The 55,670-nt window shown below is 72.6% G+C and carries 53 protein-coding genes (2 of these 53 cut by a window edge); 22 read left to right on the top strand and 31 right to left on the bottom strand.

Features of this window, described 5'->3' with window-relative positions; genetic code table 11:
• A protein-coding gene (locus AB0N90_RS25655) for an aminotransferase class I/II-fold pyridoxal phosphate-dependent enzyme (RefSeq protein ID WP_365200368.1) crosses the window boundary here: on the bottom strand, window positions 1-742 show its 5' portion. 515 nt of this gene lie to the left of the window's left edge; 742 of the gene's 1,257 nt are visible here — the first part of the coding sequence; the start codon lies at window positions 740-742; its stop codon lies off the left edge, out of view.
• Window positions 743-941: 199 nt separating this feature from the next.
• Window positions 942-1,718 carry a hypothetical protein gene (locus AB0N90_RS25660; protein ID WP_365200371.1) on the bottom strand — a complete coding sequence of 259 codons (777 nt, stop codon included), beginning with the start codon at window positions 1,716-1,718 and terminating at the stop codon, window positions 942-944.
• Window positions 1,719-2,166: 448 nt separating this feature from the next.
• On the opposite strand from AB0N90_RS25660, the gene AB0N90_RS25665 reads away from it, so the two are divergent.
• From AB0N90_RS25665 to AB0N90_RS25675, 3 genes are all read left to right on the top strand, one after another.
• Window positions 2,167-3,963, top strand: coding sequence for a thiamine pyrophosphate-requiring protein (locus AB0N90_RS25665; RefSeq protein ID WP_365200373.1), 1,797 nt, complete (start codon window positions 2,167-2,169; stop codon window positions 3,961-3,963).
• Window positions 3,964-4,027: 64 nt separating this feature from the next.
• Complete coding sequence (locus tag AB0N90_RS25670; protein ID WP_361675294.1) at window positions 4,028-4,405, top strand: DUF2795 domain-containing protein; 378 nt, start codon at window positions 4,028-4,030, stop codon at window positions 4,403-4,405.
• Between the two features lie 34 nt (window positions 4,406-4,439).
• Entirely contained in the window at window positions 4,440-4,982 is a 543-nt protein-coding gene (locus tag AB0N90_RS25675) for a type 1 glutamine amidotransferase domain-containing protein (protein ID WP_365200376.1), read from the top strand.
• Between the two features lie 99 nt (window positions 4,983-5,081).
• On the opposite strand, the gene AB0N90_RS25680 is transcribed toward AB0N90_RS25675, so the two are convergent.
• The 3 genes from AB0N90_RS25680 to AB0N90_RS25690 form a co-directional block, all read right to left on the bottom strand.
• On the bottom strand, window positions 5,082-5,369 hold the full coding sequence (locus AB0N90_RS25680; protein WP_361675288.1) for a DUF6158 family protein: 288 nt from the start codon (window positions 5,367-5,369) through the stop codon (window positions 5,082-5,084).
• Between the two features lie 86 nt (window positions 5,370-5,455).
• Entirely contained in the window at window positions 5,456-7,075 is a 1,620-nt protein-coding gene (locus AB0N90_RS25685; protein WP_365200380.1) for an ATP-binding cassette domain-containing protein, read from the bottom strand.
• 95 nt (window positions 7,076-7,170) lie between these two features.
• A complete protein-coding gene (locus AB0N90_RS25690) occupies window positions 7,171-7,827 on the bottom strand; it encodes a histidine phosphatase family protein (RefSeq protein WP_365200383.1) in 657 nt (218 codons plus the stop codon).
• A gap of 92 nt (window positions 7,828-7,919) precedes the next feature.
• Between AB0N90_RS25690 and AB0N90_RS25695 the strand changes: the two genes are divergently transcribed.
• The gene (locus AB0N90_RS25695; RefSeq protein WP_365200385.1) at window positions 7,920-9,428 is read left to right on the top strand and encodes a phosphatase PAP2 family protein; all 1,509 of its coding nucleotides are present in this window, start codon (window positions 7,920-7,922) and stop codon (window positions 9,426-9,428) included.
• A gap of 162 nt (window positions 9,429-9,590) precedes the next feature.
• On the top strand, window positions 9,591-10,412 hold the full coding sequence (locus tag AB0N90_RS25700; protein WP_365200388.1) for a class I SAM-dependent methyltransferase: 822 nt from the start codon (window positions 9,591-9,593) through the stop codon (window positions 10,410-10,412).
• A 56-nt stretch (window positions 10,413-10,468) separates the two neighbouring features.
• Here AB0N90_RS25700 and AB0N90_RS25705 read toward each other — a convergent pair whose 3' ends face one another.
• From AB0N90_RS25705 to AB0N90_RS25760, 12 genes are all read right to left on the bottom strand, one after another.
• Window positions 10,469-10,750, bottom strand: a complete 282-nt coding sequence (locus AB0N90_RS25705) for a gas vesicle protein K (protein ID WP_136103017.1) — start codon at window positions 10,748-10,750, stop codon at window positions 10,469-10,471.
• Window positions 10,750-10,959: a gas vesicle protein gene (locus tag AB0N90_RS25710; RefSeq protein ID WP_086808204.1), complete on the bottom strand. Its 210-nt coding sequence runs from the start codon at window positions 10,957-10,959 to the stop codon at window positions 10,750-10,752. The genes AB0N90_RS25705 and AB0N90_RS25710 overlap by 1 nt, the downstream gene beginning before the upstream one ends.
• Window positions 10,956-11,777 carry a GvpL/GvpF family gas vesicle protein gene (locus tag AB0N90_RS25715; RefSeq protein ID WP_365200391.1) on the bottom strand — a complete coding sequence of 274 codons (822 nt, stop codon included), beginning with the start codon at window positions 11,775-11,777 and terminating at the stop codon, window positions 10,956-10,958. Before AB0N90_RS25715 ends, AB0N90_RS25710 begins: the two co-directional genes overlap by 4 nt.
• Window positions 11,774-12,121 (bottom strand): gas vesicle protein, encoded by a 348-nt coding sequence (locus AB0N90_RS25720; RefSeq protein WP_365200393.1) that lies wholly within the window; start codon window positions 12,119-12,121, stop codon window positions 11,774-11,776. The genes AB0N90_RS25715 and AB0N90_RS25720 overlap by 4 nt, the downstream gene beginning before the upstream one ends.
• Window positions 12,118-13,266 carry an SRPBCC family protein gene (locus tag AB0N90_RS25725; RefSeq protein WP_365200396.1) on the bottom strand — a complete coding sequence of 383 codons (1,149 nt, stop codon included), beginning with the start codon at window positions 13,264-13,266 and terminating at the stop codon, window positions 12,118-12,120. The genes AB0N90_RS25720 and AB0N90_RS25725 overlap by 4 nt, the downstream gene beginning before the upstream one ends.
• A complete protein-coding gene (locus tag AB0N90_RS25730) occupies window positions 13,263-13,892 on the bottom strand; it encodes a DNA primase (protein WP_365200398.1) in 630 nt (209 codons plus the stop codon). Before AB0N90_RS25730 ends, AB0N90_RS25725 begins: the two co-directional genes overlap by 4 nt.
• Window positions 13,889-14,152: a gas vesicle protein GvpG gene (locus AB0N90_RS25735; RefSeq protein WP_037654781.1), complete on the bottom strand. Its 264-nt coding sequence runs from the start codon at window positions 14,150-14,152 to the stop codon at window positions 13,889-13,891. The genes AB0N90_RS25730 and AB0N90_RS25735 overlap by 4 nt, the downstream gene beginning before the upstream one ends.
• A gap of 78 nt (window positions 14,153-14,230) precedes the next feature.
• Window positions 14,231-14,989, bottom strand: a complete 759-nt coding sequence (locus AB0N90_RS25740) for a GvpL/GvpF family gas vesicle protein (protein WP_365200401.1) — start codon at window positions 14,987-14,989, stop codon at window positions 14,231-14,233.
• Window positions 14,986-15,399 carry a gas vesicle structural protein GvpA gene (locus tag AB0N90_RS25745; protein WP_361675254.1) on the bottom strand — a complete coding sequence of 138 codons (414 nt, stop codon included), beginning with the start codon at window positions 15,397-15,399 and terminating at the stop codon, window positions 14,986-14,988. The genes AB0N90_RS25740 and AB0N90_RS25745 overlap by 4 nt, the downstream gene beginning before the upstream one ends.
• A 53-nt stretch (window positions 15,400-15,452) precedes the next feature.
• Window positions 15,453-15,908, bottom strand: a complete 456-nt coding sequence (locus tag AB0N90_RS25750) for a gas vesicle protein (protein ID WP_365200468.1) — start codon at window positions 15,906-15,908, stop codon at window positions 15,453-15,455.
• Window positions 15,909-16,112: 204 nt separating this feature from the next.
• Window positions 16,113-17,960, bottom strand: coding sequence for a transketolase (locus AB0N90_RS25755; protein WP_365200404.1), 1,848 nt, complete (start codon window positions 17,958-17,960; stop codon window positions 16,113-16,115).
• Window positions 17,961-18,408: 448 nt separating this feature from the next.
• Window positions 18,409-18,855 carry a phage holin family protein gene (locus AB0N90_RS25760; RefSeq protein WP_361675245.1) on the bottom strand — a complete coding sequence of 149 codons (447 nt, stop codon included), beginning with the start codon at window positions 18,853-18,855 and terminating at the stop codon, window positions 18,409-18,411.
• Between the two features lie 82 nt (window positions 18,856-18,937).
• On the opposite strand from AB0N90_RS25760, the gene AB0N90_RS25765 reads away from it, so the two are divergent.
• A complete protein-coding gene (locus AB0N90_RS25765; RefSeq protein ID WP_361675242.1) occupies window positions 18,938-19,285 on the top strand; it encodes a VOC family protein in 348 nt (115 codons plus the stop codon).
• Between the two features lie 4 nt (window positions 19,286-19,289).
• Here AB0N90_RS25765 and AB0N90_RS25770 read toward each other — a convergent pair whose 3' ends face one another.
• From AB0N90_RS25770 to AB0N90_RS25795, 6 genes are all read right to left on the bottom strand, one after another.
• Window positions 19,290-21,251, bottom strand: a complete 1,962-nt coding sequence (locus AB0N90_RS25770; protein WP_365200408.1) for a DUF5107 domain-containing protein — start codon at window positions 21,249-21,251, stop codon at window positions 19,290-19,292.
• A gap of 91 nt (window positions 21,252-21,342) precedes the next feature.
• Complete coding sequence (locus tag AB0N90_RS25775; protein ID WP_365200410.1) at window positions 21,343-21,888, bottom strand: GNAT family N-acetyltransferase; 546 nt, start codon at window positions 21,886-21,888, stop codon at window positions 21,343-21,345.
• Window positions 21,889-21,927: 39 nt separating this feature from the next.
• Complete coding sequence (locus AB0N90_RS25780; RefSeq protein ID WP_365200413.1) at window positions 21,928-22,851, bottom strand: LD-carboxypeptidase; 924 nt, start codon at window positions 22,849-22,851, stop codon at window positions 21,928-21,930.
• Window positions 22,848-24,815, bottom strand: coding sequence for a prolyl oligopeptidase family serine peptidase (locus AB0N90_RS25785; RefSeq protein WP_365200414.1), 1,968 nt, complete (start codon window positions 24,813-24,815; stop codon window positions 22,848-22,850). Before AB0N90_RS25785 ends, AB0N90_RS25780 begins: the two co-directional genes overlap by 4 nt.
• A gap of 5 nt (window positions 24,816-24,820) precedes the next feature.
• Entirely contained in the window at window positions 24,821-26,125 is a 1,305-nt protein-coding gene (locus tag AB0N90_RS25790; protein WP_365200416.1) for a M20/M25/M40 family metallo-hydrolase, read from the bottom strand.
• Window positions 26,118-26,951, bottom strand: coding sequence for a M55 family metallopeptidase (locus AB0N90_RS25795; protein ID WP_361675224.1), 834 nt, complete (start codon window positions 26,949-26,951; stop codon window positions 26,118-26,120). The genes AB0N90_RS25790 and AB0N90_RS25795 overlap by 8 nt, the downstream gene beginning before the upstream one ends.
• Before the next feature lie 247 nt (window positions 26,952-27,198).
• Between AB0N90_RS25795 and AB0N90_RS25800 the strand changes: the two genes are divergently transcribed.
• Window positions 27,199-28,878 carry a chloride channel protein gene (locus AB0N90_RS25800; RefSeq protein WP_365200470.1) on the top strand — a complete coding sequence of 560 codons (1,680 nt, stop codon included), beginning with the start codon at window positions 27,199-27,201 and terminating at the stop codon, window positions 28,876-28,878.
• Between the two features lie 70 nt (window positions 28,879-28,948).
• On the opposite strand, the gene AB0N90_RS25805 is transcribed toward AB0N90_RS25800, so the two are convergent.
• From AB0N90_RS25805 to AB0N90_RS25825, 5 genes are all read right to left on the bottom strand, one after another.
• Window positions 28,949-29,485, bottom strand: a complete 537-nt coding sequence (locus AB0N90_RS25805; RefSeq protein ID WP_361675221.1) for a MarR family transcriptional regulator — start codon at window positions 29,483-29,485, stop codon at window positions 28,949-28,951.
• A gap of 104 nt (window positions 29,486-29,589) precedes the next feature.
• A complete protein-coding gene (locus tag AB0N90_RS25810) occupies window positions 29,590-30,309 on the bottom strand; it encodes a class I SAM-dependent methyltransferase (RefSeq protein ID WP_365200419.1) in 720 nt (239 codons plus the stop codon).
• Between the two features lie 106 nt (window positions 30,310-30,415).
• Window positions 30,416-32,959: a SpoIIE family protein phosphatase gene (locus AB0N90_RS25815; RefSeq protein ID WP_365200421.1), complete on the bottom strand. Its 2,544-nt coding sequence runs from the start codon at window positions 32,957-32,959 to the stop codon at window positions 30,416-30,418.
• A 153-nt stretch (window positions 32,960-33,112) separates the two neighbouring features.
• Window positions 33,113-35,569 (bottom strand): MFS transporter, encoded by a 2,457-nt coding sequence (locus tag AB0N90_RS25820; RefSeq protein ID WP_365200424.1) that lies wholly within the window; start codon window positions 35,567-35,569, stop codon window positions 33,113-33,115.
• 185 nt (window positions 35,570-35,754) lie between these two features.
• Window positions 35,755-36,198, bottom strand: a complete 444-nt coding sequence (locus tag AB0N90_RS25825) for an SRPBCC family protein (protein ID WP_365200427.1) — start codon at window positions 36,196-36,198, stop codon at window positions 35,755-35,757.
• A gap of 173 nt (window positions 36,199-36,371) precedes the next feature.
• Between AB0N90_RS25825 and AB0N90_RS25830 the strand changes: the two genes are divergently transcribed.
• The 5 genes from AB0N90_RS25830 (at window position 36,372) to AB0N90_RS25850 (ending at window position 41,509) form a co-directional block, all read left to right on the top strand.
• Window positions 36,372-37,415: an Rv2578c family radical SAM protein gene (locus tag AB0N90_RS25830; protein ID WP_365200429.1), complete on the top strand. Its 1,044-nt coding sequence runs from the start codon at window positions 36,372-36,374 to the stop codon at window positions 37,413-37,415.
• Between the two features lie 198 nt (window positions 37,416-37,613).
• Window positions 37,614-39,167: an alpha/beta hydrolase gene (locus AB0N90_RS25835; RefSeq protein ID WP_365200431.1), complete on the top strand. Its 1,554-nt coding sequence runs from the start codon at window positions 37,614-37,616 to the stop codon at window positions 39,165-39,167.
• A gap of 79 nt (window positions 39,168-39,246) precedes the next feature.
• Complete coding sequence (locus tag AB0N90_RS25840; RefSeq protein ID WP_365200433.1) at window positions 39,247-39,663, top strand: RidA family protein; 417 nt, start codon at window positions 39,247-39,249, stop codon at window positions 39,661-39,663.
• Between the two features lie 145 nt (window positions 39,664-39,808).
• The gene (locus AB0N90_RS25845) at window positions 39,809-40,870 is read left to right on the top strand and encodes a YihY/virulence factor BrkB family protein (protein WP_365200436.1); all 1,062 of its coding nucleotides are present in this window, start codon (window positions 39,809-39,811) and stop codon (window positions 40,868-40,870) included.
• A 162-nt stretch (window positions 40,871-41,032) separates the two neighbouring features.
• Window positions 41,033-41,509 carry a hypothetical protein gene (locus AB0N90_RS25850; RefSeq protein WP_361675195.1) on the top strand — a complete coding sequence of 159 codons (477 nt, stop codon included), beginning with the start codon at window positions 41,033-41,035 and terminating at the stop codon, window positions 41,507-41,509.
• Window positions 41,510-41,688: 179 nt separating this feature from the next.
• Here the strand turns inward: AB0N90_RS25850 and AB0N90_RS25855 are convergent, their stop codons facing one another.
• Window positions 41,689-42,273, bottom strand: coding sequence for an adenylosuccinate lyase (locus AB0N90_RS25855; RefSeq protein WP_361675192.1), 585 nt, complete (start codon window positions 42,271-42,273; stop codon window positions 41,689-41,691).
• Between the two features lie 400 nt (window positions 42,274-42,673).
• On the opposite strand from AB0N90_RS25855, the gene AB0N90_RS25860 reads away from it, so the two are divergent.
• The 7 genes from AB0N90_RS25860 (at window position 42,674) to AB0N90_RS25890 (ending at window position 51,948) form a co-directional block, all read left to right on the top strand.
• The gene (locus AB0N90_RS25860) at window positions 42,674-44,476 is read left to right on the top strand and encodes a 3-hydroxybutyryl-CoA dehydrogenase (protein WP_365200437.1); all 1,803 of its coding nucleotides are present in this window, start codon (window positions 42,674-42,676) and stop codon (window positions 44,474-44,476) included.
• Between the two features lie 157 nt (window positions 44,477-44,633).
• Complete coding sequence (locus AB0N90_RS25865; protein ID WP_365200439.1) at window positions 44,634-45,452, top strand: TetR family transcriptional regulator; 819 nt, start codon at window positions 44,634-44,636, stop codon at window positions 45,450-45,452.
• Window positions 45,453-45,884: 432 nt separating this feature from the next.
• Entirely contained in the window at window positions 45,885-47,222 is a 1,338-nt protein-coding gene (ccrA, locus tag AB0N90_RS25870; RefSeq protein WP_365200473.1) for a crotonyl-CoA carboxylase/reductase, read from the top strand.
• A 9-nt stretch (window positions 47,223-47,231) separates the two neighbouring features.
• On the top strand, window positions 47,232-49,259 hold the full coding sequence (locus tag AB0N90_RS25875) for a protein meaA (RefSeq protein ID WP_361675183.1): 2,028 nt from the start codon (window positions 47,232-47,234) through the stop codon (window positions 49,257-49,259).
• Window positions 49,256-50,221: a CoA ester lyase gene (locus tag AB0N90_RS25880; protein WP_361675180.1), complete on the top strand. Its 966-nt coding sequence runs from the start codon at window positions 49,256-49,258 to the stop codon at window positions 50,219-50,221. The genes AB0N90_RS25875 and AB0N90_RS25880 overlap by 4 nt, the downstream gene beginning before the upstream one ends.
• A gap of 5 nt (window positions 50,222-50,226) precedes the next feature.
• Window positions 50,227-50,739 (top strand): MaoC family dehydratase, encoded by a 513-nt coding sequence (locus AB0N90_RS25885; RefSeq protein WP_361675177.1) that lies wholly within the window; start codon window positions 50,227-50,229, stop codon window positions 50,737-50,739.
• A 3-nt stretch (window positions 50,740-50,742) separates the two neighbouring features.
• Complete coding sequence (locus AB0N90_RS25890) at window positions 50,743-51,948, top strand: acyl-CoA dehydrogenase family protein (protein ID WP_136102991.1); 1,206 nt, start codon at window positions 50,743-50,745, stop codon at window positions 51,946-51,948.
• Window positions 51,949-51,984: 36 nt separating this feature from the next.
• Here the strand turns inward: AB0N90_RS25890 and AB0N90_RS25895 are convergent, their stop codons facing one another.
• Entirely contained in the window at window positions 51,985-52,110 is a 126-nt protein-coding gene (locus AB0N90_RS25895; protein WP_256638473.1) for a hypothetical protein, read from the bottom strand.
• 18 nt (window positions 52,111-52,128) lie between these two features.
• Between AB0N90_RS25895 and AB0N90_RS25900 the strand changes: the two genes are divergently transcribed.
• The gene (locus AB0N90_RS25900) at window positions 52,129-52,785 is read left to right on the top strand and encodes a phosphatidylserine decarboxylase (protein WP_078967312.1); all 657 of its coding nucleotides are present in this window, start codon (window positions 52,129-52,131) and stop codon (window positions 52,783-52,785) included.
• Window positions 52,786-52,807: 22 nt separating this feature from the next.
• A complete protein-coding gene (gene pssA / locus AB0N90_RS25905) occupies window positions 52,808-53,626 on the top strand; it encodes a CDP-diacylglycerol--serine O-phosphatidyltransferase (RefSeq protein ID WP_361675980.1) in 819 nt (272 codons plus the stop codon).
• A gap of 82 nt (window positions 53,627-53,708) precedes the next feature.
• Here pssA and AB0N90_RS25910 read toward each other — a convergent pair whose 3' ends face one another.
• Window positions 53,709-54,845 carry a glycerate kinase gene (locus tag AB0N90_RS25910; protein ID WP_365200444.1) on the bottom strand — a complete coding sequence of 379 codons (1,137 nt, stop codon included), beginning with the start codon at window positions 54,843-54,845 and terminating at the stop codon, window positions 53,709-53,711.
• Window positions 54,846-55,019: 174 nt separating this feature from the next.
• Between AB0N90_RS25910 and AB0N90_RS25915 the strand changes: the two genes are divergently transcribed.
• Window positions 55,020-55,670, top strand: partial view of an ADP-ribosylglycohydrolase family protein gene (locus AB0N90_RS25915; protein WP_365200447.1) — the 5' portion only. Its footprint extends 468 nt past the window's final position; the window shows 651 of its 1,119 coding nt (coding positions 1-651); its start codon is at window positions 55,020-55,022; its stop codon lies off the right edge, out of view.

Raw genomic sequence — 55,670 nt, forward strand, 5'->3', positions numbered from 1 at the left:
GGACCCGTGCGTGCAGACGCCGTCCGGTGCCGGAGGCGGGGAAGCGGGCGACGGCGGCGGGCCAGCCGGGCGGCAGCAGGGCGCCGGCCAGGTCGGTGACGACGGTGACCCGGTCCGGCTGCATCTCGGCGGGGCTCAGCACGACGGTGTCGTGCGGCGCGTGCACGGTGTCGCGCCAGGTCTCGTCGCTGACCAGGTGCAGGCCCTCGGCGGTGGCGGCCTCCACGGTCTCGTGCAGCAGTTCGGGCGGGGCGACGGTGGCGGTGGGGTCGTCGGCGACGGACAGCACCAGCAGCCGGGGGTCGCCGCCCTCGGCGCGGACCCGGCGCACCGTCTCCAGCAGCGCGTAGGGGTCCGGGACACCGCCGCTCTCGGCGGGCGTCGGCACATGGAAGACGGGCCGCCCGAGGACCCGGGCGTAGGGGGCCCACCAGGCGGCGCAGGGACGGGGCACGAGCACGTCGGCGCCGTCCCCGGCGAGCGCGGCGGTGAGCGCGAGGAGCAGCGCGGGGGCCCCGGGCCCGGCGGCGACCTGGTCCGGGACGCAGGGCAGGGCGCGGCGGGTCCAGTAGCCGCAGGCGGACTCCAGCAGCGCGGGGGCGCCGCCGACGGGCTGGGCGTCGGCGCGGCCCGCCGCCGCGGCGACCACGGCGGTCAGTTCGGGGAGCACGGGCAGGCCGTCGCCGGGCAGGGGCGGGCCGTAGCGGACGGGGCCGTGGCCCTCGGGGTCCGTCCGCCGCATGTCCGCCTCCGCGCAGTCCGTGGTGCCGCCCGGCCCGGGGCCGTGTGGTCCTGTGTGCCGCCCTGGACCCGTCCCGCCCCGGGCCGGACGGTGCCGAAGGTGCGGCGGGCGACGGGTGGGTCCGTCGGGTCGGGGGTGTCCTCGGGATGCTGTGTACCCGCTGGGCGTAACTCCATGGCCGGGGCGGGAGTTGTGCGGGTCACACGTCCGCCGGGCGGTCACCTCCGCCGGTGCGGAAGCGGCCGTGGATCCGGTAGCCGGCGCCCGCGCAGGCGGCGGCGATCAGGGCCGCGCCGGCGGCCAGGGCGGGAACCGAGTCGTTGAAGGTGCCGCCCGCGCCGGCCGCCACGCCGTGCTGGGTGCCACCCCCGCCGCCCCCGCCGCCCCCGTCGGCGGCGCAGTCGTCGCCCTCGTCGTCGCCGCTGCCACTGCCGGGGCTCCAGCTCGTGTCGCCGTTGCGGTCGTCGCCGCCACCGTCGTCGTAGGAGTCCTCGGAGTAGCCGGAGGAGGAGCGGGGGTCGCGGCAGGCGTCGCCTCCGGAGTCCTCGCAGGCGCCGGAGCGTGCGCCGTCGCAGCCGCGGTCGTCGTCGGCGCAGGACTCGCCCTTGGCGCCGGTGCACTGCCGTGCGTCATCGGTACAGGTCTCCCCCGCCCGGCACCGGGTGCCTGTCCCGGTGCCGGTGCCGGTGCCGGTGCACGACTTGCCGGGGCCGCCGGTCGCCCGCGTGTCGGGGCCCCCGCTCGCCCGCGCCGTGGGTCCGGGCACCCGGCCCGCGGCGCCCCCCGGGTCCGGGTCCGGCGCGGGGGCCGGCGCCCGGGTGGTGCCCGGCAGCTGCGGCTCCGGGACGGTCGTGGGGGCGCAGCTCGCGGATCCCGCGCCGGGGGCGGCCGCCGCGGCGAGGGCGACGGGGCCGGTCAGGGCGAGCGCGGCGCCGGCGGCAAGGGCGACGGGCAGGGCGCGGACGGTGCGGCGCATGGAAGGGCTCCTCGGGAGCTGCGGCGGACTGCGGATGACGGGCGCCCGACGGCAGGTGGGGCTGACGGCGGGCGGCTGACGGCGGACTGCGGATGGCGGACGGTGGGCGGCGAACGGCGGGCTGACGGTCGTACAGGCGCGGGCGGGCGTACGGGCGGCCGAGGCAGCGGTACGGCTCCCACGCCTGCGGCGCCCGGGGTCGTACCCCTCCCTCCCCAGCCATCACAGCCCGCCGGGCGCCCCGGCGCGCGCGGCCGGACCCCATTCGCGGGACGCGGACGCCCACCCGGGTGACGGCGCGGCCCGGCACGAGCCCCGCGCGCCGGGCCGCAAGCGGGGGCGCGCGGGGACCCACGAACCCCCGGAAGGTTTTCCGGACCGCCCGCCGGAGACCCGGTCGACGCTGACCGGATCGTCCGCTTCGCAACCCCACCGGGGAGGTCCTTCCATGAGTACGAAGGTGTCCGACCATGTCCTGGAGCGTCTGCGCGCCTGGGATGTCGAGCAGGTGTTCGCCTATCCGGGCGACGGCATCAACGGACTGCTCGCCGCCTGGGGCCGCGCCGGGGACAAGCCGCGGTTCATCCAGTCCCGGCACGAGGAGATGTCCGCGTTCGAGGCGGTCGGGTACGCGAAGTTCAGCGGGCGCGTCGGCGTGTGCGCGGCGACCTCGGGACCGGGCGCGATCCACCTCCTGAACGGCCTGTACGACGCCAAACTCGACCATGTGCCGGTGCTGGCGATCGTCGGCCAGACCGACCGCAGCGCGATGGGCGGCTCCTACCAGCAGGAGGTCGACCTGCACACGCTGTACAAGGACGTCGCCTCGGAGTTCGTGGAGACGGTGACGGTGCCCGAGCAGCTGCCGAACGTGCTGGACCGGGCGATCCGTACGGCGTACGCGCGGCGCTGCCCGACCGCGCTGATCATCCCCGGCGATGTGCAGGAGCTGGACTACTCGCCGCCGACGCACGCGTTCAAGATGGTGCCCTCCAGCCTGGGCGCGAGCGAGTGGACGGCGACCCCGACGGACGAGGCGCTGCGCCGGGCCGCGGCGGTGCTCAACGCGGGCGACAAGCCGGCGATCCTGGTCGGGCAGGGTGCCGCGGGCGCGGTCGCGGAGGTGCGGGAGATCGCGGAGCTGCTCGGCGCGGGCGTCGCCAAGGCGCTGCTCGGCAAGGACGTGCTCAGCGACGAGCTGCCGTACGTCACCGGGCCGATCGGGCTGCTGGGCAGCCGGCCGTCGTACGAGCTGATGCGGGACTGCGACACGCTGCTGACCATCGGGTCCTCGTTCCCGTACGCGCAGTTCCTGCCGGACTTCGGCAAGGCGCGCGCCGTGCAGATCGATCTCGACCCGCACATGATCGGGATGCGGTACCCGTACGAGGTGAATCTCGTCGGCGACGCGCGGGCGACGCTCCAGCGGCTGATCCCGCTGCTGGAGACCGACCGGGGCGGCCGGGAGTGGTACGACACGGTGGCCGCGAACGTGCGGCGCTGGCACGAGACGATGGACCGGCGGGCCGGGCTCGCGGCGGAACCGATCAACCCGGAGTACGTGGCGCGGGCGGTCGATCCGCTGCTCCCCGACGATGTGATCCTCACCGCCGACTCGGGCTCGGTGGCGAACTGGTACGCGCGGCACATCACCATGCGGCCCGGTATGCGCGGCTCGCTGTCCGGGACGCTCGCGACGATGGGGCCCGGGGTGCCGTACGCGATCGGCGCGAAGTTCGCGCACCCGGACCGGCCGGTGGTCGCGCTGGTCGGCGACGGCGCGATGCAGATGAACGGGCTGGCGGAGATGATCACCGCGGCCAAGTACCGGGACCGCTGGTCGGATCCCCGGCTGGTGGTGGCGGTGTGGAACAACCAGGACCTGAACCAGGTGACCTGGGAGATGCGGGCGATGCAGGGCGCGCCGTCCTTCCTGCCCTCGCAGGAGATCCCGGACGTGCGGTACGCCGACTTCGCGCGGTCGATCGGCCTGGAGGGCATCCGGGTGGAGAAGTCCGAGGACGTGGCGGCGGGCTGGCGGGCGGCGCTCGCGGCGGACCGGCCCTGTGTGATCGAGTTCCTGACCGACCCCGCCGTGCCGCCGGTCCCGCCGCACGCCACCTGGGAGCAGATGGAGGCCACGGCCGCCTCGGTCCTCAAGGGCGACCCGGACCGGGGCTCGGTGGTCAAGCAGGGTCTGAAGGCGAAGGTCCAGGAGTTCCTGCCGGGCCGCACCAGGCGGTAGGCGGCGGTGTCGGTGGTGCCGTACCGGGTACGCGGGTGCGGACGTTCGATCCCTGGAGGGAGATATGCAGCGAGGCAGTGACCGGCTGAACGTGCACCGGGACGACGAGATGAAGCATGAGCTCAAGGGGCTGCTGAGGTCCGGGCATCCGACCCGGGCCGAGGGGTGGCACGACCCGGAGCCCGCCGCGGACGACGACCCGGAGGTGACCGGCGGCCCGGTGGGCGGGATCGGCTCCCCGGCGTCCCTGGAACGGGTGCGCCTGGAGCTGGCCCGCAGCCTGAGCCGCAGCGCCTTCCCGGCCCGCCCGGGTGAGCTGGTCTCGGCCCTGCGCCGGGACAACGCGCCGGATCCGCTGGTGGACGCGGTGGCGGAGCTGCCGCGCGGCGAGCGGTTCCGCAATGTGCAGCAGCTGGCGGAGGCGCTGACGGGCGGCGGATGAGCCGGGAAAGAGCGAGGGAAGGAAGACGAAGATCATGCGCATCGCGTTTCTGGTGGCGCCCGAGGGCGTCGAGCAGGTGGAACTGACCGAGCCGTGGAAGGCGGCCTCGGACGCGGGGCACGAGCCGGTGCTGGTGTCGACCGAGTCCGGGAAGGTTCAGGGGTTCAACCATCTCGACAAGGCGGACACCTTCGAGGTGGACGAGGTGGCCGGCGAGGCGGACGCCGGCTCGTTCGGGGGGCTTGTGCTGCCCGGCGGGGTGGCGAACCCGGACTTCCTGCGGATGGACGAGAAGGCCGTGGGGTTCGTGAAGGACTTCTTCGAGCGGGGGCGTCCGGTCGCCGCGATCTGCCACGCGCCATGGACGCTGGTGGAGGCGGACGTCGTACGGGGCCGGGTGCTGACCTCCTGGCCGAGCCTGAAGACGGACATCCGCAACGCGGGCGGCGCCTGGGTGGACGAGCAGGTCAAGGTCTGCGACCAGGGGCCCAACCAGCTGGTGACCAGCCGTAAGCCGGACGATCTGAAGGCGTTCTGCGAGACGTTCCTGCGGGTGTTCGAGGGCGCGGCCGGCTGAGACGACCGCTCTCCTCGGCTCCGGGCAGAAGGGGCGGGGCTCCGGGCAGAAGGGGCCGGCTCGCCGTGGGCCGGCCCCTTCTGACGTGCACGGCTGGGCTCAGGTACCGGACTGCTCCGGGGTCACCGACTCGCCGCAGTGGCGCTCCCGGGCGCCCTCGCGGGTGCGGGCCGCGCTGACCAGGCGGTGCGGGTTGCGGCGCAGATACTCGCCCTCCAGCTGCGCCATGCGCTCGTTGTGGGCCCGCAGCGCGTCGTTGGAGCCGTACAGGAGGGTGTCGTGGCGCGTGCGGTGGATCGTCTCCAGCTCCTTCATGAGCTGCTGGTCGTCCAGTCGGCTGGCGTCGACTCCGGTCATGGTGGTGCCCCGCTCGTCGTGTCCGTTCATTCGGTCCGGGTACCCGCGTTCCTGGATCCACTGTACGAACATCCCGGTTCCCCGGCCTCCGCATGCCGCCGGGTGCCCGGGGGCGGCTACCGGGCCCGCTCCACGCGGCGCTCGTCCCACACCGGCTCCGGGGTCTCGCGGACCCGGCCGTCGGTGCCGAAGACCAGGAAGCGGTCGAAGGAACGGGCGAACCAGCGGTCGTGGGTGACCGCGAGGACCGTGCCGTCGAATGCCTCCAGACCCTCCTGGAGGGCCTCGGCGGACTCCAGGTCCAGGTTGTCGGTCGGCTCGTCCAGCAACAGGGCGGTGACGCCCGCGAGTTCGAGCAGCAGGATCTGGAAGCGGGCCTGCTGGCCGCCGGAGAGCCGCTCGAAGCACTGCTCGGCCTGCTGGGTCAGCTCGTAGCGGCGCAGCCGGGACATGGCCGGGCCGCGGTCCTGGGCATGCTCCTTCCACAGGATGTCCAGCAGGGTGCGGCCCTGGAGTTCGGGGTGCGCGTGGGTCTGCGCGAAGTGGCCCGGTACGACGCGGGCGCCGAGCTTCCAGAGGCCCGAGTGCGCGACGTCCTCGCCGGCCAGCAGGCGCAGGAAGTGCGACTTGCCGGAGCCGTTCGAGCCGAGGACGGCGACCCGTTCGCCGTAGAACACCTCCAGGTCGAACGGCTTCATCAGGCCGGTCAGCTCAAGTCCCGCGCAGGTGACCGCCCTTACGCCGGTACGGCCGCCCTTCAGACGCATGGTGATGTCCTGCTCGCGCGGCGGCTCCGGGGGCGGTCCGGCCTCCTCGAACTTGCGCAGCCTGGTCTGCGCGGCGGCGTAGCGCGAGGCCATCTCATGGCTGACGGAGGCGGCCTGACGGAGGTTCAGGACGAGCTTCTTCAACTGGGCGTGCTTCTCGTCCCAGCGGCGGCGCAACTCCTCGAAGCGGGCGAAGCGTTCGCGGCGGGCCTCGTGATAGGTGGCGAAGCCGCCGCCGTGCACCCAGGCGTCGGCGCCCGCCGGTCCCGGTTCCACGGAGACGATCTTCTCGGCGGCGCGGGCGAGGAGTTCGCGGTCGTGGGAGACGAACAGCACCGTCTTGCGGGTCTCCTTGAGCTGCTGCTCAAGCCACCGCTTGCCGGGTACGTCCAGGTAGTTGTCCGGTTCGTCCAGCAGCAGGACCTCGTCGGTGCCGCGCAGCAGCGCCTCCAGCACCAGGCGCTTCTGCTCACCGCCGGACAGGGTGCGCACCTGGCGCCACTGCGCCTTGTCGTACGGCATCCCGAGCGCGGCGGTGGTGCACATGTCCCACAGCGTCTCGGCCTCGTAGCCGCGCACCTCGGCCCAGTCGGCGAGGGCCTGCGCGTAGGCCAGCTGGGCGGCCTCGTCGTCCACCGTCATGACGGTGTGCTCGGCCTCGTCCACCGCCTTCGCGGCCTCGCGGATCCGGGGCGGGGCGACGGAGACCAGCAGGTCCCGCACGGTCGTCTCGTCGCGCACGGAGCCGACGAACTGGCGCATCACGCCGAGGCCGCCGCTCACGGTGACCGAGCCGCCGTGCGGCTTCAGCTCGCCGGAGATCAGCCGCAGCAGGGTGGTCTTGCCCGCTCCGTTCGGGCCGACCAGGGCGACGGCCGAGCCCTCGCCGACCCGGAAGGAGACATCGCCGAGCAGCGTCCTGCCGTCCGGGAGGTGGTATTCGAGGTGCGCGGCTTCCAGATGTCCCATGAGGCCGCATTCTCCGGTCCGGGGGCGGACAGGGGCAAACCGTTATCGGACGACCCCGCCCGAACCCCCGTGGCCGCCCCGGTTTCACCCCGGTTTCACCCCGTGGTGCCCAGCGGCTCTCCCGTCGGGCCGGGGGTGCCCGGGGGCTCGACGGTGTGGGCCTCCCAGGTCAGGGCCCGCCAGCCGGTCCCGGGGTCGCCCTCCAGGGTGATCACACCGGTGTTGGCCAGCGGGCGCGCGGCGGCGAAGGCGACATCGATGTTGGTGGCGCGGGCGGCGGTCCACATCCGGATCGCGGCGCCATGGCTGACCAGCGCGACCGTGCCCGCGCCGCTGAGGTACGCCTCCTCGATCACGGCGTCGTACCGCCCGAGCGCCTCCTCGCCGCTCTCCCCGCCGGGGACGCGCAGCGCGGTGCGCCCGGCCGCCCAGGCGAAGGCGGTGCGCATGTAGGACTCGGCCTCGGGGGCGTCGCCGGGCAGCATCTCCAGACGGCCCGCGGACAGCTCGCGGATGCCGTCGCGGACGGTCACTTCCAGCCCCCGTGCGAGCGCCAGCGGGGCGGCGGTGAGCTGGGTGCGGATCAGCGGGGAGGCGTAGAGGGCGCCGATGTCCTCGGTGGCCAGCGCCCGGGGCAGGGCTGCGGCCTGGGCCTCCCCGAGCGGGGTGAGACCGGGCCCGGGTACGGCGGTGTCCAGCAGCCGGCGCACATTGGACGTGGTCTGGCCGTGGCGGATCAGGAGCAGGCGCATCCGGGCGTTCTCCTTGTGGCGTCCGGGCGGCGTCCGCGGGGTGCGGGACGCGGTGGGACAGGAAACGGGCACTTCAGGGTAACCGCACCCCTATGAACGAGACCGAGACCCCGGACGTGGACCTGACCGCCCCGACCGCCCTGCCGCATCCCTTCTACGAACGGCTGCTCGCGGCCGACGCCCGCCTCTTCGAGCGGGCCGCCCGCTGGAACTGGCCGGGCGCCGAGCGGGTGCTGCCCCGGCTGAGCCGCAGCGCCAACCACGGGGTGCTGTGGGCCGCCGTGGCCGCGGGGGTGGCGGCGACCCGTACGCCCAGGGCACGGCGGGCCGCCCTGCGGGGCATGGCCTCGCTCGCGGTGGCCTCCGCGACCGTGAACACGCTCGGCAAGCGCTCGGTGCGCCGGGCCCGGCCGCTGCTCGATGCGGTGCCGCGCGGGCGGCGGCTGCGGCGGCAGCCGGTCACCACGTCCTTCCCCTCGGGCCACGCGGCCTCGGCGGCCGCGTTCGCCGTCGGGGTGGCGCTGGAGTCCCCGGCGTGGGGCGCGGCCGTCGCGCCGCTGGCGTTCTCGGTGGCCGCCTCCCGGGTCTACACCGGGGTGCACTTCCCGAGCGACGTACTGGCCGGTGCGGCGCTGGGCGCGGGCGCCGCGTTCCTGGTACGGCGCCTCGTGCCGGCCCGCGCGGCGGCGGTGCCGGGCGCCCGGCCGCGCGCCGAGGTGCCCGCGCTGGTGGAGGGCGAGGGGCTGGTGGTGGTCGCCAACCAGGGCTCGGGCACCGCGGACCGGGTGAACGGGCTGCGGGCGGCGCTGCCGCGCGCGGAGATCGTGGAGTGCGAGCCCGGCGAGACGGGCGACGCGCTCGCGAAGGCGGCGGTGCGGGCGCGGGTGCTCGGGGTGTGCGGCGGCGACGGCACCGTGAACGCGGCGGCGGCCGTCGCCCTGCGCCACGGGCTGCCGCTGGCCGTGCTGCCGGGCGGCACCCTGAACCACTTCGCGCTCGATCTGGGTGTGGAGGACGAACGCGACCTGGCCCGCGCGGTGCGCAAGGGCGAGGCGGTACGGGTGGACGCGGGCCGGTTCGTCTCCGAGGGCACCGAGCACCTGTTCCTGAACACGCTGAGCCTTGGGGTGTATCCGGAGCTGGTGCGCGCCCGGGACTCCTGGTCGCACCGGATCGGCAGCTGGCCGGCCGGGCTGCTCGGCGCGCTGCGGGTGCTGCGCGAGGGGCGGCATCCGCTGGAGGTGGAGGTCGGCGGTGAACGGCGGCCGCTGTGGATGCTGTTCACCGGCAACGGCGTCTACCACCGGATGGGACTCGCCCCGGGCCGGCGTACCGATCTGGCGGACGGGCTGCTGGACGTGCGCGTGGTGCACGGCAGCGGGCGGCCCGCGCTGCGGCTGCTCGCGGCGGCCGCCGCAGGGCCCCTGACCCGCTCGCCCGCGCATGCCGCCGTCCAGGTGAACCGACTGCGGCTGACCGGCCTCGCGCCCGGCACCCCGCTGGCCTACGACGGGGAGGTCACGACCGTCTCGGGCACGGTGACGGTGGAGAAGCTGCCGGAGGCGCTGACGGTCTACCGCCCGCTGCCCAGCACCTCCTGACGGTCGGCCCCGGAATCCTGTTGTCCTGACACCCCATCAGTCCATATGGCAAAACAGGGGTCTCATCATTTGGCCCGCGCGCATACCGTGAATCGTGGCGCGGGCCGGTGGGGCCGGTGCGACGGGACACGCGTCGGGGACGCGAGGAGCAGGGGAATCGGCATGCCGAAAGCACGGGAGACGGCCGTCTACACGCATGGGCACCACGAGTCGGTGCTGCGCTCGCACACCTGGCGCACCGCCGCCAACTCCGCGGGCTATCTGCTCGGTTCCCTCAAGCCGCACATGAAGATCCTGGACATCGGCTGCGGGCCCGGGACCATCACCGCCGATCTGGCCGCGCTGGTGCCCGACGGCCAGGTGACCGGCGTCGACCACGCCCCCGGCATCCTGGAGCAGGCACGGGAGACGGCCGCCGCGCGCGGGCTGGCCAACGTCGACTTCGCGGTCGCCGATGTGCACGCCCTGGACTATCCGGACGACACCTTCTGCGTGGTCCACGCCCACCAGGTGCTCCAGCACGTGGGCGACCCGGTGCAGGCGCTGCGCGAGATGCGCCGGGTGACGAAGCCGGGCGGCCTCATCGCCGTACGGGACGCCGACTACGCGGCGATGACCTGGTACCCGGCGCTGCCCGGCCTGGACGACTGGCTGGAGCTGTACGAGCGGGTGGCGCGCGCCAACGGCGGCGAGCCGGACGCCGGGCGCCGGCTGAAGTCCTGGGCGCTGGCCGCCGGACTGCGGGACATCACCGCGAGCTGCGGCACCTGGACCTTCGCCACCGAGGAGGAGCGCGCCTGGTGGAGCGGTCTGTGGGCGGACCGCACCCTCGCCTCCGCCTACGCCGAACGGGCTACGGAGGGCGGCCATGCCACGCCCGAGCGGCTGCGGGCGGTGTCGGACGCCTGGCGGGAGTGGGGGCGGCGGGAGGACGGCTGGTTCGCGGTGCTGCACGGGGAGATCCTCTGCCGCAAGGAGGCGTGAGCCGCCGTACGCGGGCGCCCGCGGCTCGGTCCGGCGTACGCGGGTGCTCGCGCGGCTCAGTCGCGGGGCAGCAGGGGGCCGAGCGGTCCGAGGTCCAGGTTGAGGTCCTCGGGCCGCAGCCCGTAGCGGTCGCGCAGCTCCGCCATCCGGTCCTCCAGGAGCATCAGGGTGAGCCCGATCCGCTCCTCCTGCTCCTCGGACAGATCACCGGTGTCGAAGCGCCGTACGGCCTGCCGCTCCATCAGCTGGCGCAGCAGTTCCACCACGGTGAGCACCAGTTTCACCAGATCGCGCTCGACCGTGTCGGGTTCGAGGTCGAGCCGGTTGCGGGCGGACATCACAGCTCCTTCGCGGGCGGCTCGGGCAGCATCTCGAACGGCGAGGGCACGGACGCGTTGACCGAGCTGATCAGCGCGTTCAGGTCGATCCGGACGAGGTCCACGTCGGCGATGCGCAGCGTGACGTCGCCCGTGATGACCACGCCGCCCGCCAGCAGCCGGTCCAGCAGGTCGACCAGCGCGATCTCCCGGCGCTCCACGACGGTCACCGGCCCTCCCCCGCCGCCGCGCCGTGCCGCGCGTCCTCCTCGGCGAACCCGCTGAACGAGTACGCGGCCCAGGGCCCGGTCAGCTCCACCCGCAGCCCGCCGGCCTCGTCCTTCGTGCGGTCCACCAGTTCCACGAACTCCTCGGAGCGGTTGCGGGGCACCAGATAGGCCGCGTTCAGCACATTGCGGCCCCGGGCGCCGGACAGCGAGGCGTTCTGCGGGGGGTGCAGCCGACTGGCCTCGGCGTGCTCGCCCAGCCGCTGGTGCAGGGCGTCCGCGAAGGCCTCGGCGGCCTGGAGGTCCGCCTCATGGGCCCGGGTGTCCGCCCGGCGGCGGCGCAGATAGTCCCGGCCGCTCATCGGCTTGTCCGACTTCTTCCCCGCCGCCGTCCCGGCCCGCTCGTCCGTGGCGGGCTCCGGGGGCGGCTCCGTGAACACCTTGACGCCCCACTCGACCCGGCCCTCCAGCCGGTCCAGGGCGTGCAGGAAGTCCGTCTCGCGGGCCTCCATCATGCTGCGCACCCCGCTGTCGTCCCGGAACACGGTCGCCAGGCGCAGCGGCAGCGGAGTGGTGACGGTGGTGAGCGCGTCGATCACGCCCTGGTGGGCGCGGGCGGTCGCGGCCAGCCAGTCCAGGTCCTCCAGATGGGCCTTGAGCCCCTCCTCGCAGAAGTCGGCCTCGGGGACCGTGCTGACCACCGCGATCAGCCCGCGGTGGGACAGCAGGGCCGGCGGAGCGCCCCCGATGCCCGTCAGCTGGGCCTGCAGGGGCGCCCCGAGAGGACGGCAGACGGCGTACACATAGCGCAGTCCGGTCATGGCGCCTCTTTCCGCTCACGGCCCGGCTCCAGCTCCTCCAGCCGGGCCAGCCGTTCTCTCAGCTCAGCGTTCTCCCGGGTCAGCTCGTCCCGGCGGGCCCGGGAGGACAGGGCCGGGTCGGTCTCCCACCAGTCGATCCCCATCTCCTTCGCCTTGTCCACCGAGGCGACGATGAGCCGCAGCTTGATGGTGAGCAGTTCGATGTCGAGCAGGTTGATCCGGATGTCACCGGCGATGACGATGCCCTTGTCGAGGACGCGTTCCAGGATGTCGGCGAGGTTCGCGCCCGAGTTGTGGCCGTAGGGGTCGGGGAAACCGCTCGACCGGGGGACGGGCGTCGTCATCGACGGCTCCCGCGCTCGGCGTACTCAGGTTCTTCCTCCTCGTCACCCTCGTACTCCTCGTCCTCGGGCTCCTCGTCCTCGTACTCGTCTTCCTCCTCCTCGTCGCTCTCCTCCAGCTCCTCGTCGTCGTCCTCTTCGTCCTCGTCCTTGTACGAGCCGTCCTCCTCGTCCTCGTACTCCTCCGACTCCCCGGACTCCCCGGACTCCTCGTCCTCGGCCCGGTCCTCCGGCTCCCCGGATTCCTCGGACTCCTCCTCCTCCGCGACCGCGTCCTCGTGGCTGCGGACCACCTCGCCGTCGCGGACCTCGCCGCGCCAGCCGTCGTCCGCCTCCGCCTTGAGGGTGATGAAGCGGGCGAAGTGCTTCAGATCCAGCCTGACCCGGCGGCCCTGGGCGCGCCACAGATTGCCGGTCTTCTCGAAGAAGCCGCTCGGGTAGTACTCGATGACCAGCAGCACCCTGGTCAGGTTGTCCCCGAGCGCGTGGAAGGTGACGACGCCCTTGGTGCTGCCCTTGGCGCCCTCGGAGGTCCACTGGATGCGCTGGTCGGGGATCTGCTCGGTGGTGCGGGCCTTCCAGCTGCGGCTGGACAGGAAGATCTTCGCCTGCCAGTCGGTCTCGGTGTCGCCCGCGCGGGAGACGCTCTTGACGCCGTGCGCGAAGGTGGAGAAGTCCTGGAACTGGGTCCACTGGTCGTAGGCGGTGCGCAGCGGCACGCCGACGTCGATGAACTCCATGATCACGGTGGGCTTGTTGCCGCCGCGGCCCTTGCCGCCCTTCTTGCCACCGCCGATGCTCTTGACCGCGTCCATGACATTGTCCTTGGCGCGGGAGGCGCCGAGTTCCAGCGCGGTGCGCAGCGGGCCCTTGCCCTCGGCGAGCTTGCGGCCGCCGTCCAGCGCGAGGCTCGCGAAGCCGGGACTCTTGCCTTCCGCGATGTCGTTCAGCTTGCCGGTGGTCTCACCGAGCTTGCGGCCGAGGCCGGTGAGCAGCCGCTGGGCCTGTGCGGACAGGTACTCCTGCGCCTCCTCCTTCAGCCGGTCGGCGGCCTCGCTGTGGGCGAGGTCGGTGAGCGGGTTGGCGTCCTTGGCGGCGCCCTTGGCCTTCCCCGCGGCCGAGGCCGCGGAACCGACGGTGTCGGTCATCGTTCATCGCCGCCCTTCGCGGAACCGCCGCCGCGGGAGCCGGCCGGCTTCTTCGCGGCCGTCTGACGCTGGGCGCCGGTCTTCTTGCCCGTCGTCTTCTTCTTCGCGGGGCCCGTCCTCTCCGCCGTGCCCGTGCCCGTGCGCCGTGCCGCGGTCTTCCTGGCGGCCGGCTTCTGGGCGCGGGGCTTCCCGGTGGCGCTGCCGCCGCCGGCCGGCTCGTCGTCGCGGTCGGCCGCGCGGCCCTCGTCGTCCCGCCCGGCCTCGGCCTCGGGCCCCTCGTCGGGCTCGTCGCCGGTCTCGTCCGCGGGTGCTCCGGGGAGTTCGCCGCGCACCTGGGCCGTACGGTCGTGGAGGCGGTCGGCGAGGGTGCTCATCCGGCGTTCGACCATGGCCCCGGAGGCCGCCTTGCCGACACCCCGCAGATCGGTGCGCAGCTGATCGCCGATCTCCTTGAACTGCGGGTTGTCGCGCAGCTGCCGGCGTGCGAGGTCGGCGAGCGCGCCCGGCCCGAGGTTGAGCTTCTTGCCCGCCACCAGCGAGCCGACCGCGATGGCCATCTTCAGTTTCCTGGTGCGTCCCAGGAAGTATCCGGCCCCTATGGCGAGGCCCAGTGCCGTTCGGTTCATCGTCCCGTTCCGTTGCCTGTGGTGTCGCCGGGGCCCTGGGGGGCTTCCAGCCGGTCGAGCAGTTCGTCCTCGCGCCGGTCGAACTCCTCCTCGGTGATCTCACCCGCCGTCAACTGCTCTTCGAGGCGGGCGAGTTCGGCCCGTACGGTGGCGGGGTCGTAATAGATACGTTCCGCCTCGCGGAGCACCTGGTTGATCGCCCAGCCGCTGCCGCGCACGGGCGCGAAGGGCAGCAGCAGCACTTCCTTGATCAGTCCCACGGGGTCCTCCTTCCGCTCTCCGTCCGGGCCGTTCGGGTGACCCGGGCGGCCCGGTCGCCCGGGTCGCCCGGTCGTCCCCTAGGGGGCCGGGGCGGTGGTCTCCGCCGGCTGGGCGGGGCCCGGTTCGACGAAGCTGTACGGCGGCAGCGGGCCGTTGACGCGCAGCTCCAGGTGGGGGCGGTCGGCGCGGACCCGCTCGACGGCGGCCAGGAAGTCCTCGGCGGTGTCGCGGGCCACCAGGAACGACTCGTTGAGCAGCCAGCCGGTGGACTGGGGTCCGGCGCTGACCGCGGCGGCGGCCGGCTCCAGCAGGCCCCGCACCTCGGCGGCGTCGGCGGCCTCCCGGGCCTTGACGGCACCGGCGACCAGTTCGCCGAGTCGCAGCTTGTCGTCGTAACTCCCGCCGCCCGCCTTACGGTTGGCGTCCGCGAGGGCGCGCACGTCCGGCTGCTCTGCCATCACCAGATGCAGTACGGCCTCCTCGATGTGATTGGCCTTGACGTTGTACTCGACCTTGCCGTCCAGGGCGGCGAGCCGCTCCCGGTAGTGTTCGGCGCGTTCTTCGAGGACCTGGGTGACGGTGTCGTCGTCGGGGGCCACATTGCCGAACCGCATGGGCAGCACACAGCCGCCGGCGCCCGCCTCGGCGAGCACGTTCTGGTGGGCGAGCAGGTCCCGGCGCTTGGGACGCAGCCCCTCGGGGGCCTCGCTGACCAGCGCGGCCAGCTCACCCTCGGCGAGGACGCGCACGGTCCTGGCCGGTTCGCCCACGCCGGTCATCCCCTCGGGGAGCGCCGGGTGCGAACGGGCGGTGATCCCGTAGACGTACGTGCTCACTCCTGCTCCTCCTTGCGGCGGGCCGCGGCCTTACGGGTGCGGGGGCGTTCCTCGCCCTCGTCCCGCGCCTGCTTGAACGCGTCGGATATGGTCTCGGCGGCGCCGGAGAGGGCGCCCTTGGACTTGCCGCGCGCACCGGACTCGGTGACCTGGCCGACCACATCGGGCAGGCCGGGGCTCTTGTTGGGTCCGGATTCCAGATCGAGGCGGTTGCAGGCCTCGGCGAAGCGCAGATAGGTGTCGACACTCGCCACGACGACCCTGACGTCGATCTTCAGGATCTCGATGCCGACCAGGGAGACCCGCACGAAGGCGTCGATCACCAGGCCGCGGTCGAGAACCAGTTCCAGTACGTCGTAGAGGCCGCTGCTGCCTCCGCCGCCGGACTGCTGTGCCGGGACAACGGTCATGCCGGCCGTTCCTCCTCCGGGATAGTCGCTGATGCTTCGGTCGGTGCGGCCCGCTAGTGGCCGCCGGATCGCGGGTCGGCTCTGCCGCGTTCGTAGCGGCGGACCCGCCGGTAGCCGGTGAGCTGTCCGTCCCGGTCGAGTTCGACCTGGTAGCTGCCCATGAGGCTCATGGTGTCCGGCACCCTGGCCAGCTCCAGTACCTCGACCTCGAGAGACCAGCCGTCCTCGGTCTGCTCGAAGGAGGACACCGATTCGGCGTCGAGTCCGGTCAGCTCGGCGAGCTGGCCGCGCGCCTGCCGCAGCACTTCCATGAGGGGCGGCCGACGCCCTTCGGGCTCGTGTGTGGACTCTTCGCCGCCGGGGGACGGCCGACGGGCCCTACGGGTCTTCCGGGGCTCGGCCTCCGGCTCCTGTTCGATTTCCTGCGGTGTCTCTTGTCCGTCTTCCCGCTCGGATTTCCGGGATTCTCGTGAATTCTGTGTCCGTGCTGTGCGGTGTGTGTTCGACATGGCCACCTCCCGGTGCGGGTGGCCGTTCATCCCGGGGCCAAACCTTCGAGTCGTATTCAGGCGCGCAGATCGGCGAGGAAGAGCAGGGTGGCGGTGTCGTCGCACACCGGGGCGCGCGCCTGCGGCCGGGGAAGAGGACCTTCCCCGGCCGCTGGATCCGTACGGTGCGACGGCCGGCCCGTATCGGCCGGTCCGCGTCCTCGCTCAGCGCACCACCGCCTCCTCCACCAGCAGTTTCGCGGCGGCCACGATGCCGAGGGCGTCGATGCCCGCGGCGTGCAGCTGCTCGTCGGGGGCGGCCGAGCCGGGCATCGTACGGACCCCGAGCCGGACCAGGCGGGGCACCGGGCGGCCGTCGGCGAAGGACTCCGCGACCGCGTCCCCGATACCGCCCTCGGGGTGGTGGTCCTCGACGGTGAGCAGACAGCCGGTGTCCTCGGCGGCCCGGCGCAGCGTCTCGGCGTCGGCGGGCTTGACCGAGTACAGGTCGATCACCCGGACCGCGATGCCGTCCTCGGCGAGCCGGTCGGCGGCCGCCAGCGCCTCGGGCACGGTGACCCCGGCGGCGACGATCGTCAGCCGGTCCTCCTCCGAGGAGCGCAGCGTCTTGCTGCCGCCGACCGGGAACTCCTCGTCGGCGTCGTAGAGCACCGGGGTCTTGCCGCGGGAGGTGCGCAGATAGCGGATGCCGTCGAGACCGGCCATGGCGGCGACCAGCCGGGCGGTCTGGTTGGCGTCGCAGGGGTAGAGCACCGTGGAGCCGTGGACGGCGCGGAACATGGCCAGGTCCTCCAGGCCCATCTGCGAGGGCCCGTCCTGCCCGATGGCGACCCCGGCGTGCGAGCCGACGAGGTTGATCCCGGAGCCGCTGATGGACGCCATGCGCACGAAGTCATGGGCGCGGGTGAGGAACGCGGCGAAGGTCACGGCGTACGGCACCCAGCCGCGCACCGCCATCCCCACGGCGGTGGCGACGAGTTGCTGCTCGGCGATGTAGCACTCGAAGAAGCGCTCGGGGTGCGCCTTGCCGAACTCCTCGGTGCGGGTGGAGTCGCCGACCTCGCCGTCCAGGGCGACGACATCGCCGCGCGCGTCGCCGAGGGCGGCGAGGGCGGCACCGAAGGCGTCCCGGGTGGCGGCCTCGTCACCCTTGTCGTAGCGCGGCAGCCGGATCACCTCGGTGGTGCGGTCGCGCAGCGCGGCGGCGGCCGGCGGCTCCCCCACCCGGATGTGCAGCTCACGGGGGCCGCCGAGCTCGGCGATGGCCTCGTCGGCGTCGGGCAGCGGCTTGCCGTGGTGGCCCTCCTGGTCCTCCACGGCGGCCACGCCCTTGCCCTTGAGGGTGCGGGCGAGGATCACGACGGGCTGCCCGGTGGTGGACAGCGCCTCCCCGTACGCCCGGTCGATCGCGTCCACGTCATGGCCGTCGATCTCGATGGTGTGCCAGCCGAAGGCCTGGAAGCGGCGGGCGTAGGCGTCCAGGTCGTGGCCGTGCCGGGTGGGGCCGCGCTGCCCGAGCCGGTTGACGTCCACGATCACCTTCAGGTTGTCCAGGTTCTCGAACCCGGCGTGCTCGGCCGCCTCCCACACCGAGCCCTCCGCCAGCTCGCTGTCCCCGCACAGCACCCACACCCGGTACCCGGTGCGGTCCAGGCGCAGCCCGGCGAGGGCGATGCCGACCCCTACGGGCAGACCCTGGCCGAGGGAGCCGGTGGCGGTCTCCACCCAGGGCAGCCTGCGGGGTGTCGGATGTCCTTCGAGACGGCTGCCGAGCTTGCGGAAGGTCATCAGCTCGCCGTCCTCGACGGCGCCGGCCGCCTTGTACGCGGAGTACAGCAGGGGCGAGGCATGACCCTTGGACAGCACGAAGCGGTCGTTGGCGGGATGCTCGGGGCGCTCGAAGTCGTAGCGCAGACGGTTGGCGAGGAGTACGGCCATCAGGTCGGCGGCGGACATCGAGGACGTGGGATGCCCGGAGCCCGCCGCCGCGGCGGCCCGTACGCTGTCGACGCGCAACTGCTGTCCGAGTTCGGCGAGTTCGGCGGTGTCCATGGCTCTCCTTGCGCGAGTTCGTGGTCGTCGGTCGGTCGGCGCCCGTACGGGCCGCCCGGGATCACCGGAGCGCGGGAACGGCCGGCCGGACCGGCACCGGCGATCGGCACGCGCGGTCGACCCACGAAGGACGCCTCGGGCGATGGGCTCGTGCGAGGTTTTCCGCGTATCCGGGGCCGGACCAACCAAACGCGGGGGCGCTCACCCGGGCGGAGCACACGGGGCCCGGCCCGGCTCGTGCGAACAGGCGCGGAGGGCCGAGCGGGCCGGATTCCGGGCCCGGCCAGCAGGGCCTGTTCGGCTTCTGCCGTACGAAGGCGCCGCCCCGGCCGAAGGACGACCGGGGCGAAGGACGACCGGGGCGAAGGACGACCGGGGCGAAGGACGACCGGGGCGAAGGACGACCGGGGCGAAGGACGACCGGACCGGGGGGGACACCCCGCGCCGGCTATCGGCGCGGGTCGTCCAGGTCGGCCGGGGTCCCCGGCGGATTGTCGGGGATCGGCGGGTACGGCATGCCGAGGCCGCCCGGCGGGGCGACCGGCGGGGTGCCGCCGACCACCCGGTGCGGCGGATGCGGGTGGTGTTTTGAGGACGAGGAGTGGGCACCGGCCCGCAGCGCGTACGCCACCGCGGCCAGCAGCGCCCCGGTGATCAGCGCGGCCGCCCAGCCGGGCAGCCCGATCGCCAGGGCGAGGCCCACGGCGACGACGACCGCGCCGCCCGCGTACAGGGCGGCGGCACCCGACGCGCCGTAGAGCACGGCGGTACGGCGCTGCTTGCGGGTCTGCTCGCGCAGCTCCTCCCGTACCGTCACACGGGCCACCTGAGCCAGCTCCTCGACCAGCTCCTTGTCGAGATGTTCCAGATGATCCAAAGGTTCCGAACGGTTCATGTCACGCGGGTACCCCCTGCGCACCCCGGGTAACTCCGGGGGTGCCTGCGCGCCGGCCCTCGCCCCAACTAGGCTCGGCCGCATGGAGATTATGGGCGCCTCGCTGCGTATCTGCGTTGCCGACATCGAGACCGCGATCCCCTTCTACGAGCGGCTGGCCGGTGGCACGGCGCAGCGGTTCGAACGCGGTGGGGTCCAGGTCGCCGCGATCGGCTCCTTCCTGTTGATGAGCGGTCCGGAAGCCGAGCTGGAGATCCTGCGGAAGGTCACCGCGACCATCGCCGTCAAGGACGTGGGCGAGGCGCGTGCCCTGCTCACCGGCCTCGGTGCCCGCATCCTGGTGGAGCCGGTGCCGACACCGGCGGGCAGCAACATGCTGGCGATGCACCCGGACGGATCGCTCTTCGAGTACGTGGACCAGCACGGCTGAGTGCTCAGGCGGAATCGGGGCGCATCCTGAAGTCGTAGCGGGCGGGCAGGGGTTCGTCGGTGAGCCGGGCCCAGGCCCGGTCGAGCGCGCGGGAGCCCTCCCGCAGGTCGGCGATCTCGAAGCCCGCGTCGAACACGGCCCGCGCCTCGGCCCGTCGGCCCTCCGCCAGCAGCAACTCCGCCTCCAGCAGCCGGAATCGGCCGCGCTCCCGCACGGCCGACGGCAGCTGCTCCCAGACGGCGCGGGCCTCTGCCGTCCGCCCGACCCGCAGCAGCGCTTCGAGCGTCTCGCGGCCGAGGGCGGCCCGCCGGGCGACCCGGTCCGTGTCCTCGGGGCGCCCGGCCGCGCACAGGTCGGTGAACGCGTCGGCGTACCGGTCGGCGGCCCGCTCGTGGTGGCCGTCGTCCTCGTCGGCGACGGCCAGGGCGCGCAGCAGCGGCCAGCGCGCGGGGGCGAGCGGCAGGGCCCGTTCCCAGCTGCGGACGGCCTGTGCGCGGTCGCCCGCGTGCCACTGCGCGATGCCGAGGTGGTACTCGGTGTGCCAGGTGGCGGGCGCGGTCTCCAGCAGGTCCCGCCAGTGCGGGGCGACCGGCGTCGCACCGGCAGGTTCCGGGCCGCGCGGCGCGGGCAGGCCCCCGGTGCGCAGCAACTCCCGCCAGGGCTCCTGGTCCTGGCCGAGCGTGGACTCGGGGAAGGGCGTGCCGGGCAGCTTCCAGCCGGTGCGCAGCACTTCGAGGGCGCCCCAGCCGGAGCCGGTGGCGAGGATCTCGCCGGGTCCGGTGTCGGCGTACGGCCGCCAGCGCGCGTACGCCTCCTCGACACGGGCGCGCGGCAGCACCGCCTCCAGCCGCTCCTCGGCCTGCCGGACCGCGCAGGTCCACTCCCCCGCGGGCGAGGTGTCGAGCGGGCCGTACGCCTCCAGCCAGGACACCTCGCTCTCCGCTTCCAGGCGGACGTGCTCCAGCTGGGTACGGGCCAGGCCCGCCTGGATCTCGCAGTAGCCGCCGGTGCCGGGCTCGGTGAGCCACTGCTGCCAGCGGCGGCCACCGGGACCGCTGCCCCAGACGAACAGCTTGCGGCCGCGCAGCACATCGGTGGAGGTCTGCACCAGCCCGTGCCCGGCCGCGTCCAGCGCGGCGATCCAGCGGCGCCGGCCGTCGGGCACGTCGTAGAAGTAGTCGGCGGCATAAGGGCTGTTGAGGGGGTAGGTGCGGTCGATGCCGTCGTACGAGGGGACGGGCACCCGGCGCAGCCGCTGCTCGTAGCCGAACCGCCAGGCCGTCTCGGCGGGGGCGAGGACCCGGACCTCCTCGGGTACGGCGATGTTGGACCACCAGTAGGTGGGCACCGGGTGCTCGTGCGGGTTGCGGACGCGGACGCCGACGTAGAGGAAGTCGGAGCCGTCGGGCAGCCACAGGTCGACCTGGAAGGGCAGGTCGCGCAGCCGCTCCCACTCCCACAGGCGCAGCATCTCGCCGCCGCCCGGGGCGGGGACGCGCGCGGCGTGCAGGGGGGCGCAGGAGAGGGTGGTGTGGCCGGTGGCGCCGATGTTCCACTCGATGCCGCCGGAGTACCAGGCGCCGTTGAGGGCGAAGTCGGCGGGCTGGAACACCGGGTTGCGGTAGAGGAGTTCGCGTCCGGTCGGCAGATGGAGCAGCGAGGCGATCCGGCCGCCGAGGCCGGGCAGGACGGTGGCGCGCAGCCGGTCGTTCTCGATCACCAGGGCGTCGAGGGCCCGGGGTTCGCGGGTCCTGTCGTAGCCGTCGCGCAGGCGGACCGGCAGCAGGCTGCGCAGCGGCGCGTACCCGAGCCCGCGCGCCATGTCCGGGGGTATGTCCGCCCGGTCGCGGTCGTCGATGCGGTGGACCTCGTCGAGCGGGCGCAGCGGGGGCAGGGGGTTGTCCGGGCCCAACTCGGCGGCGGGCAGGGTCAGTACCTCACGTCGGATCCTTGTCACGACGACCATGGAACCCGGCGCGCGGTGACTCGGCCAGGGGAGCTGCCGGTCAGGATTGCGCAAAGGGCGTAAAAACCCCGGCGGGGCGGCCCGTTCGAGGTCAGGCGCGCATCTCGGCGGTGAGCGCCCAGCGTTCGTGGTCGCGCCAGTCCCCGTCGATGTAGATCATCTTCGGGGAGAAGCCCTCCAGGCGGAACCCGGCGCCCCGGGCCAGCGCGGCCGAGGCGAGGTTCTCCGGCTGGGCGTTGATCTCCAGGCGGTGCAGCCCGAGCGGCCCGAAGGCGTGGCCGATCACCAGGTCCAGGCCCTCGCGCATCAGGCCCCGCCCGGCGGCGTGCGCGAACGCGCCGTAACCGAGGGCGCCGCAACGGAAGCCGCCCCGCACGATGTTGTTAATGTTGATGAACCCGGCGATGTCCCCGCCCGCACGCTCGCACACCAGGAAACCGGCCTTGGTGGGGTCGTCGATCAGCCGCCCCGCGTACTCGGCGTACGCGTCCTCGGTGTCCGGCGGGAACAGCCACGGCCGGTGCAGGTCCTTGCTCTCGCGGGCGCGCGAAGTGAACTCAGGACCGTCCTGAAGGGTGAAGTGGCGGATGCCCACCCGGGGGCCTTCGGCGAGATGGCGGGACGCGATGTGCGGCATCCGGCCAGCTTACGTCCCCTCTCGCCGCGCGGGGCGGGCTCAGCTCAGCGCGGGCTCCGCCAGGGTCAGCGTCCCGGCGTCCGCGTCCAGCTCCGCCTCGGCCCCGAACGGGATCGTCAGCGCGTCCGCGCAGTGCCCGAACCCCATCTCCTCGCAGACCGGCACCCCGAGCCCGCCGAGCCGGTCCGCGAGGACGGCGCGCACCTCCTCGTAAGGGCCGCAGCGCTCCCAGGACCCGAGCCCGATCCCGGCGACCCCGTCCAGCCAGCCGGAGCGCAGCAGCTGGGTGAGCAACCGGTCGATGCGGTACGGCAGTTCGGTCACGTCCTCGATCATCAGCAGCCCGCCGCGCGCACCGGTCCGAGCGAGCGGGGTGCCGAGGTCGGCGGCGAGTCCGCCGAGGTAGCCGCCGAGGGTCACCCCGCGGGCCCGGCCGGGCACCAGCGCCGTCCCGGTCGTGGCGATCGTCCGCACCGTCTCGGGCGCGAACAGGGTGGCCCTCAGATGTTCCTGCGCCCGGGCGCTCTTGACGAAGTCGATCCCGGCGGCCACCGGCCCGTACAGCGTGGCCAGGCCGAGGCGGGTGGCGAACGCCTGGTGCAGATGGGTGATGTCGCTGAACCCGAGGAAGACCTTCGGCCCGGCGGCGCGCAGCGCGTCCCAGTCGACCAGGTCGGCCATGCGCTGGGCGCCGTAGCCGCCGCGGGCGCACAGCACCGCGGCCACCGACGGATCGCACCAGGCGTTCTGGAGGTCCGCGGCCCGGTCGGCGTCGGTGCCCGCCAGGTAGCCCAACTCGGCGTCCCGGTCGAGGACATGGGGCATGACGACGGGGTCGAGGTCCCAGCCGCGCAGCACATCGAGGCCCGCCTGGACGCGTTCCTCGGGCACCGGGCCGCTGGGGGCGACGACGGCCACCCGGGCGCCCGGGGCCAGCCGCGGCGGGCGGGTGAGGGGTTTCACCGGTGCAGCTCCAGCCGGGGCACATCGGGCACGTCCAGTCCGAACACCTGGGCGTACAGGGAGAGTTCGGCCTCCAGGGCGCGGATCACGGTATCCGCCCTGCGGAACCCGTGGCCCTCCCCCTCGAAGGTGAGATAGGCGTGCGGGACGCCCTTGCCCTGGACGCGGGCGAGGAACTCCTCGCACTGCACGGGCGGGCAGATCACGTCGTCCAGGCCCTGGAGCATCAGGAACGGCACGGCCAGCCGGTCGGCGTGGCTCGCGGGCGAGCGCTCGGTGTAGCGGGTCGGCACCTCGGTGAACGGGCCGATCAGGGACTCCATGTAGCGCGACTCGAAGTCATGGGTGCCGCCGGAGGCCCAGCTGGTCAGGTCGAGGACCGGGTAGAGGATGGTGCCGCACGCGTAGACCCCGGTGGTGGTGAGGGAGGCCGCGGTGGTCCAGCCGCCCGCGCTGCCGCCCCGGATCGCGAGCCGCCCGGGGTCCGCGGTGCCCTCCTCGGCGAGCGCGCGGGCGACGGCCGCGCAGTCCTCCACGTCGACCACGCCCCACTGCTCGCGCAGCCGCTCCCGGTAGGCGCGGCCGTACCCGGTGGAGCCGCCGTAGTTGACCTCGGCGACGCCGATGCCCCGGGAGGTGAAGTAGGCGATCTCCAGGTCGAGGACGAGCGGCACCCTGCTGGTGGGTCCGCCGTGCGCCCAGATGACATAGGGCGGCAACTCGCCGTCGGGCGCGGTGTGTTCGGGGTGGTGCGGCGGGAAGACCTGGGCGTGCACCTCGCGGCCGTCGGGTCCGGTGAAGACGCGGATCTGCGGCTCGGGGTAGTACGCGGGGTCCACCGGGTCCCGGTGGCGGGCGCCGACGGCGCGGGCGCGGCCGGTGACGGTGTCCAGCTCGACCACCTCGTACGCGGTGCGCGGGCTGGCGCCGATGGCGGCGACCCGGCCGCCGTGCACGGCGAGGTTCGCGGCGAACTCGGTCCAGGGGCCCGCCGCGTCGACGATCTCCCCGGACTCCGGGTCCAGGATCCCGAGCACGGTCGAGCCCTTGCCGTGCACGACCGCGATCAGACCGCTGTCCAGCGGCGCGAACCAGCGCAGGCCCAGCTGCCACAGCGGGCCGCCGAACTCCTCCTCGCGGGTGCACAGCGGGACGTCGTCGCGGTAGAGGTTCCACCAGCCGCCGCGGTCACTGGAGTACAGGAGCCCCCCGTCCGGGGCCCATTCCACCTGGGCGACGGCCTCGTGCTCGCCCCCGGCGACGGTGTGCGCGCCGTGCAGGGTGCCGTCCGCGCCGACCTCGGCGACCCGCAGTTCGGTGCCCTCCCAGGGCATCCGCGGGTGGTCCCAGGCGAGCCAGGCGGCGCGCCGGCCGTCCGGGGAGAGCCGGGGTGCGGTGACGAACCGGTGCCGCTCCTCGGTGAGTTCACGCACCGCGCCCCGGTCTTCGGCGGCCGAGCCGTCCAGCGGTACGGCGGCGAGGACGCGCCGGACGTCGCCGGGGTCGTCGCCGGTGTACTCCTCCAGCACGCACCACACCTCGCCCCGTTCGAGGTCGAGATGCGGTTCCGCCCAGCGCAGTCCGCCGCCGACCGGGGAGAGCGGGGTGAGCGGGCGGGGTTCGCCGCCGGGCTCGTACCGGTAGAGCCGCTGGTCGGCGAAGTGGGCGAACACCACGAGGGGCGCGCCGCCCTGGATCTCGGCGGTCCAGGGCCGGCCGCCGTACTCGATGACGCGGGTGCGCACGTTCCACGGTGCGGGCAGCAGCGATTCCTCGGTGCCGTCCGCGCGGCGCCGTATCAGCGCGCGGCGGCCGCCCTCACCGGGGCGGGGCTCGGTCCACCAGGTCTCGTCCCCGACGTAGCCCACCCAGTCCGGGCGGCCGTCGTGGGCGGCGGCGAGTGCCGCGTCGATCGGTGACGGCCAGGTGCCGTACGGCGCCCTGTGCATGTCGTCCTCCCCCATCTCGTCTAGGCCGTGCGCAGGAAGCGGTCGAGGACATGGACGCCGAAGTGCAGCGCCTCGACGGGCACGCGTTCGTCCACGCCGTGGAACAGCGCCTGGTAGTCGAGCCCTTCGGGCAGTTTCAGCGGTGCGAAACCGTAGCCGGTGATGCCGAGCCGGGAGAACTGCTTGGCGTCGGTGCCGCCCGACATGCAGTACGGCACGACATGCCCTTCGGGCGCGAACTCCTGTACGGCGGCCCGCATCCGGCCGAAGAGCGGGGCGTCCACCGGTGCTTCGAGGGCGACCTCGCGGTGTGCGAACTCCCAGTCGACGTCGGGTCCGGTGAGCCGGTCGAGGGTGGCGGTGAACTCCTCCTCGCCGCCCGGCAGATAGCGTCCGTCGACATGGGCGACGGCCTCGCCCGGAATCACGTTCAGCTTGTAACCGGCGTCCAGCATGGTCGGGTTGGCGCTGTTACGGACGGTCGCCTCGACCAGCTTGGCGGCCGGGCCCAGCTTCTCCAGCAGCCGGTCGACATCGCCGAAGTCGGCGTCGATGCCGTACAGCGCGGCGAGTTCGGCGAGCGCGGCGCGCACCGTCGGGGTGAGCCGCAGCGGCCATTGGTGCTCGCCGATGCGGGTGACGGCGGCGGCGAGCCGGGTCACCGCGTTCTCCTTGTTCACCTTGGAGCCGTGCCCGGCGCGGCCGCGCGCGGTCAGCTTGAGCCACCCGGTGCCGCGTTCCCCGGCGGCGATCGGGTAGATCTGCCGTCCGGCGCCGTCGTGGAAGGTGAAGGCGCCGGACTCGCTGATGCCCTCGGTGCAGCCCTCGAACAACTCGGCGTGCTCATCGGTCAGGAAGCCGGAGCCGTCCTCGGCGCTGGCCTCCTCGTCGGCGGTGAACGCGAGGACCAGATCGCGGCGGGGCCGCACCCCCGTGCGGGCCCAGGAGCGGACGACCGCGAGGATCATCGCGTCCATGTTCTTCATGTCGACGGCGCCCCGCCCCCACACCACCCCGTCCCTGACCTCCCCGGAGAACGGGTGCACGCTCCACTCGGCGGCCTCGGCGGGCACCACGTCGAGATGACCGTGGACCAGCAGGGCGTCGGCCCCCGGCTCGGTGCCCTCGATCCGGGCGACCACATTGGTACGGCCCGTGGTGCGCTCCAGCAGCAGCGGTTCGAGACCGGCGCCGGCCAGCCGCTCGGCCGCGTACTCGGCGGCGGGCCGCTCCCGGCAGTCGCCGCCGCCCCGGTTCGTGGTGTCGAGCCGGATCAGCCCCGAGGTGAACTCCACGACCTCGTCGAGGGCCCGCGGGTCAGCCATACTGCTCCTCCACGGCGTTGGAGACGATCGTGGTGACCGCCTTGAACGTCCGGATGCCCTCGTACATGGTGGCGCTGGTGTACGCCACCTTCCGCTCGCCGATGCGTGCGACGCCCGGGACCACGGTCGCGGCCATCGCCAGATGCTCGGCGTCGAACTCCACGGCGACGGTGAACGGCCCCGCCTCCACGGGCGCGTGGCGCACGGCGAGCCGGGCGGCGTCCTTGGCGGCGGCACGGATGTCGGCGGCGGTGCGGGCCGGGGTGCGGCAGACGGCCGCGTACCGGGAGACATGGTCCTTGACGGCGACCTTCAGCGCCTCGGGCGCGTAGCCGAGCGCGTCCTCGCAGGCCACGTCGTCGCCGGTGACGAGGACGACGGGGACGCCGTACTCGGCGACGACATGCGCGTTGAGCAGGCCCTCACTGGCGCGTACGTCGTTCAGCCAGACGCCGGTGATCTGGTTGGCGAGGTAGGTGTGCGCGAGCACGCCCTCCATCCCGGCGCCCGCGTGGTAGCCGATGAAGGCGATCGCGTCGACGTCCCCGTGCTGGACGCCCTCCACCATGGACAGCGCCTTGTGCCGCCCGGTGAGCATCTCCGTGCGCTCATCGAGCTGTTCGAGCAGCAGATTGCGCATCGTCCAGTGGGCCTCGTTGACGAGCACCTCGTCGGCGCCGCCGTCGAAGAAACCCTGCACGGCGGCGTTCACGTCCGAGGTGAACATCCCCCGGCACCGCTCCCACTGCGGCGTCCCCGGCAGCACATCGGCCGGCCAGGTGACGCCGGTGGCCCCCTCCATGTCGGCACTGATGAGGATCTTCATGGAGCGTCACGTTACGCGCTGCGGGGTCACCGGACCAGGAGAGCGGCCGAGACGCCGTGGCGGCGTCCCGCTATCTTTTGCATAATGCAAAAGTGAGGGAGGAGAATCAATGAGTGCCATACCGGCGGCCGAGGACGAGAAGCGCGGGAGCGGCGGGGCGGCGAGGGGCCGGGTGCCCGCGCCGGGAGGGATCCGACCGGCGGGAGCGGTGGGGCCGGTGGGGCCGCCGCGGGGTGCCTGGATCGTCCTGGTCCTGGCGGTCGTCGTGGGCGCCGGGGCGGGCGTGGGCTCGATCGTCTTCCGCTGGTGCATCCGGACGTTCACCCTGCTGCTGTCCGGCCACTCCGACTACGCCGCCTCGCCCGGCGCCGCGAACCCTCATGTGCCTTGGCTCGGACCGTACTTCGTGCTCCTCGCCCCGGTCGTCGGCGGTCTGCTCCACGGCCCGCTGGTCAACCGGTTCGCCAAGGAGGCGCGCGGGCACGGGGTGCCCGAGGTGATGCTCGCCGTCGCCCAGCGCGGCGGCCGGATCAGCCCCAAGGTCGCCGTGGTCAAGACCCTGGCCTCGGCGCTGACCATCGGCTCGGGCGGTTCGGTGGGCCGCGAGGGGCCCATCGTGCAGATCGGCTCGGCGCTCGGCTCCACCCTCGGGCGGCTGACCGGGGCGGCCGAGGGCCGGATGAAGCTCCTGGTGGCGTGTGGCGCGGCGGGCGGCATCGCGGCCACCTTCAACGCGCCCCTGGCCGGTGTCTTCTTCGCCATGGAGCTGATCCTGGGCACCTTCTCCGCCGAGGCGTTCGGCGCGACCGTGCTGGCCAGCGTCACCGCGAGCGTGATCGGCCGCGCCGCGTTCGGCGACAGCGCCTTCCTGAACCTGCCCGGCTTCCACGTCGGCCATCTCTCCCAGTACGGCCTGTTCGCCCTGCTCGGCGTCGTCGCGGCCGTCGTCGGCGTGGGCTTCGCGCGCTTCCTCTACGTGATCGAGGACGTCTGCGACCGGCTGTGGCGGGGCCCGGAGTGGCTGCGCCCGGCGATCGGCGGACTGGCGCTCGGCCTGGTCCTGCTGGCCCTGCCCCAGATGTACGGCGTCGGCTATCCGGTCCTGCAACGGGCGACCGAGGGCGGCTACGCGGCCGGCTTCCTGCTTCTGCTGCTGGCCGGAAAAATGCTGGCGACCAGCCTCACCATCGGCATCGGCGGCTCCGGCGGCGTCTTCGCGCCGAGCCTGTTCATCGGGGCGATGCTCGGCTCGGCGTACGGCATCGGGGTCCACCGGCTGCTGCCCGGCTCGGCCGGCGCCGTGGGGGCGTACGCGCTCGTCGGCATGGGCGCGGTGTTCGCCGGCGCGGCCCGGGCGCCGATCACCGCCGTGGTCATCCTCTTCGAGCTGACCGGCGAGTACTCGATCATCCTGCCCCTGATGCTGGCCGTCGTGCTGGCCACCGCCGTCAGCCGGCTGCTGTCCCGGGACACCGTCTACACCCTCAAGCTGCGCCGTCGCGGCATCGATCTCGAAGGCCCCGTCCCGGGCGCGCCGCTCGGCGCCCAGCATGTCGGCACCGTCATGGAGCCGCTGCCCGCTCCGCTGCCCGCGGCCACACCGCTGGCCGACGCCGCCGGTCTGCTCAGCCGCTCGGGCCACGGCGCGCTGCCGGTGATCGACAGTGCCGGGGCGTACGTCGGCGTGGTCACCGCGCGGGCGGTGGCCGAGGCCCTGGCGGAACAGCCCGACGCGGCACCGGAGACCGTGGCGGGACTCGCCGAGCCGCCCGCCGCGGTGACCGCCGACCAGCCGCTCGCCCAGGCCCTGCACACGCTGCTGGCGGCCGCCGGGGGCGGGGTGCCCGTCCTCGACGCCGAGCGGGGCAGGCCGGTGGGCTGGCTCAGCCACCAGGGGGCGCTGCGGGCGGTGCATACGACGGCCTGACCGACGACCCGGCTTCTTCGCTCCCTGCACCGACCATCGGATTCTTTGCACCATGCAAGGGAGCCGGGGGTCAGATCTCGTGGGCCATCGATCCGTCCACGATCCAGCCCAGCGGATGCGGTTCGGGGTCGTCGGCTCCGGGGGCCGGCGGCTCCCCGCCCGCCTCGTTGAAGGCGTTGAGGGCCTCGATGAGGGCCAATCGCTCGGTCGGGCGGAGCCGTTCGACGATGGCGGCAATCTCGGCGCGGCGCCCGGCGGTCACGTCCGCCACGATGCGCCGGCCCTCCTCGGTCGGCCGCAGCAGGGTCTCGCGCCGGTTGTCCGGGTTGGGCTGCCGGTCCGCGAGCCCGGCGGCGATGAGCCGGTCGACCATCCGCATCGCGGTCGAGGGCGCCACCTGAAGCAGTTCGGCGAGCGCCACCAGCTTGGTCGCCCCCCGGGTCGCCAGCACCACGAGCATGCGGAACTGGGCCAGGGTCACCCGCTCCTCCACGGCGGCCAGGGAACGGGCGGAGACGGCCACCAGCAGACGGGAAGCCGTCAGCACGGCCCTGGTGACCGCGTCGACATCGTCCAGGGCGCCCATGGGGGTCTTTCGTTCCGGCATAGGTCCTTTCTACCGCGCCCGGCCCGGCACGCTCGCACGAGCGCCCCACCGAGGCCGGTGCGGGGCGGCGGAGGGCCGTCCCGCACAGCGCGCGGTGCGTCCGGCTACCGGCCCGCGAGCACGAACCAGCGGGCCGGCAGGTCGATGCGGGTGCCGTCGGTGAGGTGTTCGGTCTGCGGGAGGACGGTGTCGCCCTCGGCGAGTACGGTCAGCCCTGCCTCGCCGAGCAGGCGCGGGATCTCGCCCTCGTCGGCGTCGGCGGGCTTGAGGTGGTGGTGGAAGACGCGCCGCAGCTTGGGCGGCGGGCCGGACGGCTCGGCGGCGGCGCGCCCCAGGACGTCACGGGAGGCGGGGGTGAGCTCCACGACGAAGGCGCGGCCCGCGCTGCCGATCAGCGTGGCGACGGCGGCGGCGACCGCGGGGCGGGCGGCGGGCTCGCTCTGGTGGATGACGGCCCGCATATAGACGTTGCAGTCGCCGAGCCGGTCGCGCAGGGCCTTCACCGCGTCGCCGTCGGTCAGATCCAGCTGTTCGAACTCCACGGGCGCGTCCCCGGCGGCGCGCCGGGCGTGTTCGACGGCCGCGTGCGAGAGGTCGACGCCGATGGCGCGGGCGAACCGGGTGGCCAGATAGCGGGTCTGGGTGCCGTTGCCGCAGCCGAGGTCGACTATGGGGCGGGCCGGGTCCGCGTGCGGCAGGAGCAGCGCGGAGTGCGGCTCGGCGGTCAGCGAGGGGTCCGAGTCCCAGATCGCCTCGCCCGGGGCGTCGGAGGTCTCACTCCAGTAACTCTCCCAGTTGCCGCGGTAGTTGTCCGAAACGTTCATGCGCTCTCCCACGATCGGTTGCCGTGATCGGGATATCGCGCGGACCGGGTCGCGGGCAAGGGCCGGGGAGCCACCTTCACCGGACGTACCGACGGCTCTCGCCGGTTCAGGGGCTTCCCGTGACCGACTGTTCGAACCAGACGGTCTTACGGTGTCCGGTGGCGCTCGCGCCCCATTCGCGGGCGAGCCTGCTGACCACGCGCAGCCCGCGCCCGTACTCGTCGCGGGGACCGGCGGTGATCATCGCGGGCAGGGTGGGCTCGTCGTCGGTGACCTCGAACAGCAGCGCGTCGGTGCGCACCACCCGCAGCCCGATCCGGTCGCCCTCGGCATGCCGTACGGCGTTGGTGACGACCTCGCTCACCAGCAGTTCGGCGGTCTCCACCGGCTCCGGCAGCCCCCAGGCGAGGAGTTGCTCACGGACCAGCCGGCGGGCCCGGCCCACCTCGCGGGCATCGTTGTCGAGCCGCCAGTCGGCGACGTGTTCGGCGGGGATGCCGTTGAGCCGGGCCATGAGCAGGGCGACGTCGTCCTTGCGGCCGCCCCGGGTGTTGAGGGCGCGGATGATGGTGTCACAGGCGTCGTCCATGGAGGCGGCGGGATGCGCGGCGGACTCGCAGAGCGCGGCGAGGCCCTCGCCGATGTCCGAGCCGCGCACCTCGACCAGTCCGTCGGTGCACAGCACCAGCCGGTCCCCGGGCGCGACCCTGATCCGGGCCGCCTCGAACGGGACGCCGCCGACACCGATGGGCGCCCCGGTCGGCAGGTCGAGCAGCTCGCTGGTGCCGTCCTCGGCGCGCACCACCACCGGCGGGATGTGTCCGGCGTTGGCGAGGGTGACCTCGCCGCGGATCGGGTCGTAGACCGCGTACAGGCAGGTGGCGAGGTAGTTGTCGCCGAGCCGGCGGGCCAGGTCGTCCAGATTGCGCAGGAGTTGGGCGGGCGGGGTCTCCATCGTGGCCATGGTCTGTACGGCGGTGCGCAACTGGCCCATCATCGCGGCCGAGTTGAGGCCGTGGCCCATCACGTCGCCGACCACGAGGGCGGTACGGGAGCCGGGCAGCTTGATGGTGTCGAACCAGTCGCCGCCGATCCGCCCGAGCAGGGTGCCCGGCAGGTAGCGGGTGGCCACGTCGCAGCCGGCCATCCGCGGGGTGACCTGCGGGAGCATGCTGTCCTGGAGGGTGTCGGCGACGTTCTCCTGGTAGGTGTACATGCGCGCGTTGTCGAGCACGAGGCCCGCGCGGGCGGCGAGTTCGGCGCCGGTGGTGCGGTCCATGTCGTCGAACTCGGGCCGGTCGGGGCGGCGCATCAGCACCATGAAGCCGAGGACGACATTGCGCGCCTTGAGCGGCACGATCAGCAGCGACCGGCCGCCGATCAGCGGCCTGAGGTCGCGCTTCTCGAACTCCCCGGAGATCCGCTCGGACAGCTCGTCGGTGACCTTCGGGATGAGCACCGGCTCTCCGGTGACCATGCACTGGTAGAACGGGGTGTGTTCGGGGAAGGCGAAGGCCTCGCCGACCGGCACGGTGTCGTCCCAGCGGCCCGGTTCGTCATTGTGCTCGACCCAGACGCGGAACATCACGGTGCTGGCGTCCGGCGGGCCGTCCGGGAAGCCCTCGCCCGCGAGGACGGCCGCGCGCAGATGGGTGCCGGCGAAGTCGGCGAAGCGCGGCACGGCGGCGCTGGTGACCTCGCGGATGGTCTCGCCGAGATCGAGGGAGGAGCCGATGCCGGAGCTGACCTCGTTGAGGAATTCGAGGCGTTCGCGGACGGCGGCGTACTCCAGATCCCGTTCGGCGCCCAGGGGTACGGTGCGCGCGACGGGGGTGCGCTGACGCGGTACGACGTTCTCGGCGGCCCCGGCGAAGGCGCGCCCGAGACGGCGGGGCACGCCCCAGTAGGGGGTCACCGGGACCCGTTCGAACTGGCTGAACTCCAGGACGGGATAGCCGAGTTCGAGGACCTGGGAGACGATCCGGCCGCTGAGTCCGGGGCCCATGTTGGGCAGGATCTCCGGCAGCCGCCGCTCCAGTTCGTCGAAGGCGGGCAGCTCGGTGTGGCGGGCGAAGCCGGGCGCGATGCGTTCGGCGGTCTCGTCGTCGTAGCCGCGCTCCTCACGCAGCCGTACGGCGTCGGCGGCGAGCACCAGCAGCCGGGCGGGTCCGGGACCGACCAACGGGTAGGCCCACCACAGCACATCGAGCCGCTCCGGCCCGCCACCGGCGTCCGGCCCGTCGTCCGTCTCCCGCGGCCGGGGTGTGGAGAGGCGGGCGCGGCCGGCCGTGGCGAAGAAGGCCTGTCCGCCGAGGGACGCCTCCAGATCGGGGCCCGGGTCCAGCTCGTCGTCGCCCGAACCGCCGTACCCGGCAGCGCCGTTCGGCTCTCCTTCGTACGCCTCGTAGGCGTCCGGCACGGGCTCGCCCCGGAGTTGGTCGGGGAGGGCGCCGGAGACCGGCAGCAGATCGCCCGCGGGGCGTCCGACGGCGTCCTCGCGGGTCACGCCGAACAACCGGCGCGCCCCGCTGCTCCAGTGGGACACCAGGCCGCCGCGGTCCACGACGATCACGGCAAGCGGAATCCGGCCCGCGTCGGTGCCGGCGGCGCCGCGCCCGGGAGTCGTGTCCCGCTCGCTGCCACGCTCCATGGCCCAGGCCCCTTCTCCCCACGGCTGTTCGCAAACGATCTGTGCCGCTCGCCACTACGGTACGGGGGCGGCCGGTGGCGATGTGTGGCAATCCGGGAATTGGTTTCACATGATCGCACCGGCCCGCGGCCCGGCACTCCGGCGGGCGCCGGGTCAGTCCTCGTGCCCCAGCTGGAGATCGCGTTCCGTCCGGCCGCCGCCCGCGACCTGGAGAACCGTGGCGACCGGCGGGTAACCCGCGGCGATGACCGTGTACTCGCCGGAGGACAGATCCACGAACCGGAAGGCGCCGTCCGCTCCGGTGGTGAGGGTGTCCACGACATTGCCCGCGGCATCGAGAAGGGTGACCCGGGCGTCCTCCACGACCCGTCCGCCGCTCGCCCGTACGACGCCCCGCAGCACGGCGCCGCCCGCGAGTTCGACGTCCTGCCGGGTCTCCCGGGAGGCCTGCACGCTGACCGGGAGGGCGGCCGGGCGGAAGGCGGGCGCGCTGGCGGCGAGGGTGTACTCGCCCGCGACCAGTTCCGTGATGACGTAGCCGCCCTCGCGGCCGCTGCGGGTGGTGGCGACCACCTCGCCGTGCACATTGGTGAGCGTGACGGTGGCGTCCCGCACGGGGCTGCCGTCGGCGGTGAGCACGCTGCCCGCGAGGCGTCCGGCGCCGCCGAGGACGACATCGAGCTCCACGGGCCGCTCCCCGACGGTGACGGAGACGGCCTGCGGCTGATGCCCTCCGGCGGCGGCGATCAGGACGTACGACCCGGAGCCGGGGGTGCTCAGCGCGTACCGCCCGTCGTCGCCGCTCGCGCCCCGGCCGATCTGCTGTCCGGTGACGTCGATGAGGGTGAGCGCGGCGCGGGGCACCACGGTGCCGTCGGGGTGCTGCACGGTGCCGCACACCGGGATCCCGGCGGCGTACGAACGCGGTTGCGGGACGGAGGCGGGCACACTGTCGGGGCCGGATTCGGTGGCGTGGTGGGACACCAGGGGTTTCTCCTTGAGGAAGAAGGCGATGAGGAGGCCGAGGACGAGCACCGGGACCAGATACAGGAAGATCCGGGGCATGGCGTCGGCGTACGCGCGGACGTAGGCGTCGCGCAGGGCCGGGGGCAGGGCGCGGACCAGCTGCGGGGTGAGCGACTCGGGGTCGGGCAGCCGGGCTCCTGCGCGCGGGGGCAGTTCCCGGCGCAGGGCGCGGGCGAGCCGGTTCGCGAAGAGGGTGCCGAAGACGGCGGCGCCGACGCTGCCGCCGATCTGCCGGAAGTAGTTGTTGGCGCTGGTGGCGGTGCCGAGGTCGGCGGGGCGCGCGGAGTTCTGCACGGCGAGGACGAGGACGGGCATCACCAGGCCGATACCCGCGCCGAGTACGGCCATCCAGATGCTGTACTGGAGCCGGGAGGTGTCGGCGTCGAGGCGGGACAGCAGCCACATGCCGGCGACGGAGAAGGCGCCGCCGAGCACGGGATAGATCCTGTAGCGCCCGGTGTGGCTGATGAGTTGGCCGGAGAGCAGGGAGGCCACCACGATCCCGGCCGTCATGGGCAGCATCAGCAGCCCGGAGCCGGTGGCGCTGGCCCCGTCGACCATCTGGAAGAAGGTCGGCAGATAGCTGGCCGCGCCGAACAGGGCGACACCGACGACGAGGCCGACCAGACCGGTGACGTTGAAGACGGAGTCGCGGAACAGCCGTAGCGGGATGAGGGGTTCGGCGGCGAAGCGCTCGGCGACCAGGAAGAGCACGGTGGCGGCGAGCGCGCCCGCGGCCAGGCCGAGGATCTGCCGGGACCCCCACGCGTACTCGGTGCCGCCCCAACTGGTCAGCAGCACCAGGCACGTCGACGCGGCGGCGAGCAGCAGGGAGCCCAACACGTCGAGGCGGCCGCGCACTTCGGGCCTGGGCAGCTTGAGGACGGCGGCGACCACGACGAACGTGACCAGTCCGAAGGGGACGTTGACGTAGAAGCACCAGCGCCAGGAGAGATGGTCGGTGAAGTAGCCGCCGAGCAGGGGCCCGGCGACGGAGGCCACGCCGAAGGCCGCGCCGATCAGGCCCATGTAGCGGCCGCGCTGCCGGGGCGGCACGATGTCGGCGATGATCGCCTGCACACCGATCATGAGCCCGCCCGCGCCGACGCCCTGGAGCGCGCGGTAGGCGATCAGCTGGTCCATGTCGCCCGCGCGTCCGGCGAGCGCGGAGCCGAGGACGAAGACCGCGATGGCGAACAGGAAGACTCCCTTGCGGCCGAAGAGGTCGCCGAGCTTTCCGTACAGCGGCAGGCCGATGGTGGAGGTCAGCAGATAGGCGGTGATCGCCCAGGACATCCGGTCCAGGCCGTGGAGTTCGCCGACCACCTTGGGCAGGGCGGTGGCGACGATCATCTGGTCGAGGGCGGCCAGCAGCATCGCCAGCATCAGCCCGAGGAAGACCAGCCGCACCCGGCGCGGGCTCAGCGCGGCGGCGGGGCCGGGCGCCGGGGCCCCGGGGCCGCCCGTCGCGCGGTGCTCCGCGCCGTCCGCCGGGGGCTTTGCCGGGGCGCCCCCGGCGGGTGCCTTCCGGGCCGCGGGCAGCAGCACGAGCGTGTCGTGATCCACCAGAGTCGTCCCGCCCACGTGCCGCTCCCCTCGTCGCCGTCAACGCGGCTGTCGTACCCGTGCAATTTCTCGCGCGAGGCGACAACTACGAACAACAGCGGTGGGTTACGGGGCGGTTCCCGGTGGGCGGGACTTCCACTCGAACCGGTGAAGGGGCGACCCCTGAGGGGGCTCAACGCCCCTTCACCGCACGGAGGTTGGGACTACTTCTCGACCTCGGTGGCGAGCCGGGCGAGCACGGCGTCGTAGATGCGGCCGAGGCCCTTGGGGGCGAAGGTCCGCTCGAAGAAGCCGCCGATGCCGCCGGCGCCCTTCCAGGTGCTGGTGACGACGACGCGCGCCTTGTCCGCACCGGCGGGGGTGACGCGCCAGGTGGTCACCATGGAGGAGTTGCGGTCCTTCTCGACCAGTTCGCCGTCGGTGGGCTCGCTCACCTCCAGCAGGCAGTCGCGCACCCGCTTGCTGGTGGCCTGGAGCTTCCAGTGGACGAGGGTGCCCTCGCCGTCGCCGCCCTCGCGCACCTCGTACTCGCTGAACTGCTCGGGCAGCAGCTTCTGCCGGGTGCCGCGGTAGTCGGCGAGGGCGTCGAGCACCTTCTCCGCGTCCGCCGCGACGACCCGCTCCGTAGTGGCCTCGACCTGCGCCATTGCGTTCCTCCAGGACCTGATTGCTCGGGGTTGGGAAAAGCCAACCACCCCGGGTCCCGGCCGCCCAAATCGGGGGGTGTGTCGGGGGGCGTGTCCGGGTCCGGCCCGGGTGCGCACGATCATGGGAACACATGTTCTATTGTGGCGGCGAGTGCTACCGAGGAGGACGGCTCATGCGCTGGGACAACCTCACCGACGAGCCCGTCGAACACGGCCGGACCCCCGACGCCGCCCTGTTCGGCGCGGACGTTGTGACTACACGAATCGACACGCCCGAGTTCCGCGGGATCACCTTCCACGAGGTCCGGGCGCGCTCGGTGCTCAACCGGGTGCCGGGCGCCTCGCGGATGCCGTTCGAATGGACGGTGAACCCCTACCGGGGCTGCTCGCACGCGTGTGTGTACTGCTTCGCGCGCAAGACGCACGGCTATCTGGATCTGGACACCGGCATCGGTTTCGACACCCAGATCGTGGTCAAGGTGAACGCCCCGGAGGTGCTGCGCCGCCAGCTGGGCTCCGGGCGCTGGCAGGGCGACCACGTGGCCATGGGCACCAACGTCGACTGCTACCAGCGCGCCGAGGGCCGCTACCGGCTGATGCCGGGCATCATCTCCGCCCTCACCGAGCACGCGAACCCGTTCTCGATCCTGACCAAGGGCACGCTCATCCTGCGCGACCTGGACCTGCTGGTGCGCGCGGCCGAGGTGACGGACGTCGGGATCTCGGTCTCGGTCGGCTTCCTGGACACCGAGCTGTGGCGCACCGTGGAGCCGGGCACCCCCGCGCCCGAGCGGCGCCTCGACGTCGTACGCGCCCTCGGCGAGCACGGCATCGGCTGCGGTGTCCTGATGGCGCCGGTGATCCCGTTCCTGAGCGACCGCCCGGAGCAGCTGCGGGCGACGGTCGCGGCCGTCGCGGCGGCCGGGGCGACCTCGGTGACCCCGCTGGTGCTGCATCTGCGGCCCGGTGCGCGGGAGTGGTTCATGGCCTGGCTGGCCGAGCACCACCCGTATCTGGTGCGCCGTTACGAGCGGATGTACGCCGGCGGGTCCTACGCGCCGACCTGGTACCAGCGCCGGATCACCCGTCAGGTGCACGAGCTGGCGCGGGAGTACGGCATCGGGCCCACGCGTGCGGGCGCGGCCCGCCGGATCCGCCCGGCACCGTCCGCCCCGGTGCCCGGGGCGGCCGAGCCGACGCAGCTCACGCTGATGTGACACCCCGTAGGTGAGACCCCGTACGTGAGGCCCCTTCGGGGGCGTTCGAGGTGCTTTCGCGCGGGCAATTCGAGGGCTTCGCGCGGGCAATAGGGTCAACTATCGGCGCGACACGTTCTCCAGGGGCCCCACATCGGGACGATGCGGCGAGGACCGCGATCGCGCGGTCCGCTCGACCTCTCCGTCCCGGGAGGACCCATGAGAAGACGCGCAGCCGTGCTGTGCGCGGCCGCCGCCGTCCTGGCGGGCTCGGTCACCGGAGCCCCGGCGCGGGCCGCCGCGACCGCACCGCTCACCTGGAAGAAGTGCGCCACCGACGACTACCCGACGCTGGAGTGCGCGTCGCTGAAGGTGCCGCTCGACCACGCGAACCCGGCGGGCCGGCAGATCACGCTCGCCCTGTCCCGTGTCCCGCACACCGCGGCGGCCTCCCAGGGCCCGCTGCTGGTCAACCCCGGCGGCCCCGGCGGCAGCGGGCTCACGCTCGCCGGGTTCGTGGCCTCGGCGCTGCCGAAGGACGTGGCGGCGCGGTACGACGTCATCGGCTTCGACCCGCGCGGGGTCGGCCGCAGCAGCCCGGCCCTCGACTGCGTGCCCGGCCATTTCAAGCCGGTGCGCCCGGACACCGTGCCGGGCACGCCCGCGCTCGAACAGGCGAACCTGGAGCGCGCGCGGTCCTTCGCCGCGGAGTGCGGCAAACGGTACGGCGATGTGCTGCCGTACATGGACACCGTCAGCAGCGCGCAGGACATGGACAGCATCCGCGAAGCCCTCGGCGCGTCCCGGATCAGCTACTTCGGCTACTCGTACGGCACCTACCTCGGCGCGGTGTACGCCAAGCTGCATCCCGAGCGGATCCGTAGGCTGGTGCTGGACTCGATCGTCGATCCGACCGGGGTCTGGTACGCGGACAACATCGGCCAGGAGCGGGCCTTCGGCGACCGGCACCGCGCGCTGATGGCCTGGATCGCCAAGTACGACGCGACGTACGGGCTCGGCAAGGACCCGGCGAAGGTCGAGGCCGAGTGGTACGCGATGCGGGCGGCCCTGGCGAAGAAGCCGGCCGGGGGGAAGGTCGGCGCGGCCGAGCTGGAGGACACGTTCGTCCCGGGCGGCTACTACAACGGCTACTGGCCCTATCTCGCCGAGGCGTTCGCCTCCTACGTCCATGACAAGAAGACCGAGCCGCTGGTGGAGGTGTACGACGACTTCGCCGGGGTGGACGCCTCCGGCGACAACGGCTACAGCGTGTACACGGCCGTGCAGTGCGGGGACACGGCCTGGCCGCGCGACTGGGCACGCTGGCGGCAGGACGCGTGGGCGGTGTACGAGAAGTCGCCGTTCATGGCCTGGAGCAACACCTGGTACAACGCGCCGTGCATGTACTGGCCGACCGGCCGCGCCGGGCAGCCGAGCGTGGCCAACACCGAGCTGCCGCCGACGCTGCTCTTCCAGGCCACGGACGACGCGGCCACCCCGTACGCCGGCGGCGTCGCGGCCCACCGGCTGCTGACCGGCTCCAGCCTGGTGGTCGAACAGGGCGGCGGGAACCACGGCATCACCCTGAGCGGCAACTCCTGTCTGGACGGCTACCTCGCCGCCTACCTGGCCGACGGCAAGGTCCCCCGCTCCTCCGGTCCGGCCGACGCGGTCTGCGCCAAGTCCCCGGACCCGACGCCGCTGGCGTCCAAGGCGGCGTCGACGGCCTCGCGCGGGTCGATCCTGCACGGCCTGCTGGGGTTCCGGAGCTGAGGGCGAAGCAAGAGGAGGGCAGCGCCAAGTGATCGGCTCCGCGCGGGCGTTGTCAGTGGTGTGGTCCATGATGGGGCTCATGAGCGAACCGATCAGGATCACCGCCCCCGCGGGTGTCGCCCCGGCGGCGCAGTACAGCCATGTGGTGACGGCGACGGGCCGCCTCGTCGCCGTCTCCGGCCAGCTGGCCCTGGACGAGGACGGCGAGCTGGTCGGCCCCGGCGACCCCGCGGCCCAGGCCCGCCAGGTCTTCGAGAATCTGGACCGCTGTCTGGCCGCGGCGGGCGCGGGGTTCGAGCATGTGGTGAAGCTGACGTACTTCGTCACCGACATGGCCCATATGCCGGCCGTTCGCGCCGCCCGCACTGCCCACATACCCGACGACCGCCTCCCGGCCTCCTCCGCGATCCAGGTGGCGGGCCTGGTCTCCCCGGACTTCCTGATGGAGATCGAGGCACTGGCGGTGCTCCCGGACACCGCGCCCACCAGTGCCTGAACCCACCGCGCCCTGACCCCGCAGTGGCCTGACCCCACCGCGGCCCGGCCCCGGCGCCGCCCGCCCCGCCGAGCCCCCGCCGCCGACCGGGGCAACCTCCGCTGCGGCCCACGACTCCCCGCCGACTTCGGGGTACTCGCCCCCCATGGAGAAACCGCATCTTCCAGGACGCAGGGACCGTGACGGCGGCGAGCCGGAATCCCGGGTGCCGACGCCCGAGGAGGCCGGGCCGGGGCGGGAGGTGGAGGAGAGGGCGCCGCGATCCCCGGCGCAGCTGCCGAAGGCCGCGTGGGGGGCCGTGTTCAAGGGGAGCCTCAAGGAGTTCAAGAAGGACGAGCTGACCGACCGGGCCGCGGCGCTGACCTACTACTCGGTGCTGGCCCTGTTCCCCGCGCTGCTGGTGCTGGTGGCACTGCTCGGCATCACCGGGCGGTCGACCACCGACCGGCTGCTGAACAGCATCCGGCAGCTCGCCCCCGGCTCGGCGCGGGACGTGCTCACCCGCACCGTGGAGCAGTTGCAGAACAGCGCCGGGACCGGCTCGATCCTGGCGATCGTGGGCATCGTGCTGGCCCTGTGGTCGGCGTCCGGATATGTCGCCGCCTTCATCCGCACCGCGAACGCCGTGTACGACGTGCCGGAGGGCCGCCCGATCTGGAAGGTGCTGCCGGTACGCCTCGGGGTCACCGTGGTGCTGATGCTGATCGCGCTGGTCTGCTCCGTGATCGTGGTCTTCAGCGGCGGCCTCGCCCGGCACGTCGGACAGTCGCTGCACATGGGGGACGCGGCGCTCACCGCCTGGTCGATCGCCAAGTGGCCGGTGCTGGTCCTCCTGGTCGTCCTGATGATCGCCCTCCTGTACTGGGCCTGCCCGAACGCCAAGGTCAGGGGCTTCCGGTGGATCACCCCGGGCAGCCTTTTGGCCCTGCTCATCTGGATGGCGGCCTCCGCCGGCTTCGCGCTCTACGTGGCGAACTTCTCGTCGTACAACAAGACCTACGGCGCCATGGCCGGCATCATCATCTTCCTGATCTGGCTCTGGATCTCCAATCTGGCGATCCTGCTGGGCCTGGAGTTCGACGCCGAGACCGCGCGGCAGCAGGCCATCGCCGGTGGCCATCCGCCCGAGTCGGACGCGCCGTACACCGAGCCCCGGGACACCGCGGCATGGGACCAGGACGATGTCCGCCGTATGAAAGACAGCTGATCGCCACCCGCGCGCCGGGTGCGCGGGGGCGGCGCGCGGGCATGCCCCCACTGCTCCTTGCCCGCTCCCCCGCCCTGCTGTCAACCTCGACCTCGGGCCACTGTGCGCACGGTGTGTCAGTGATCGGTGACACCACGCAGTCGGCAAGAGGGGGGCAGCCGCATGGTGATCAAGTCCAGGGGCGTGGTGGCCGCGATGGCCGGCGTGGCGGTGCTGGCCGCCGCGTCGGCGGCGACCGCGACGGCCGCCCAGACCGCTCGGCCGGCCGGCGCCGCGGCCTCGTGCGGCACCAGCATCGACCCGAACACCCGGATCCCGAGCGGCCGTCGGCACACCGGCCCGACCCTGCGGATCGGCGGGGCCACGGTCAAGGTGCGCTACGGCAACGCGAAGCAGGGCGCGCCGTACTACGTATGGGCGGCGGTCTCCGGCGCGAGCCGGGGCGACGCGGTCGCCCTGGAGTGGGACGTCGACTACGGCTCGTGGGCGGACTTCGGCGTCTGCTCGGCGACCGTGCACTCGGGCGGCACGCAGAACACCCGCGCGGTCAAGTACGTACACGGCAAGGGCTGGCACCTGGAGGCGCAGGCCTGCGGTCGGCACGCCGGACACCGGGCGTGCACCGCGTACTGGCCCTGATCGCCCGAGCCGCGTGATCGCACAACCCGCGTGATCGCACAAGCCGCGGGCCGGGCACCGAACCGCCCGGCCCGCCGTCCCGCCCGCCACCGGAACCCGATCAGGTCGCACCCGCGGGCCGGAGCCCGATCAGGTCGCGCCTGCGGGCCGGGGCCCGATCGGCCCGAGCGTCGCCCCCGTCAGCCGGTCCGCTTCTCCTTGGGCAGCCGGGCCAGCGCGTGCACCGCCGCCTCCGCGAGCGCCGGATGGGCGAGGGCCTCCGTGAGGACCCGCCGGGCGCGGCCGTCACCGAGGGTGCCGAGGCCCTCCACACAGGCGAGGGAGACCCGCCGGTACGGATCGTGCGGGCGCAGCCGGCGCTCCAGGGTGGTGATCAGCGCGGGCACCGACTCGGGGGCGCGCAGCACCACGAGGAGCCGTACCGGGTGCAGGGCGTAGGCCACGCGGAGTTCATTGGTGGCGAGGGCGGCGGCCGCGCGGGCGGTGCGCGGGTCGCCGAGCCGGGCCAGCGCGTGCGCCGCGCCGGCGCAGCGCGGGGGGTCGCGGTGGTTGAGGAGGAGCACCAGGGACTCGAAGGCGCGCCGGTCGCCCGCGCGGCCGAGCCGGAAGGCGGCCAACTCCCTTGCCCACAGCGGCTGCCCGGGTACGGTGAGGACCTCCGCCAGTTCGTCCAGGTCCCCGGTCGCCAGCAGGGCGTCGAAGGCCGTCGAGCCTCCCGACTCCTGCCGTAAGCGTTCCGTGACCGATCGCAACTCTTCGTCCACGGCATCAGGTTAAGCATGTTGCCGGGGCAACGGGAGACACCTCGCACACAAAGAACCCTTCAGGGGACTGGCGCGCTCGTTACCCACCGGTTAAGCTCATACGAGCGAGCAACCCTCTCGCACTCCGCTGGCGACGGTCTGGTGACGCGGCCGTCGCGGGCAAGGAACGATTCGGTACATCGTGTGCGCCTCGTGCGCCAAGTACCGCGAGTACGACCCGGCTTGGGACAGAGCCGGTCGGAAGACATCGCCGACGACGGGCGTGTGCACGCCCGTCGGCACCGGCACCGGGCGTGTGCGCTCGTCAGCCCGGCAACACCCGCACTCCTTCGCGCTCCGTGGTGCGCCTTCGGCGCACCCGGCGCTTCCTCGTCGTCACCCTCATCACTGGAGTCCCGCGATGGCCACTCCCCTGTCCGACACCCCTCTGTCCCTCAAGAAGATCGCCGTCGTCGGCCTCGGCACGATGGGCACCGGCATCACCGAGGTCCTCGTGCAGGCCGGTCGCGAGGTCGTCGGCATCGACGTCGACGAGGCCCAGGCCGCCCGCGCGCTGGCCGCCCTGGAGACCTCCACCGCCCGCTCCGTCGAGCGCGGCCGGCTGACCGACGCCGAGCGCACGGCCGCCCTCGCCCGGCTGCGCACCGCCACCGACCTGACCGCGGCGGCCGACGCCGACCTGGTGATCGAGGTGGTCCCGGAGTCGTACGAGATCAAGCACCAGATCTTCCGCGAACTGGACGGCGTCGTCCGCCCGGAGACCATCCTCGCCACCGGCACCAACGCGCTGTCGGTGACCCGGCTCGCCGCCGACTCGGCCCGCCCCGAGCGCGTCCTCGGCCTGCACTTCTTCAACCCGGCCCCGGCGATGAAGCTGGTCGAGGTCGTCTCCTCGGTGCTGACCGCGCCGCAGGTCGTCGCCGCCGTCACGGACCTCGCGCTCGAACTGGGCAAGGAGCCCGTCGCGGTCGGCGACCGCCCCGGCTTCGTCGCCGACGGCCTGCTGTTCGGCTACCTCAACCAGGCCGCGGCGATGTACGAGGCCCGCTACGCCTCCCGCGAGGACATCGACGCGGCGATGCGGCTGGGCTGCGGTCTGCCGATGGGCCCGCTGGCGCTGCTCGACCTGATCGGCATCGACACCGCGCGCACCGTCCTGGACGCCATGTACGCCGAGTCCCGCGACCGGCTGCACGCCCCCGCCCCGATCCTCAAGCAGCTCAGCGAGGCGGGCCTGACCGGCCGCAAGTCCGGGCGCGGCTTCTACACCTACGAGGCGCCGGGCAGCGCCGTCGTGGTGCCGGACCCGCTGACCCCGGCGGCGGACGGGGCCGGCGTCGCGGGCCGCGAGGTCCGCTCGGTGGGCGTCGCCGGCTCCGGCACCATGGCCTCCGGCATCGCCGAGGTGTTCGCCAAGGCGGGATACGACGTCGTCCTGGCCGCGCGCAGCGAGGAGAAGGCCGAGGCGGCCAAGGCCCGGATCGGCAAGTCGCTGGCGCGCTCCGTGGACAAGGGCCGGCTGACCGCCGAGGCCGCCGCCCAGACCCTGGAGCGGATCACCCCGGCCGGCTCCTACGACGCGTTCGCGGACGTCGACCTGGCCGTCGAGGCGGTCGCCGAGGACCTGGAGGTCAAGCGGCAGCTCTTCCAGGCGCTGGACAAGGTCTGCAAGCCCGGCGCGGTGCTCGCCACCACGACCTCCTCGCTGCCCGTCGTCGCCTGCGCCCGCGCCACCTCGCGCCCGCAGGACGTGATCGGCATGCACTTCTTCAACCCGGCCCCGGCCATGAAGCTGGTCGAGGTCGTGCGCACGGTGCTGACCGCCGACGAGGTGCACGCCACCGTCCGCGAGGTCTGCCGTACGGTCCGCAAGCACGCGGTGGACTGCGGCGACCGGGCCGGCTTCATCGTCAACGCGCTGCTGTTCCCGTATCTGAACAACGCGGTGAAGATGGTCGAGGAGCACTACGCGACGCTGGACGACATCGACGCGGCGATGCGGCTCGGCGGCGGCTACCCGATGGGCCCGTTCGAACTGCTGGACGTGGTCGGTCTGGACGTCTCGCTGGCCATCGAGAAGGTGCTGCACCGCGAGTTCCGCGACCCCGGTCTCGCCCCGGCGCCGCTCCTGGAGCACCTGGTGGCCGCGGGCTGCCTCGGCCGCAAGACCGGCCGCGGCTTCCGCGAGTATGCCCGCCGCTGACGGCGTCGGCGACTGGTCCTTCGCGGCGACGGACGCGGAGACGGACTGGGGCGGGCTGCTCGACCCCGCCATGGCTCCCCCGCCAGGCCCTTCGGGGCCTGGCGGGGCAAACCGGACTCCCGCACATGGCAGCGCGTCCATGCAGTACGTTCGGGTCATGTCCCAGCCCGCCAAGTCCTCACGTACACCAGCTACGCCCGACGCGCCGGAAAGTGCCGCAGGCAGTCGCGCCGCCGCCCAGCGGCTCAAGATGCGCCGAGAACTGGCGGCCGCAGCCATGGAGCTGTTCGCGACCAAGGGCTACGAGGCCACCACCGTCGACGAGATCGCGGCGGCGGCCGGGGTCGCCCGCCGCACCTTCTTCCGCCACTTCCGCTCCAAGGAAGAGGCGATCTTCCCGGACCACGACGACACCCTGGTCCGCGCCGAGGCGGTCCTCAACGCCGCCCCCGCGCACGAGCACCCCCTCGACACGGTGTGCCGGGGCATCAAAGAGGTCATGCGGATGTACGCGGCGCACCCGGACATCTCCGTGGCCCGCTACCGGCTGACGCGCGAGGTGCCCACCCTGCGCGAGGCCGAGATCGCCTCCGTCGCCCGCTACGAGCGCCTGTTCACCCGCTATCTGCTCGGCCACTTCGACGAGCGCGCGCACGCGGACGACGCCAACGACGACCCGCTGCTGGCCGAGGTCGCCGCCTCCGCCGTCGTCACCGCGCACAACCATGTGCTGCGGCGCTGGCTGCGCGCGGAGGGCCGGGGCGATGTGGAGGCGCAGCTCGACCACGCGTTCGCGATCGTGCGCAAGACCTTCGGCACCGGCATCGGCGCCGGACGGAGCACGGCCGCCCGGCCGGCCGCCACCGCCCCGGCGACGGTCTCCCCGCACGGCGAGGTGCTCGTCACCGTCGCCCGTACCGACGCCCCCCTCGAAGAGGTCATGCGCACCATCGAGGAGGCGCTGAAGGAGCGCTGAACCCGCTCTGTCCTTGTGATGACGGCCACCCTTCGGGGTGGCCGTTTTGCCATGTCAGGGGCCCTTTTCCGGCGGATTTCAAAGGCCGTTCGATCGATCATCGCTCATTTGTTACGTAAAGATTTCATCTGAGAGGAACTTCTGGCACTCAGTGCCTTGTCACCTGACACGCGGTGTCATACGTTGAAGAGGTCCGGGCGGCCGGCGAGCAGCGACCATTCGTTCGCCGGCTGTCCCCGAGGGCCTTATGGCCCGCGCGCCCGGACGCCTGCGTCACAGGCAACCTCCCGCGCCACAAAGCGCTGCCGAAGCACCACCGAGCCGAACCGACGGCCCTTTTCACCACACCCTCAGCAGCACGCACCACAGCACCGACGAACCCTCAAGCGCCCCTCCCTCAGGGCGCTCACCGCCGGAGGCAATACCGTGACCGTGAAGGACATCCTCGACGCGATCCAGTCGAAGGACGCCACGTCCGCCGACTTCGCCGCACTGCCGATCCCCGAGTCCTACCGGGCGATCACCGTGCACAAGGACGAGACGGAGATGTTCGCGGGTCTGCAGACCCGTGACAAGGACCCGCGCAAGTCGATCCACCTGGACGACGTCCCCGTGCCCGAGCTCGGACCGGGCGAGGCCCTGGTGGCCGTGATGGCCTCCTCGGTCAACTACAACTCGGTGTGGACCTCGATCTTCGAGCCGCTGTCCACGTTCGGGTTCCTGGAGCGCTACGGCCGCACCAACGAGCTGGCCAAGCGGCACGACCTGCCGTACCACATCATCGGCTCCGACCTCGCTGGCGTCGTCCTGCGCACCGGCCCCGGCGTCAACGCCTGGAAGCCCGGCGACGAGGTCGTGGCCCACTGCCTCTCCGTCGAGCTGGAGTCCTCCGACGGCCACAACGACACGATGCTCGACCCCGAGCAGCGCATCTGGGGCTTCGAGACCAACTTCGGCGGCCTCGCCGAGATCGCCCTGGTCAAGTCCAACCAGCTGATGCCCAAGCCCGGCCACCTCAGCTGGGAGGAGGCCGCCGCCCCCGGTCTGGTCAACTCCACCGCCTACCGGCAGCTGGTGTCCCGCAACGGCGCCGGCATGAAGCAGGGCGACAACGTCCTCATCTGGGGCGCGAGCGGCGGACTCGGCTCGTACGCCACGCAGTTCGCGCTGGCCGGCGGCGCCAACCCGATCTGCGTCGTCTCCAGCGACCAGAAGGCGGACATCTGCCGGTCGATGGGCGCCGAGGCGATCATCGACCGCAGCGCCGAGGGCTACAAGTTCTGGAAGGACGAGACCACCCAGGACCCCAAGGAGTGGAAGCGCTTCGGCAAGCGCATCCGCGAGCTCACCGGCGGCGAGGACATCGACATCGTCTTCGAGCACCCCGGCCGCGAGACCTTCGGCGCCAGCGTCTTCGTCACCCGCAAGGGCGGCACCATCACCACCTGCGCCTCGACCTCGGGCTATATGCACGAGTACGACAACCGCTACCTGTGGATGTCCCTGAAGCGGATCATCGGCTCGCACTTCGCCAACTACCGCGAGGCCTGGGAGGCCAACCGCCTCATCGCCAAGGGCAAGATCCACCCGACCCTGTCGAAGGTGTACTCCCTGGAGGACACCGGCCAGGCCGCCTACGACGTCCACCGCAACCTGCACCAGGGCAAGGTCGGCGTCCTGTGCCTCGCGCCCGAGGAAGGCCTCGGCGTGCGCGACGAGGAACTGCGGGCCGAGCACATCGACGCCATCAACCGATTCCGGAACATCTGAGAGCCGTAGATGACTGAGCGTCAGAAAGATCGTCCGTGGCTGATGCGGACGTACGCCGGCCACTCGACGGCCGAGGCGTCCAACGAGCTGTACCGGCGCAATCTCGCCAAGGGCCAGACGGGTCTGTCGGTGGCGTTCGACCTGCCGACGCAGACCGGCTACGACGCCGACCACATCCTCGCCCGCGGCGAGGTCGGCCGGGTGGGCGTGCCCGTCTCGCACGTCGGTGACATGCGCCGGCTGTTCCAGGACATCCCCCTGGAGCAGATGAACACCTCGATGACGATCAACGCCACCGCCATGTGGCTGCTGGCGCTCTACCAGGTCGTCGCCGAGGAGCAGGGCGCGGACATCACCAAGCTCCAGGGCACGACCCAGAACGACATCGTCAAGGAGTACCTGTCCCGCGGCACGCACGTCTTCCCGCCGGGACCCTCGCTCCGCCTGACGACGGACATGATCGCGTACACGGTCTCCCACATCCCGAAGTGGAACCCGATCAACATCTGCAGCTACCACCTGCAGGAGGCCGGGGCCACGCCGGTGCAGGAGATCGCGTACGCGATGTCCACCGCGATCGCCGTGCTGGACGCCGTGCGCGACAGCGGCCAGGTGCCGCAGGAGCGCATGGGTGACGTGGTCGCGCGCATCTCCTTCTTCGTGAACGCGGGCGTCCGCTTCGTCGAGGAGATGTGCAAGATGCGGGCGTTCGGCCGCATCTGGGACCAGGTCACCCGCGAGCGGTACGGCATCGAGAACCCCAAGCAGCGCCGCTTCCGCTACGGCGTCCAGGTCAACTCCCTCGGCCTGACCGAGGCGCAGCCGGAGAACAACGTCCAGCGGATCGTCCTGGAGATGCTGGCCGTGACGCTGTCCAAGGACGCCCGCGCGCGTGCCGTCCAGCTCCCGGCCTGGAACGAGGCGCTCGGCCTGCCCCGCCCCTGGGACCAGCAGTGGAGCCTGCGCATCCAGCAGGTGCTCGCCTACGAGAGCGACCTGCTGGAGTACGAGGACATCTTCGACGGCTCGAAGGTGATCGAGGCCAAGGTGGCGCAGCTGGTCACCGACTCCCTCGCGGAGATGGCGCGGATCGAGGAGATGGGCGGCGCGATGGCCGCCGTCGAGTCCGGCTATCTGAAGTCCCAGCTGGTCTCCTCGCACGCCGAGCGCCGGGCCCGGATCGAGTCCGGCGACGAGAAGATCATCGGCGTCAACGCGTTCGAGGGCACCGAGCCCAATCCGCTCACCGCCGACCTGGACACCGCGATCCAGACGGTGGACCCGGCGGTCGAGGCCCAGGTCATCTCCTCGCTCCAGCGGTGGCGGGACACCCGCTACCAGCCGCCGTTCAACCACCCGCGCCCCTGCAAGGCGCTGGAGCGGCTGAAGGAGGCCGCCCGCGGTACCGGCAATCTGATGGAGGCCACCCTGGAGTGCGCCCGCGCCGGGGCCACGACCGGCGAGTGGGCGGGGGCGCTGCGCGAGGTGTTCGGCGAGTACCGGGCGCCCACCGGGGTCTCCTCCGCGCCGGTGGCCGTCCCCGTCGAGGCCGGTTCGGCGCTCGCCGAGGTCCGCGCCAAGGTGGACGCCACCGCCCGCGACCTGGGCGTCGGCAAGCTGCGTTTCCTGGTCGGCAAGCCGGGCCTCGACGGGCACTCCAACGGCGCCGAGCAGATCGCCGTGCGCGCCCGCGACGCCGGCTTCGAGGTGGTCTACCAGGGCATCCGGCTCACCCCGGAGCAGATCGTGGACGCGGCGCTCGCCGAGGACGTGCACGCGGTCGGCCTGTCGATCCTGTCCGGCTCGCACGCCCAGCTGGTCCCTGACGTGCTTCAGCGGCTGCGTGTGGCGGGTGCCACAGATATTCCGGTGATCGCAGGTGGCATCATCCCGAACGGTGACGCCGAGCAGCTCAGGGCCGCCGGAGTGGCCGCCGTCTTCACCCCGAAGGACTTCGACATCACCGGGATCATCGGCCGCATCGTCGACGAGATCCGGACCGCGAACAAGCTCGACCCCCTGGAGGTCCCCGCATGACCGCCCCCGTCAACCGTCTCCGCCCGCGGCGTTCGTGTCTCGCCGTGCCCGGCTCGAACCCGCGCTTCCTGGAGAAGGCGCAGGGCCTGCCGGCGGACCAGGTCTTCCTGGACCTGGAGGACGCGTGCGCCCCGCTCGCCAAGCCCGAGGCGCGGCACACCATCGTCAAGTTCCTCAACGAGGGCGACTGGACGGGCAAGACGCGGGTGGTCCGCGTCAACGACTGGACGACCGAGTGGACGTACCGCGATGTCGTGACGGTCGTCGAGGGAGCCGGTCCGAACCTCGACTGCATCATGCTGCCGAAGGTGCAGAACGCCGAGCAGATCGTGGCGCTCGACCTGCTGCTCACCCAGATCGAGAAGACGATGGGCTTCGAGGTCGGCCGGATCGGCATCGAGGCGCAGATCGAGAACGCGCAGGGCCTGAACAACGTCAACGCGATCGCGGGGGCCTCCCCGCGCATCGAGACCATCATCTTCGGCCCGGCCGACTTCATGGCCTCCATCAACATGAAGTCCCTGGTCGTGGGCGAGCAGCCGCCCGGCTACCCGGCGGACGCCTACCACTACATCCTGATGAAGATCCTGATGGCCGCCCGCGCCAACGACCTCCAGGCGATCGACGGCCCCTACCTCCAGATCCGCAACGTCGACGGCTACCGCGCCGTCGCGCAGCGCGCCGCGGCCCTCGGCTTCGACGGCAAGTGGGTGCTGCACCCGGGCCAGGTCGAGGCCTCCAACGAGATCTTCTCGCCCTCCCAGGAGGACTACGACCACGCCGAGCTGATCCTGGACGCGTACGACTACTACACGTCCGAGGCCGGCGGCAAGAAGGGCTCCGCGATGCTCGGCGACGAGATGATCGACGAGGCCAGCCGCAAGATGGCCCTGGTCATCTCCGGCAAGGGACGCGCGGCCGGCATGCGCCGCACCACCGAGTTCGAGATCCCGGAGGCCTGAGCGCGATGCAGTTCGGACGCACCTACGAGGAGTTCGAGGTCGGGGCGACGTACAAGCACTGGCCGGGCAAGACGGTCACGGAGTACGACGACCATCTGTTCTGTCTCCTCACCATGAACCACCACCCGCTCCACATGGACACCAACTACGCGGAGAAGACGACGGACTTCGGCAAGAACGTCGTCGTCGGGAACTACATCTACTCGCTGCTGCTCGGCATGTCGGTGCCGGACATCTCCGGCAAGGCGATCGCCAACCTGGAGATCGAGTCGCTCAAGCACGTGGCGCCGACCTTCCACGGCGACACGATCTACGGCCAGACGACCGTGCTGGACAAGTGGCCGTCGAAGTCGAAGAACGACCGCGGCATCGTCTACGTCGAGACCAAGGGCTACAAGCAGGACGGCACCCTGGTGTGCGTCTTCCGCCGCAAGGTGATGGTGCCGACCGAGACGTACATCAAGGAGCGCGGCGGCGAGCAGCCGGGCCGCCCGGAACTCAAGCAGCAGGAGAACTAGGACATGGCCCGTCTCGCCCAGACCGCCGGTCTGACCGACGTCCAGCAGGAGATCCTCTCCACCGTCCGGGACTTCGTCGACAAGGAGATCATCCCGGTCGCCACCGAGCTGGAGCACCGCGACGAGTACCCGCAGCAGATCGTGGACGGCCTCAAGGAGCTGGGCCTGTTCGGTCTGATGATCCCCGAGGAGTACGGGGGTCTGGGCGAGTCGCTGCTCACCTACGCGCTGTGCGTGGAGGAGATCGCCCGCGGCTGGATGTCGGTGTCCGGCATCATCAACACCCACTTCATCGTCGCGTACATGCTCAAGCAGCACGGCACGCAGGAGCAGAAGGACCACTTCCTGCCGCGGATGGCGGCCGGTGACATCCGGGGCGCCTTCTCGATGTCCGAGCCGGCGCTCGGCTCCGATGTGTCGGCGATCAGCTCCAAGGCCGTCAAGGACGGCGACGAGTACGTCCTGACCGGCCAGAAGATGTGGCTGACCAACGGCGGCACGTCGTCCCTGGTGGCCGTCCTGGTGCGCAGCGACGAGGGCCACCCGGAGGGCACGGCCCCGCACAAGTCCATGACCACCTTCCTGGTCGAGAAGGAGCCGGGCTTCGGCGAGGTCCGCCCGGGCCTCACCATCCCCGGCAAGATCGAGAAGATGGGCTACAAGGGCGTCGACACCACCGAGCTGATCATGGACGGGCTGCGCATCCCGGCCGATCGGGTGCTCGGCGGCGTCACCGGCCGAGGTTTTTACCAAATGATGGACGGCGTGGAGGTCGGCCGGGTCAATGTCGCGGCCCGCGGCTGCGGCGTCGCCCAGCGCGCCTTCGAGCTGGGTGTGCGGTACGCCCAGCAGCGGCACACCTTCGGCAAGGCGATCGCCCAGCACCAGGCCATCCAGTTCAAGCTGGCCGAGATGGCGACCAAGGTCGAGGCCGCCCACGCGATGATGGTCAACGCGGCGCGCAAAAAGGACTCCGGGCAGCGTAACGACCTGGAGGCCGGCATGGCGAAGTACCTCGCCTCCGAGTACTGCAAGGAGGTCGTGGAGGACGCCTTCCGCATCCACGGCGGGTACGGTTTCTCCAAGGAGTACGAGATCGAGCGCCTGTATCGTGAGGCGCCGATGCTGCTCATCGGTGAAGGTACCGCCGAGATCCAGAAAATGATCATCGGCCGCAGGTTGCTCGAAGAGTATCGGTTCCAGGGCTGATTGTCCGCATACGGGGTGTTTTCTTCGAGGGGAAGATCACACCCCGTAGAGGTTGTTCAGCCGGTCTTCGGCCGCCGACTCGGCTTCCTGGCTTGCCCAGTTGTGGCCCGCGACCGGTACGATCCCCGGAAAGCCGCCGTCCCCCGTCTTGCGCGGCATCATCCGCTACGAAGGTCATCCATGCCCCACAGCCAAACCTCTGCACCTCGCGACAGCCGAGCCGGCGTACGCCTCGCGCGCGGAGCATCGCCGTGGCTTCTCCCGACCGTCGCCACCGCAGCCCTCAGCCTGGCCCGCGCCCGCCGCTCGGGTGCCGCCAAGGCCGTCGCCGTGCCCGCCACCGCGCTCGCGGCGGGCATGCTGTGGTTCTTCCGCGACCCCGAGCGAGAGATCACCCAGGGCCGGGTCATCTCCCCGGCCGACGGTGTGGTGCAGAGCATCATGCCGTGGAAGGACGGTCGCACCCGCGTCGCCATCTTCATGAGCCCGCTCAATGTTCATGTCAACCGCGCGCCGCTCGCGGGCACGGTGACCTCGGTCGAGCACATCCCCGGCGGCTTTGTTCCGGCTTTCAACAAGGAGAGCGAGAACAACGAGCGCGTAGTCTGGCATTTCGACACCGAACTCGGCGACATCGAGATGATCCAGATCGCCGGCGCGGTGGCCCGCCGCATCGTGCCCTACCTCCCGTCGGGCACGAAGGTCGAGCAGGGCGACCGTATCGGTCTGATCCGCTTCGGCTCGCGTGTCGATCTCTACCTGCCCGAGGGCGTGGAGGTGGCGGTCGAGGTCGGACAGAAGACCGTGGCTGGGGTGACTCGCATTGACCGTGATTGATCCGGAGACCCAGGCGAACTGGGTGCCCGAGGCCGACGAGGTGGACGAAGAGGAGGAGATGCCGCTCTCGCTCCGCCTGTCGATAGCGGACACCCTCACGCTCGGTAACGCCACGTGCGGGTTCATGGCGGTGTACTTCACCACCACCGGCATCCTGATCCCGCACCTCACCGGCAGCCAGGAGTCCGGCATGGCCCGCCACAGCGCGGCCACGACGGTCATCCTGATGCTCTGCGCGGCGGTGTTCGACCTCTTCGACGGTCTGGTGGCGCGCAAGCTGCGGTCCTCGCCGATGGGTGCGGAGCTGGACAACCTCTCCGACCTGATCAGCTTCGGCCTCGCGCCGGCGTACTTCGTCCTCGTCTACGGCATGGTCGCGGACGACGCGCATCAGAGAGTGGCGGCGCTCGGGGCAATCGTGGTGCTCCTGGCCGTCGTCCTGCGGCTCGCCCGCTTCTCGTGCGTGACGGTGAAGGACGGCGTGTTCCAGGGCATGCCCTCGCCGTTCGGTGCGCTCACCGTCGTCTCGATCGTGCTCCTGGAGCTGCCGTTCGTGGCGACGCTGCTGGCGATCGTCGGTACGGCGTGGCTGATGGTGAGCCGGGTGGAGTACCCGAAGCCGCGGGGGCGGCTGGCCGGGGCGATGCTGTCCTGGATCGTCCTGTCCATGGGACTGCTGGCGGCCTGGGCGTTCGACGCTCCGGGCGGTCAGCTGCTCCTGCAGACGGGGTGTGCGCTCCAGCTGGTCATGGGCGCGGTGATCCCGCTGTTCGCCACGGCGCGGCGGGTGAACAACTTCCGTGACAACCGGCGGGAGGCGCGGGCGGCGCAGTTGCCGTGACGGCGTCTTGACGAAGGGCCCCGAATCCAGGGTTGGCTGGATTCGGGGCCCTTGTCTTTTTCGGGGCTGAGCCCCCAGGGGGTCAGGTCAGCAGGTCCTCCGCGATGCGGGACGCGACCCGTTCCAGGATCGGCCCTGCGTCCGCGATGCAGCGGGCGATGTCGGGCTCGACGGACGTCAGGGGGTAGGCGCGGCTGATCCCGGCCGACCGCAGCGCACGGTCCTCCAGTGCGAGCCGTCCGCACACCGCCACGACCTCCTTGCCCGCAGCCCGCGCCGCCGCCGCCACCCCCGCCGGGGCCTTGCCGTGCAGCGTCTGCTCGTCCAGGGAGCCCTCGCCGGTGATCACCAGGGACGCCCGGGACAGCGCGGGAGCGAAGCCGAGGACGTCGAGCATGATCTCGATCCCGGGCCGGAACCGCGCGCCGAGCAGCAGCGCGCCGTAGCCGATGCCGCCCGCCGCCCCCGCGCCCGGCGCCGCCGCGTACTCCACCGCCCGCGCCCCGACCGAGGCCTCCAGCACCGCCACGTAGTGTCCGAGCGCCGCGTCCAGGGCCCGTACGTCCTCCGGCGAGGCCCCCTTCTGCGGGCCGTACACCGCGGGCGCGCCCTTCGGCCCGGTCAGCGGGTTGTCGACGTCGCTGGCGAGCACCAGGGAGACCGAGGCCAGCCGGGGGTCGAGACCGGAGAGGTCGGCGCGGGCCAGACCGGCCAGACCGCCGCCCCCCGGCGGCACCGGCTCCCCGTCCTCTCCCACGAACCGCGCGCCGAGCGCCGCCAGCATTCCGGCGCCGCCGTCCGTCGTGGCGCTGCCGCCGACGCCGAACACGATCGTCCGCGCGCCCGCGTCCAGCGCGGCCCGCAGCAGCTCGCCGGAGCCGTACGTGGAGGCCGTCAGCGGTGCGAAGACCCCGGCCGGCAGCCGGTGCAGCCCGCTCGCCTCGGCCATCTCCACCACCGCGGTGCCGTCGCGCAGCGCGAACGCCGCCGTCACCGTCTCCCCCAGCGGCCCGGCCACCCGCACCTCGCGGCGCTCGAAGCCGGCCGCGGCCGCCGCGGCCACGGTCCCGTCCCCGCCGTCCGCGACGGGCAGCGCCTCGACCGCCAGGTCCGGCAGCACCCGGCGCAGCCCGGCCGTCACCCGCTCGGCGACCTGCACGGCCGTCAGCGAGCCCTTGAACTTGTCCGCGGCGATGAGTACCCGACGGCTCTCACCCACAGCTTCCGCCACCTTGCCATCCCCTTGCTCTCCGGGCCCCGCACGCGGCGGGACCGGTCGCGCCGCTGTGACCCTAACCTCGCCGCCCCCTCGCCGTCATGCCCCGACCACGGGCTGAGCAGGCCGGGGGCGGGAATCAGGAGCAGGTCCGGGGAAAACGGGTAGGCCCCTGGCATGAGCAGCGAGCACCCCGCGCCCACCGATCTCGCCGACCGGATCCACGGCGGCTGGCTCGGCCGGATCGCGGGCAACATGCTCGGCAAGCCGGTCGAGCAGGGCGAGGTGTGGACCCGGGCGCGCATCGACCGGTATCTCGGCGGCTGTGGCGCGCTGCCGCTCACCGACTACCTGCCCGAGCCCGCCGACCCGGCCGACACCGCCGTACTGCGCCCCGAGTGGCGATCCTGCGTCCGGGGCCGGATCCACGGCAGCTGCCGCGACGACGACGTGGACTACACGATCCTCGGACTGCACCTGCTGGAGAGCCGCGGCTTCGGCTTCAGCACCGAGGACGTCGGCGAGCTGTGGCTGCTGCGGCTGCCGTACCTCCAGACCTTCACCGCGGAACGGGCGGCCTACCGCAACCTCGCGAACGGGCTGCGGCCGCCGCTGACGGCGACGTACGACAACCCGTACCAGGAGTGGATCGGCGCCCTCATCCGCGCGGACGTCTTCGGCTGGGTCTGCCCCGGCGACCCCGGGCGCGCGGCCGGTCTGGCGCGCCGGGACGCCGTGCTGTCGCACACGGGCAACGGTGTCTACGGCGCCATGTTCGCGGCCGCGCTGATCGCCGCGGCCTTCACCGCGCCGACCGTGCGGGCCGCG

It is taken from the genome of Streptomyces sp. NPDC093018 (genome assembly GCF_040684035.1).
GTDB classification, from domain to species: domain Bacteria; phylum Actinomycetota; class Actinomycetes; order Streptomycetales; family Streptomycetaceae; genus Streptomyces; species Streptomyces murinus.

Coding starts and splice junctions, on each gene's coding strand:
- AB0N90_RS25760 (WP_361675245.1), bottom strand. CDS start 18,855: ATGAACCGTTCGGAACCTTTGGATCATCTGGAACATCTCGACAAGGAG.
- AB0N90_RS25815 (WP_365200421.1), bottom strand. CDS start 32,959: ATGGAGCGTGGCAGCGAGCGGGACACGACTCCCGGGCGCGGCGCCGCC.
- AB0N90_RS25670 (WP_361675294.1), top strand. CDS start 4,028: ATGCAGCGAGGCAGTGACCGGCTGAACGTGCACCGGGACGACGAGATG.
- AB0N90_RS25825 (WP_365200427.1), bottom strand. CDS start 36,198: ATGGCGCAGGTCGAGGCCACTACGGAGCGGGTCGTCGCGGCGGACGCG.
- AB0N90_RS25685 (WP_365200380.1), bottom strand. CDS start 7,075: ATGGGACATCTGGAAGCCGCGCACCTCGAATACCACCTCCCGGACGGC.
- AB0N90_RS25890 (WP_136102991.1), top strand. CDS start 50,743: ATGGCCCGTCTCGCCCAGACCGCCGGTCTGACCGACGTCCAGCAGGAG.
- AB0N90_RS25775 (WP_365200410.1), bottom strand. CDS start 21,888: ATGCCGCACATCGCGTCCCGCCATCTCGCCGAAGGCCCCCGGGTGGGC.
- AB0N90_RS25865 (WP_365200439.1), top strand. CDS start 44,634: ATGTCCCAGCCCGCCAAGTCCTCACGTACACCAGCTACGCCCGACGCG.
- AB0N90_RS25690 (WP_365200383.1), bottom strand. CDS start 7,827: ATGCGCCTGCTCCTGATCCGCCACGGCCAGACCACGTCCAATGTGCGC.
- AB0N90_RS25835 (WP_365200431.1), top strand. CDS start 37,614: ATGAGAAGACGCGCAGCCGTGCTGTGCGCGGCCGCCGCCGTCCTGGCG.
- AB0N90_RS25845 (WP_365200436.1), top strand. CDS start 39,809: ATGGAGAAACCGCATCTTCCAGGACGCAGGGACCGTGACGGCGGCGAG.
- AB0N90_RS25665 (WP_365200373.1), top strand. CDS start 2,167: ATGAGTACGAAGGTGTCCGACCATGTCCTGGAGCGTCTGCGCGCCTGG.
- AB0N90_RS25885 (WP_361675177.1), top strand. CDS start 50,227: ATGCAGTTCGGACGCACCTACGAGGAGTTCGAGGTCGGGGCGACGTAC.
- AB0N90_RS25810 (WP_365200419.1), bottom strand. CDS start 30,309: ATGAACGTTTCGGACAACTACCGCGGCAACTGGGAGAGTTACTGGAGT.
- AB0N90_RS25755 (WP_365200404.1), bottom strand. CDS start 17,960: ATGGACACCGCCGAACTCGCCGAACTCGGACAGCAGTTGCGCGTCGAC.
- AB0N90_RS25840 (WP_365200433.1), top strand. CDS start 39,247: ATGAGCGAACCGATCAGGATCACCGCCCCCGCGGGTGTCGCCCCGGCG.
- AB0N90_RS25795 (WP_361675224.1), bottom strand. CDS start 26,951: ATGAAGATCCTCATCAGTGCCGACATGGAGGGGGCCACCGGCGTCACC.
- AB0N90_RS25720 (WP_365200393.1), bottom strand. CDS start 12,121: ATGACGACGCCCGTCCCCCGGTCGAGCGGTTTCCCCGACCCCTACGGC.
- AB0N90_RS25660 (WP_365200371.1), bottom strand. CDS start 1,718: ATGCGCCGCACCGTCCGCGCCCTGCCCGTCGCCCTTGCCGCCGGCGCC.
- AB0N90_RS25750 (WP_365200468.1), bottom strand. CDS start 15,908: ATGTCGAACACACACCGCACAGCACGGACACAGAATTCACGAGAATCC.
- AB0N90_RS25675 (WP_365200376.1), top strand. CDS start 4,440: ATGCGCATCGCGTTTCTGGTGGCGCCCGAGGGCGTCGAGCAGGTGGAA.
- AB0N90_RS25785 (WP_365200414.1), bottom strand. CDS start 24,815: ATGGGGGAGGACGACATGCACAGGGCGCCGTACGGCACCTGGCCGTCA.
- AB0N90_RS25880 (WP_361675180.1), top strand. CDS start 49,256: ATGACCGCCCCCGTCAACCGTCTCCGCCCGCGGCGTTCGTGTCTCGCC.
- AB0N90_RS25680 (WP_361675288.1), bottom strand. CDS start 5,369: ATGAACGGACACGACGAGCGGGGCACCACCATGACCGGAGTCGACGCC.
- AB0N90_RS25705 (WP_136103017.1), bottom strand. CDS start 10,750: ATGTCCGCCCGCAACCGGCTCGACCTCGAACCCGACACGGTCGAGCGC.
- AB0N90_RS25730 (WP_365200398.1), bottom strand. CDS start 13,892: ATGAACCGAACGGCACTGGGCCTCGCCATAGGGGCCGGATACTTCCTG.
- AB0N90_RS25790 (WP_365200416.1), bottom strand. CDS start 26,125: ATGGCTGACCCGCGGGCCCTCGACGAGGTCGTGGAGTTCACCTCGGGG.
- AB0N90_RS25830 (WP_365200429.1), top strand. CDS start 36,372: ATGCGCTGGGACAACCTCACCGACGAGCCCGTCGAACACGGCCGGACC.
- AB0N90_RS25770 (WP_365200408.1), bottom strand. CDS start 21,251: ATGGTCGTCGTGACAAGGATCCGACGTGAGGTACTGACCCTGCCCGCC.
- AB0N90_RS25765 (WP_361675242.1), top strand. CDS start 18,938: ATGGAGATTATGGGCGCCTCGCTGCGTATCTGCGTTGCCGACATCGAG.
- AB0N90_RS25895 (WP_256638473.1), bottom strand. CDS start 52,110: ATGATGCCGCGCAAGACGGGGGACGGCGGCTTTCCGGGGATCGTACCG.
- AB0N90_RS25850 (WP_361675195.1), top strand. CDS start 41,033: ATGGTGATCAAGTCCAGGGGCGTGGTGGCCGCGATGGCCGGCGTGGCG.
- AB0N90_RS25725 (WP_365200396.1), bottom strand. CDS start 13,266: ATGACCGACACCGTCGGTTCCGCGGCCTCGGCCGCGGGGAAGGCCAAG.
- AB0N90_RS25875 (WP_361675183.1), top strand. CDS start 47,232: ATGACTGAGCGTCAGAAAGATCGTCCGTGGCTGATGCGGACGTACGCC.
- AB0N90_RS25715 (WP_365200391.1), bottom strand. CDS start 11,777: ATGACCGGACTGCGCTATGTGTACGCCGTCTGCCGTCCTCTCGGGGCG.
- AB0N90_RS25700 (WP_365200388.1), top strand. CDS start 9,591: ATGCCGAAAGCACGGGAGACGGCCGTCTACACGCATGGGCACCACGAG.
- AB0N90_RS25900 (WP_078967312.1), top strand. CDS start 52,129: ATGCCCCACAGCCAAACCTCTGCACCTCGCGACAGCCGAGCCGGCGTA.
- AB0N90_RS25860 (WP_365200437.1), top strand. CDS start 42,674: ATGGCCACTCCCCTGTCCGACACCCCTCTGTCCCTCAAGAAGATCGCC.
- AB0N90_RS25805 (WP_361675221.1), bottom strand. CDS start 29,485: ATGCCGGAACGAAAGACCCCCATGGGCGCCCTGGACGATGTCGACGCG.
- AB0N90_RS25745 (WP_361675254.1), bottom strand. CDS start 15,399: ATGACCGTTGTCCCGGCACAGCAGTCCGGCGGCGGAGGCAGCAGCGGC.
- AB0N90_RS25695 (WP_365200385.1), top strand. CDS start 7,920: ATGAACGAGACCGAGACCCCGGACGTGGACCTGACCGCCCCGACCGCC.